The following is a 54,524-nucleotide window of genomic DNA, read 5'->3' as shown; positions in this document are numbered from 1 at the left end:
CCGACGGCGTCGTCCTCGACGTGAGCGCGCTGGGGGCGACGACACGGGACCTGCTCGCGCGGTGGGACGACGTCCGGCCGCGGCTCGACGCCCTCGCGGCGACCGCTGCGGAGGACGAGAGCCGGCACGCGCTCGACGGCCTCGAGGTGCTCGCACCCGTCGAGCCGCGCCAGGTGGTCCAGGCCGGGGCGAACTACCGCACGCACGTCATCGACCTCGCGGTGAAGCACGCCGAGATCCGTGCGGGGCAGACCGTCGAGGAGGTCCGCGCCGAGGTCGCCGCGATGATGGACCGGCGCGCGACCCACGGGCGGCCCTACATCTTCACCGGGCTGCCGTCCGCCGTGACCGGCCCGTACGACGACGTGGTCCTGCCGGGCTACAGCGACCAGCACGACTGGGAGCTCGAGCTCGCCGCGGTCATCGGCGCGCCGGCGTACCGGGTGTCCCGCGGGGACGCCCTCGCCCACGTGGCCGCCTACACGATCGTCAACGACCTCACGACCCGTGACCGGGTCTTCGTGCCGGAGATGAAGGAGATCGGCACGGACTGGTTCCGTGCGAAGAACGCCCCGGGCTTCCTGCCGACCGGCCCCTTCCTCGTGCCCGCCGACCTCGTCGGCGACCCGCAGGACCTGCGGATCCTGCTGTCCCTCAACGGCGACGTCATGCAGGACGAGTCGACGAAGGACATGCTCTTCGGAGTCGCGGCGGTCGTCAGCGAGGCCTCGCAGACGGCGCGGCTGCTCCCCGGCGACCTCGTGCTCACGGGGAGCCCGGCCGGCAACGGTCTGCACCACGGCCGGCTCCTGCGCGACGGCGACGTCATGGTCGGCACGGTGACCGGGCTCGGCGTCCAGCGGACCCGCACGGTCGCGGAGGCACAGGCGTGACCGCGGGCCTCGGCGCACCGCCGCGCGACCCTGCGCTGCTGGACCGCACCGACCCCGAGACGGAGATCGCCCGGGCCGCCGCCGCGTACTCCAACGCCGGCCGTTGGGGGGCGGACGACGTCATCGGCACGCTCAACCTGCTCGACGCCGCCAAGCGGGTCGAGGGCGCCCGGCTCGTCCGGCGCGGGGTCGCGTTCTCGCTGTCGCAGCGGTTCGACATGGACGGCCCGCAGAAGGGCTGGCGGCGCCGGACGAACCCGGTGCACACGATGCTCGACACCGGGTTGGACGCCGAGCGCGACTACCAGGGTTTCCCGCACGGGATCGGCGGCGCGGACGACGTCGTCGCGATGCCGCTGCAGTGCTCCACGCAGTGGGACGGCCTCGGGCACATCTTCGACCACGGCAGGGCGTACAACGGGCGCCGGGCCGGGGACGTCGTGACGAGCCAGGGCGACCGCGTCACCGGGATCGAGACCGTCGCCGGGCTCATCGCCGGCCGCGGCGTCCTCCTCGACGTCGGCCGCGCGCTCGGCGAGGACCGCCACGGCACCGGCGGGGAGCTCCCGGACGGGTTCGCGATCACGCCCGAGCACCTCGACGCGACGATCGCCGCCCAGGGCCCGACGTCCGCAGTCGGCCCCGGCGACCTCCTCGTCGTCCGGACCGGGCAGTACAGCCGCACCCGGCGCGAGGGCTGGGGTGACTACGCCGGCGGGCCCGCGCCCGGGCTGTCCTTCACCACCGCGGGCTGGCTGCGCGAGCGCGACATCGCCGCGATCGCCACCGACACCTGGGGTTTCGAGGTGCGGCCCAACGAGTTCGACGTCGCCTTCCAGCCGTTGCACCAGGTCGTCATCCCGCACCTCGGCCTGTTCGTCGGCGAGATGTGGGCGCCGGACGCCCTCGCGGCGGACTGCGCCGCGGACGGCGTCCACGAGTTCTGGCTCACCGCCGCCCCGATTCCCGTGACCGGCGCCGTCGGTGCCCCGGTCAACCCGATCGCCGTCAAGTGACGGCCCCTTCCTCCAGGAGGCAACGATGCCTGCAGTGAACAGCGTCCTCGTCGTCGGCGCGGGCGCCGCCGGGGCGGCCGCCGCGATCGTCCTGGCCGAGGCCGGCGTCGCCGTCGAGATCGCGGAGATCAAGCCCGACGTGACCGCGCTCGGCAGCGGGATCACCCTGCAGGGCAACGCGTTGCGGGTCATGCAGCGGCTCGGCGTCTGGGACGCGGCGCTGGGGCAGGGCTACTGCTTCGACACGCTCGGCATCCGGGCGCCCGACCCGGCGGGGACGCTCGTCATGGAGTTCCCGGACGCCCGGCTCGGCGGCCCGGACCTGCCCGCGACGATGGGCATGTACCGGCCCGACCTCGCCCGGCTCCTCCTCGACCGCGCCGTCGCCGTCGGGGTCACCGTGCGGTACTCGACGTCGGTCGACAAGCTCGCCTCCGACGACACCGGCGTCGACGTCGCGTTCACCGACGGGACGTCCGGCCGGTACGACCTCGTCGTCGGCGCCGACGGCATCCGGTCCCACGTGCGCGACCTGCTCGGCATCGACCCGGGCACCCGGGCGCTCGGCATGGGCATCTTCCGCGCGTTCACCCCGCGCCCGGCGAGCGTCACGCGGACCGACCTCTACTACGGCGGGCCGTCGTACATCGCGGGCTACTGCCCCACCGGGGAGGACTCGCTCTACTGCTACATCGTCGAGGCGGCGCAGGACCGCAGCGGGCAGAGCCCGGAGGAGATGCTCGCCGACTTCCGCGCGCTGTCGCAGGCCTACCACGGCCCGTGGGACGAGATCCGCGAGGTGCTCACCGACCCGGCGACGGTCTTCTACACGAAGTTCGAGACGCACGTCCTGCCCGCGCCGTGGAACCGGGGCCGCGTCGTCCTCGTCGGCGACGCCGCGCACACCTGCCCGCCCACGCTCGCCCAGGGCGCGGCGATGGCCTTCGAGGACGGCGTCGTCCTGGCCGACATGCTCGTGGCCGCCGACGTCGTGGACGACGCCTTCTGGCAGGCGTTCACCGACCGCCGCATGCCGCGGGCCGCCACCGTCGTCGAGCTGTCGAACACCCTGGCGCAGTGGCAGCTCGACCACGTGCAGGGCGACATGGGCGCGATCATCGGCCGGCTGGCCGCGACCGTCATCCCGCCCGCATGAGCGGCACGACCAGCGGCACGACCGGCGGCACGACCGGCGGCACCGTCGTCGTCGACGTCCACGCGCACGCGATCGTGCCCGAGGTCGAGATGGTCGTCGCGGGCGCGGCCGGCCTCGAGGCGCAGCGCGCGCTCGACCTGCGTCGCTACGGCCGGGAGTCGGCCGCCGTCAACGGGCCGATGATCGCCGCCCGGATGCGGCGGCTCACCGACCTCGGCGTCCGGCTCGAGGACATGGCCGCCGCGGGCGTGGACGTGCAGGTCGTCTCGCCGTCCCCGTCCCAGTACCACTACTGGGCGGACGCCGACCTGGCCCGGCACGTCTGGCGCGCGGCGAACCGCGGCATCGCGGCGATCGTCGATGCCGAGCCGCTGCGGTTCAACGGTTTCGGTCTCGTGCCGCTGCAGCACCCGGACCTGCTCGTCGAGGCGCTCGACGACGCGGTCGAGCTGTGCGGGCTCGCGGGCGTCGAGATCTCGTCGTACGCGCCGGGGCCGGACGGCGGGCGCACGGTCGAGCTGTCCGACCCGCGCCTCGAGCCGTTCTGGGCGCGGGCGGCCGAGCTCGGTGCGGTCGTCCTCCTCCACCCGTTCGGGTGCAGCCTCGACGAGCGGCTCGACCGGTTCTACCTGTCGAACACCGTCGCCCAGCCGGCCGAGAACGCCGTCGCGCTGTCGCACCTCATCTTTTCCGGCGTCCTCGACCGGCACCCGCGGCTGAGGCTCGTCGCGGCGCACGGCGGCGGCTACCTGCCGACGTACATCGGCCGCTCCGACCACGCGTGGGAGGTCCGGCCCGACGCGCACACGTGCGCCGAGCTGCCGAGCAGCTACCTGCGCCGGCTGTGGTTCGACTCCCTCGTCCACACCCCCGCCGCACTCCGTGCGCTCGTGGCCGCCGTCGGCGCCGACCGGGTCGTCCTCGGTTCGGACGCCCCGTTCGACATGGGCGTCGACGACCCCGTCGCCCGCCTCGACGCCGCCGGGCTCGACCCGGCCGACCGGGACCGGATCGCCGGCGGCACCGCCGCCGGCCTCGGTCTCCTGCCCCGCAAGCTCCAGTCCTGACCCCGCTGCGACGAAAGGCCCGCCATGACCGACCGGCCCATCACCCATCTGCGGCACGTCGACCTCGCCGTGCCGGACCTCGAGACCGAGCACGCGTTCTACACCGGCCTGTGGGGGCTCACCGAGACCGCCTCGGACAGCGGGGTGTCGTTCCTCGCCGCCGAGGGCTCCCCGGAGCAGTACGTGGTCCGGCTGCGCAAGGCCGCCGACAAGCGGATCGACCTCATCGCGTTCGGCGCGGCGTCCCGGGCGGACGTCGACGCGCTCGCGGGCCGGCTCGTGGCGGACGGCGTCCGGCTCGTCCACGAGCCGAAGGACCTCGACACCCCCGGCGGCGGCTACGGCGTGCGGTTCTTCGACGCCGAGGGCCGCACCGTCGAGGTGTCGGCGGACGTCGCGACCCGCACGCACCGCCGGATCGAGGAGCGCGAGTCGATCCCCGTGCGGCTCTCGCACGTCGTCGTCAACAGCGCCGACCCGCTGGCGACCGTGGCCTTCTACGAGAAGCACCTCGGGTTCCGGGTCTCGGACATGCTCATGCACCCGCACATGGGCACGATGATGTGGTTCCTGCGCTGCAACGACTGGCACCACAGCTTCGCCGTCGCCCGCGGCCCGCACGCCGCGTTGCACCACGCGTCCTTCGAGCTGCGCGGCCTCGACGAGTACATGCGCGGGTCCGGCCGGCTCATGCGAGCGGGCATCGAGAAGATCTGGGGCCCGGGCCGGCATCTCGCCGGCAACAACACGTTCTCGTACTTCCTCGACCCGCAGGGCAACACCGTCGAGTACACGACCGAGCTCGAGACGGTCGACGAGGACACCTGGCACCCGAGCACGTACGACTTCACCCAGCCCGAGGTCAGCGACCAGTGGGGCACGGCGAACCGGATGGACGAGTTCGTCGCGAAGAAGTCGTTCAACGACCCCGACAAGGGGCTGTTCGTCGCCCCGCCGCTGTGAGCCCGCGGTGAGGATGGCCACGTGGGAGCACGCGGGCTCCGTCGCCTCGGGCGTCGTCCTCGGCGAGGGCGCGGACGCCGTCGTGCACCCGTTCCCCGGCGGCGAGAGCGGGCTGGACGCCGTCCGGCTCGGCCTCGAAGGCCTGCTCGCCCTCGGGGCCGCCGCGGCGGCGTCGGCCGGGACGCCGCTTGGCGACGTCCGGCTGCTGCCTCCGCTGCAGCCGCCGACGGTGCGGGACTTCGTCGCCTTCGAGGAGCACGTCGAGGGGGTCGTCAAGAGCGTCAACGGCTCGGCGGGCGTCGTCCCCGAGTGGTACGAGGCGCCGACGTTCTACTTCACGAACCCGCACTGCGTCATCGGGTCCGGCGCCGACGTCGCGGTACCGCCGGGCTGCGTCGACCTCGACTTCGAGCTCGAGGTCGCCGCGGTGATCGGTGCCGAGGGGACGAACCTCGACCCGGCGACGGCGGCCGGCCACGTCGTCGGGTACACGGTCCTCAACGACTGGTCCGCCCGCGACCTCCAGCGTCGCGAGATGCGCGTGAGCCTGGGCCCCGCCAAGGGCAAGGACTTCGCGACGACGCTCGGGCCCTGGCTCGTCACCGCCGACGAGCTCGCCGGCGCGGTCGACGCCGAGGGGTTCCTGCGCCTGCTCATGACCGTCGAGGTCAACGGTGTCGAGATCGGCCGCGACCTGCTGTCGAACATGGGCTGGCCTTTCGGTGACCTCGTCGCCTACGCCTCCCGCGGCACGTGGGTGCGGCCCGGTGACGTGCTGGGCTCCGGCACGTGCGGCAACGGCGGCTGCCTCGGCGAGCTCTGGGGCCGCAACGGTCGGCAGGACCCGCCGCCGCTGCGTCCCGGCGACGTCGTGACGATGAGCGTCGAGGGCATCGGCAGCATCAGCAACCGGGTCGTCGAGGGCGTGCCGGCGCCGGCCGTCCCGCCGGCCCGCCCCCGGCCGCGGGACCGGGCGTGAGCGTCGACCGGTGCCTGGACGGCAAGGTCGTCGTCGTCACCGGCGGCGGCCGCGGCCAGGGCGCCGCGCAGGCCCGGCTGCTCGCCGCGCGCGGCGCCGAGGTCGTCGCCGTCGACGTCACCGACGAGCCCGAGGAACCGTTGCCGGGGTGCGGGTTCCGCCGCCTCGACGTCACGGACGCCGACGGCTGGCAGCTTCTCGCCGACGACCTGCGGACGGCGCACGGCCGGGTCGACGGGCTCGTCGCCAACGCGGGCATCACACGGCGGGCCCGGCTGCTCGAGGTGTCCCGGGCGGACGTGGACGACGTGCACGCGGTCAACGTCACCGGAACCCTGCTCGGCGTCCAGGTGATCGCGCCGCTCATGCCGGCCGGCGGCTCGATCGTCGTCGTCGGCTCGGTCGCGGCGCTCACGGGACACTTCCCGGTCGCCTACACCGCGAGCAAGTGGGCGCTGCGCGGCCTGGCGAAGGCCGCGTGCCTCGAGCTCGGGCCGCGGGGCGTCCGGGTCAACACCGTGCACCCGGGGTTCATCGAGACATCGATGACGGCATCCGCGGCGCCGGCCTTCCGGGCCGCGAACATCGCCGAGACCCCCCTCGGCAGAACAGGTTCCGCCGACGAGGTCGCCCGCGTCGTGGCGTTCCTGCTGTCCGACGAGGCGTCGTACGTCACCGGTGCCGAGATCCCGGTCGACGGCGGCCTCACCGCGCACGGCGGGGTGAAGTCCATCAGCGACGCGTTGTCGCGGTGAGCCCGGACTGCGGTATCGACGGCGCTGATGAGGGCCGTCAGAAGAAGTGATTTCTCAAGTGCACCAGGGACTGCCGAGACTTCTCGACGACACCCCGGTCGACGACGACCGGCCCGAGGCGGGAGAACCCCATGTCTGACAACGTGTCCGTCGTCACGCGCGACGACTCCGGAGCCACCGTCATCGGTGACGCGACCGTCAACCCGGCCACCGGCCGGACGGCCGGCCGCCTGGAGGCGGGCATCCTCCTGCTCGCGAGCTGCCTGTCGGTGCTCGGAGCGGTCCTCCTGGCGCCGGTGCTGCCGAGCATCGAGAAGGCGTTCGCCGGGACGGCCGGCGTCGACGTGCTCACCCCGCTCGTCCTCACCGCGCCCGCCCTCTTCATCGGTCTCACGGCGTCGTTCGCGGGCCGGGTCGTCGACCGGGTCGGCCGCAAGGGCCTGCTCGTCGGTGCCCTCGTCGTCTACGCCGTGGTCGGCACCGCACCCCTCTACCTCCCGTCGCTGCAGCTCGTGGTGGCCAGCCGTGTGCTCGTCGGTCTCACCGAGGCCGCGATCATGACGTGCTGCACGACCCTGCTCGCCGACTACTTCCACGGCCGCCGCCGGGAGCGGATGTTCGGGCTCCAGGTCGTGTACACGACCGTCGCCGCGACGGTCTTCTTCGGCCTCGGCGGCGCGCTCGGGGCGTCCGGCTGGCGCACGCCGTTCTGGCTCTACGCCGTCAGCCTGCCGCTCGCCGCGCTGGCGGCGCGCTACCTCTGGCAGCCGCAGCAGCAGCCCCGCGGCGCTCTGCCGAGCCTGCCGTGGAAGGCCTTCCTGCCCCCGGTGCTCGTCACGCTCGTCGGTGGCGTCGTGTTCTACGTGCTCATCGTCGAGCTGTCGTTCCGGCTCGACGACATCGGTGTGACGTCCGCCGCGACGATCGGTGCGGTGAGCGCACTGAGCTCGCTCGCGACCGCGGTCACCGCCTTCGTCTTCGGCCGGCTCGCGCGGTTCGGGCCCGCCGTCCTCGTCCCGGCCGCGTTCGTCCTCTGCGGCGCCGGGCACATCGGGATGGGCGTGGCCGGGTCGCTGCCGCTCGTCGCGGGGGCCGCCGTCGTCGCGGGTCTCGGCAACGGGCTCCTCCTGCCGTCGCTCCTCACGTGGGCGCTGAGCCGGCTGACGTTCGCGCAGCGAGGCCGCGGCACCGGCGTCTGGACGTCGGCGCTGTTCATCGGCCAGTTCGTCTGCCCGATCGTCGTCCTGGGCGTCACGGCGACGACCGGTGGGCTCGGCGGGGCGCTCGTCGTCCTCGGTGTCGTGGCCCTGGCCGCCGGCGCGGGCGTGCGGGTCATGCGTCCGGGCGCGCCCAACCCCTCCTGACCGGGTGGCTAGTCGACGCCGTCGATGCGCACGGTGACCGGTGTCCCGGACTCGAGGGTCCGGGACACCGTGCACGTGCGGTCGTGCGAGGTCCGGGCGGCGCGGGGCAGGACCTCGCGGGCAGCGTCTCCGTCGGGCCCGTCGGGGAAGGTCACCGAGAACGTCAGCGTGACGTCGGTGAGCCGGTTGCCCTGGTCGTCGCGGACGACCTCGGCGTCGACCCGGGCGCCGAACGTCTCGGCCGCGCTGCGCCGTCCGGTGACGACGTCGACGTCGACGGCCGAGCAGCCGGCGATGGCGGCGAGCAGCAGCTCGACCGGGGTGAAGCCGTCGGGGTCCTTGCTGCCGAACCGCAGCGTGTGACCGCGGGCGTTCCGCGCGAGGTAGACGCCCTCGTCGAGGCGCTCGAGGGAGACGGACCGGTGGGTGTCGCTCATGGCCAGATCGTCCCAGACCCGTCCAGCGGTCGTGCGAACGCCCGGTCGCGGGTCGCCCGTCCGGGTCGGACACTCTGTGCATGACGACGACGAAGGACGGCCGCCCGGTCGAGCTGGCCCGTGACGAAGAACGCCGCCGCTTCACCGCGACGGTCGAGGGCACGGTCGCGGCGCTCGCGGAGTACATGCAGACCCCCGAGCTCGTGGTCTTCACGCACACCGAGACCGACCCGGCGTTCGAGGGACAGGGCGTCGCCTCGGCCCTCGTGCGCTGGGCGCTGGACGACGTCCGGTCCCGCGGGTACGCCGTCCTGCCGGTGTGCCCGTTCGTCTCCGGGTGGATCAGCCGTCACATGGAGGAGTACGGGGACCTGCTGTACACGTCGAGGACGGAGACCATCCACGACTGAGGAGCCCGCGACGGGACGGGGCGGCGGAGCAGCGCCGTCCTGTGGTGGGTTCCTGGACGTTTCTGGGCTGGTGCTGGCGCGTCCTCTGGCGGGTCGCGCACCCAAGACGTTGGCGCTCTCGACCTCTGGAGCGTCTACTCCCTCAAACGCGCGTTGGGAGGTGCATCGCCCGCCTGAGGATGGGGCCTTGCGTGCGGAACCAGCCAGAGGACGCCGCCCGCTCTGCGGCGGACTGCCCGGGGTGCCACCGCTGTCGCTGGGCGCCCGACGATGCGAGGTCGGGTCGATGGTCGGGGCCTGTCGGTCGTGATCACGACGCGGAGGACCCGAGCACAGACCCGACCTCGATCTCGCTCTCCGTCGACCGAAGGGTCAGCGGGTGATCTGCATGACGACGGCCTTGGGCTCGGTGAAGAACTCGCGGCTGAAGGTGCCGCCCTCGCGGCCGACGCCGGAGTCGCCGACGCCGCCGAACGGCGCGCGCAGGTCGCGGATGAAGAAGCAGTTCACCCAGACCGTTCCGGCCTTCAGCCGCCCGGAGACCCGGTGCGCGCGCGAGAGGTTCTCGGTGAACACCATCGCGTTGAGCCCGTAGGGGGTGTCGTTGGCCAGGCCGACGACCTCGTCCTCGGTGTCGAAGACGGTGGCGACGACGACCGGGCCGAAGATCTCCTCCTTGACGACGCGGGCGTCCGGGGCGGTGTCGGCGATGATCGTCGGGCTCACGCCCCAGCCCTCGCCGTCCTCGCCGCCGAGCAGCCCGCCGGTGACGACCGTGCCGCCGCCGAGGGACTCGGGGCTGAAGAAGCTCTTCACCTTGGTGAAGTGCTCCTGGCTGGCGAGCGCGGCGGAGAACTGTGTCGCCGGGTCCTTGGGGTCGCCGACGACGAGCGCCTCGGCGGCAGCCTTGTACCGGGTCATGAACTCGTCGTAGATGCCGCGCTGCACGTAGAGGCGCGAGCCCGCCAGGCAGACCTGGCCGGCGTTGCGGAAGATCGCCTCGACGGCCCAGTGGACGGCGTTGTCGACGTCCGCGTCGTCGAAGACGATGTTCGCGCCCTTGCCGCCGAGCTCGAGGCTCACCGGGACGAGGTTGCGTGCGGCGGCGGCGCTGATGACCCGCCCCGTGCCGGACTCGCCGGTGAAGGTGATCCGGTCGACGTCGGGGTGGCTCGTGAGCGCCGACCCCACCGAGTCGGGGCCGTACCCGTGGACGACGTTGAGCACTCCGGGCGGCAGGCCCGCCTCGACGGCCAGCCGGGCGAGGACGGTGGCCGACACCGGGGTGTCCTCGGCCGGCTTGAGGACGACGGTGTTCCCCCACGCGAGCGCCGGCGCGACCTTCCAGGTGCTCATCATGAGCGGGAAGTTCCACGGCGAGATCGCCACGACGACACCCGCTGCGTCGTACCGGGTGTAGGCGTGGTGGCCGGAGTCCATCGGGTAGACGTCCCCGGTCGCGAGGCGCGCGTGGTCGGCGAAGAACCGGAAGTTCCACACGCTGCGCGCGACGTCGTGGTGGGCCTGCGTGACCGGCTTGCCCATGTCGTGGGTGTCGGCGAGGGCGAGCTCGTCGGCGTGCTCCTCCATGAGGTCCGCGAGCCGGTGCAGGACCGCCTGCCGTTTCTCGAACCCCATCCGCGGCCACGGCCCGGAGTCGAACGCCTCACGGGCCGCCGCCACGGCGAGGTCGGCCTCCTTCTGCCCGCCGAGGGCCACGGTCGCCCACGGCCGCCGGGTGAAGGGGTCGACGGACGCCATCGTGGCGCCGTCGATGGACGGCACCTCCTGCCCGGCGATGACGTGGCCGTAGAACGGCAGGCCGTCGGTGGTGCCGCTGCCGGTCGTGCTGCTGGACGTGCTCATCTCAGCTGTCCTCCCGCGGCCCACCGCTGATGTGGACCGAACCCAGACTCGTGAAGTGGCAGGCGATCGAGGCGCCCGGGGGCGCGAAGACGGCGTCCGTCATGCCGCCGGTGAGGACGACCCAGCCCGCCTCGAGCGCGTGCCCGCGGCGGCCGAGGTCGTTCACCGCCAGGGCGAGCGCCTCGGCGGGGTTGCCCTGGACGGCGGCACCCGTCGCGGAGTCGACGACCGCGCCGTCGACCTCGACGAGGACGGCCTCGGTCGTGAGATCCAGGGCCGACGGTTCGACACCGACCGGGCCGGTCACGTAGGCGCCGCTGGAGGCGTTGTCCGCCACGACGTCCGGCAGCCGGAAGCGGAAGTCCCGGTACCGCGAGTCGATGACCTCTGCGCCGCCGTGGACGCGGTCGACGGCGGCGAGCGCCTGCACCGCGGTGACGCCGGGGCCCTGGAGCCGGTCCCGCATGACGAAGACGATCTCCGGCTCGACCCGCGGGTGGATGAGGGTGCCCTGGGGCACCGGCTCCCCCGCGGGCAGCACCATCGCGTCGGTGAGCCAGGCGACGAGCGGGACGTCGATGCCCATCCGCTTCTGCTTGGCCCGGCTCGTCAGGCCGAGCTTGACCCCGACGACCCGCTCGCCGCGGGCCAGCCGGCGCCTCAGGGTCTCGTCCTGGATCGCGTAGGCGGTGTCCAGGTCGAGGTCCGTCCAGTCGTCGGTGAACGGCTCACGGTCGCGGCGCTCGTCCTCGCAGGCGAGCAGCTCCGTGGCCACCGAGTCCAGGTCCCAGTCCCGCGTCATCAGCGCACCCCGACCGCGGCGAGGTCGCCCATCGACAGCTCGGACTGCAGCTGCAGGGCGATGTCGATGATCATGTCCTCCTGGCCGCCGACGTAGCCGTACTCCCCGACCCGTTGCAGGATCGCGTGCGCCGGGACGCCGTAGCGGTCGGCAGCGCGCTCGGCGTGCAGCAGGAAGGACGAGTAGACACCCGCGTAGCCCTGCGTGATCGAGGCCCGGTCCATCCACGGCAGCCGCGGGATGAACGGCCGGACGACGTCCTCGGCCGCCGAGAGCACCTCGCCGAGGTCGATCCCGGTCCGGATGCCCATCCGCTCGAAGGTCGCGGCGAGCACCTCGGTCGGGGAGTTGCCGGCGCCGGCGCCGAGCGCGCACAGCGCACCGTCGATCTGCCGGGCGCCGGCCTGGAAGGCGAGCACCGAGTTGGCCACCCCCATCGAGAGGTTCTGGTGGCCGTGGAAGCCGACCTGCGCCTCGTGGCCGATCTCGGCGATGACCGCTCTGATCCGCTCCTGGGCCGTCTCCAGCACCAGGGCGCCGGCGGAGTCGACGACGTAGACGCACTGGGCGCCGGCGTCCACCATGATCCGGGCCTGCTCGGCCAGCGTCTGCGGGCTCGCCCGGTGCGACAGCATGAGGAACCCGACGGTCTCCATGCCGAGCGCGCGGGCCGCGCCGAAGTGCTGGATCGAGGTGTCGGCCTCGGTGCAATGAGTGGCGATCCGGGCCACGGAGGCACCGGCCGCGTGGGCCTGCCTCAGGTGGTGCACGGTGCCGAGCCCGGGCAGCATGAGGACCGCGATCCTCGCCTGCGTGGTCTCCTCGACCGCGGCCCGGATGAGCTGCATCTCGTCGACCCGGCTGAAGCCGTAGTTGAAGCTGGACCCGCCCAGCCCGTCGCCGTGGCTGACCTCGATGACCTGGACCCCGGCCGCGTCGAGGGCGTGCACGACGCCACGGACCTGGGCCTCGGTGAACTGGTGGGACATCGCGTGCGAGCCGTCGCGCAGGGTCGAGTCGGTGATCCGCAGATCGCGCTCGTCGCCGGCGGCAGGGGTGTTCGCGAGGACGTCGGACTCGGTGACCGGTTCGGTGACGACCGGGACGTCCTCGGGACGCATGCTCAGATCGGCCATGGCGGGTCAGACTCCTGCGGTCTCGTCGACGGGGGCGGACGCCGGGGCGGGCGCACCGGTCAGCTCGCCCAGGTCGGACGAGGACTTCCAGCTGGACCGGATCCCCAGGCGGTGGGCGGCCATGATGTCGCCGACCCGGGCCGCGGCGGCGGTGATGATGTCGAGGTTGCCCGCGTAGTCCGGCAGGTAGTCGCCGCGGCCCTTGACCTCGATCGGGACGAAGACCCGGGCCATCCCCTGCCAGAGGTCGCGCGCGTGGTCGAACTGGACCTCGGCGCGCAGGTGGTAGCCGGGGACGTACTCGCGGACCCGCTCGACCATGGCGTGGACGGACTCCAGGATCTTGTCCTGGAGGTCGCCCGGCTCGCCGGCCTCCGGCGGGATCGCGCAGAACACCGAGTTCCGCATCATCAACGGCGGCTCGACCGGGTTGAGGATGATGATCGCCTTGCCCCGGTCGGCCCCGCCGACGACCTCGAGCGCCTGCGAGGTGGTCTCGGTGAACTCGTCGATGTTCGCGCGGGTGCCCGGGCCGGCCGACTTCGAGGAGATCGAGGCGACGATCTCGGCGTAGGGCACGGGGACGACGTCCGCGACCGCGCGCACCATCGGCGTGGTGGCCTGGCCGCCGCAGGTGATCATGTTGACGTTCACGGCGTCCAGGTTGAAGTCGAGGTTCACCGGCGGGCAGACGTACGGGCCGACCGCGGCCGGGGTGAGGTCGACGGCGAGGATGCCCGCCTCGGCGTAGCGCGGCGCGTTGGCGGCGTGCGCCTTGGCCGAGGTGCACTCGAACACGATGTCCGGCCGCTCGTCCTGCGCCAGCAGCCAGTCGACGCCCTCGTGGCTCGCCTCGAGACCGACGCTGCGCGCCCGCCGCAGGCCGTCCGACGCCGGGTCGACGCCGATCATGTACCGGGGCTGGAGGATCTCGCTGCGGCGCAGCAGCTTGAACATGAGGTCGGTGCCGATGTTGCCGGGGCCGACGATGGCGGCGGTGAGGCGCTCCGTCATCGGGTCTCCTCCTTCGCGAAGCGGGCGGTGACGCTGCCGATGCCGGCGAACGCCGCGGTGAACGTGTCCCCGGGAGCGACGGCGACCGACGCCGTGATCGACCCGGGCAGGATGACGTGGCCGGCCTCGAGGACGACGCCGCGGGCGCCGACAGTGTTGGCGAGCCAGACGAGGGAGCTCAGCGGCGAGCCGAGGACGGCGCCGCCGGCGCCGGTGCCGACGATCTCGGCGTTGCGGTGCAGGACGCACCCGGACAGCCGCAGGTCGACGTCCCCGACGCCGACCGGGGTGCTGCCGAGCACGACCCCGCCGGACGACGCGTTGTCGGCGATCGTGTCGAGCAGCCCGATCTTCCAGTCCCGGATCCGGCTGTCGATGATCTCCAGCGCGGGCAGCACGAAGTCGACCGCGGCGACCGCCTCGGCGACCGTGACTCCGGGGCCGGCGAGCGGTCTCTTGAGCACGAACGCGACCTCGGGCTCGATCCGCGGCTGCAGGTACGTCCCGGCCGGGACGGGCAGGTGCTCGAGGAAGAACATGTCGTCGAGGAGCTGGCCGTAGTCGGGCTGGTCGACCCCGAGCTGGCGCTGCATGGCCGCCGAGGTCAGGCCGACCTTGTGCCCCTTGAGCGTGCGCCCGGCGGCGAGCCGGCGCTCGATCTGCAGCTGCTGGATCGCGTAGCTGTCGTCGAGGGTGAGGCCGGGGTAGAGACCGACGAGCGGGTCGACGGGCTTCTTCGTCTCGTAGGCGGTGAGCAGCAGCTCGGCCGCCTCGACGCGCAGGCGCGCTGCGTCGTCCATGGGGTCTCCTTCGTCGGTGCGCCGGTCGGTGCGTGCGGGGTCAGATCGCGAGCGTGCGTGCGAGGCGGCGGGCCGCGATGCTCACGAGCTGCGCGTGCCGCCCGAGGTCCGCCGCGAGCTCGGCCGTCGGGCGCAGCAGCGAGACGGCCGCGACCGCACGGCCGGTGGAGTCGAGCACGGGCGCGGCGACCGAGCCGACGCCCTGCATGGCGTCGTCGAAGCTCGTCGCGACACCGCGGCGGCGCACCTCGTCGAGAGTGCGGTCGAACTCGCTGGGAGAGACGACCGCCGCGTTCCCGGCCGGGTTGAGGCCCGCCGTCCGGCAGGCCCGGGCGACGGCCGGGTCGAAGGCGGCGATGGCCTTGCCGGTCGCGGTGCGATGGGCGGGGAACCGGCGCGGCGCCGCCGCGAGCATCTTCATCCCGCTGAGCGTCTCGAGCCGGCCGACGAAGAAGACGTCCTCGCCCCGGGCGATGCCGAGCTGGGTCGAGCAGCCGCTCGCCTGGCGCAGCTCCTCGAGCAGCGGCATCGCCGCGCGGCGCAGCCGCATCCGGTCCGCGGTGAGCTGGCCGAGCTCGAACAGGTGGAGCCCGAGCCGGTACTGGCCGGACTCCGGGTTGCGCTCGGCGAGGCCGCGGGCGCACAGCGAGGTGAGGAGCCGGTGCGCGGTGCTCTTCGCGACGCCGAGGCGGCGCGCGATGTCGCTGACGCCCAGCTCGTCGGTCTCGGCGAAGCAGTCGAGGACGTCGAGCGCCGCGACGACCGACTTCACGCCGCCGCTGAGGTCCTCGTCGGCGGAGCGCCGGGACGACGGCTTCGGCCGCGCGGCGCGGGGGGAGCCGGGCTCGACGAGCCGCAGCGGCGGGCGCCCGTGGGGCGCCGCCGGACCAGATGTGAGGGCCTGCACCGTCGTCATTGCCTCGCTCCTTCTCGCCGCCCCGACCCCGGGACGTTGGTCCCCGGGTCTTTTGGTCCCTGGTGCGCCCGGTGCGACAGGGTGCGGTGGACCTCTTGCGTGACAACGGGTTTGCCGCGGCCCTCACCTGCCCGGTCCCGTACGTCGTGCCAGTAGACAGTCGCCCGCAGACCCAAGAGGATGCAAACCATGCGTACCGCTGAGTGGGACGGTGGCCCGTCTGTCCTCGCGAGGGCCGCCGCCGTCCTCGATGCCTTCGGGGCCGACACGACCGAGCTGGGCATCTCCGAGCTGGCCCGCCGGACGGGTCTGGCGAAGTCCACGGCGCACCGGCTGGCCGGTGAGCTCGTCCGGATCGGCTGGCTCGAGCAGGCGGGCACGAAGGTCCGGCTCGGCATGCACCTGTTCGAGCTCGGGCAGCTCGTCCCGCGCCAGCGCGCGCTGCGCGAGGCCGCCCTGCCCTTCATGGAGGACCTGCGGGAGGCGACGAACAGCAACGTGCACCTCGCCGTCCTCGAGGGCATCGAGGTCGTCTACGTCGAGATCCTGCGGGTTCGCGACTCCCAGCCGCTGCCGTCCCGGGTCGGTGGCCGGCTGCCCGCGCACGCGACCGGCGTGGGGAAGGCGATCCTCGCGTTCAGCCCGGCCGACGTCGTCAAGGCCCGGATCGACGCCGGGCTGACCCGTCGCACGGCCTACACGGTGATCATGCCCGGCCCGCTCATGCGCGAGCTCGCGACGATCCGCGAGTCCGGCATCTCGTACGACCGGCAGGAGTCGGCCATGGGCGTCGTGTGCGCGGCGGCGCCCGTCTTCGGCGCCGACGGCCGGGTGCTCGGCGGGTTGTCCGTGACCGGGCGCGCGGAGCGGCTCGACACCGAGCGGATGGCGCCGGCCGTGCGCACGGCGGCGCTCACCCTGTCCCGCCAGCTCGGGGCGCCGCTGCGCCGGGCTTCCACGCGGTCCTGACGCCCCGCCGGGCAACCGTCAAGAAATCACCGTTCCGGGCCGCGGAACGGCCCCGCTCCCGGCCACGTGTCCTGGCTCACCGTGGCGACGCCGCACCGAAGCGGTCGCACGGAGGGAGCGCACGATGACGCCGTTCATGGTCCGGGTCGCCGAGCTCGTAGGAGCCGACGTGGACGACGAGCCCTCCGAGCCGCTGCGGTACAGGACGCGCCCGTCCACCGGGATGCCGGTCAACGTCGGTGCCGACCGTCACGTCGCCGTCCGGTCGCTGTGCGAGCAGCTGCTGTGCGAGGCGAACGCGGTGCTGAACGACAGCGACGACCACATGGGCCTCTTCGACGAGGTCGCCGACGGCGAGCTCGCCTTCAGCGTCACGTACCGCAACCGCGCCGTCCGGGTCTCGACCCGCTTCGAGGACGGCGTGGCCCACGGCCGGCTCGTCGGGGACGGCGTCGAGCCGGGTCCCGCGCGCGAGCTGGCCGGTCCCGAGGAGGTCGCCGACCTTCTTCTCCTGCTCCTCACCCGGGCGGGGCTCCCGCACCACCCCGTCTCGCTCTGAGCAGCACGCACCAGTCCGGCCGCCCTGCCCCACGAACCGAGGAGGCTTCGTGCAGTACGAGCTGCGCACCCAGGTCATCGAACCCCGGCGCAAGACCTTCACCAACCTGACCGAGCGCTACGGCGACCGGCCCGCGACCCGCTACGAGGAGGGGTCGGTCGACATCCAGGCGACGGCGAACTTCCACTACAGGCCGCTCTGGGACCCCTCCCACGAGATCTACGACCCGGAGTACTCGGCGCTGCGGCTGACCGACCCGTACTCCTTCGTCGACCCCCGCCAGTTCTACTACGCGCCGTACGTCACGGCCCGGGCGCACCTGCACGAGGCGTTCGCCCAGACGCTGGCCTACCTGGAGAACCGCGACCTCGTGGAGCGGCTGCCGCAGGGCTGGAAGGACCTCGTCGCGCAGGCCGTGATCCCGTTGCGGCACTACGAGTCCGGCGGCCAGCTCATCGGTGCCTACGGCTGCCGGTTCGGCTACGGGACGACGATCACGCAGTGCCTGTCGTACGCGTCCTTCGACCGCGTCGGCAACGCCCAGCTCCTGAGCCGGCTCGGCATCTCGCTCGACGGTGGCTCGGACGGCGTCCTCGTGAGCGCCAAGCAGGCCTGGATGGAGGACGCCGACCTGCAGCCGCTGCGCAAGTTCGTCGAGCTGCTCCTCGTCGAGGACGACTGGGCCGCGCAGCACGTCGGCCTCGACCTCGCCGACCAGCTCCTCTACGGGCTGCTCTACACCCACCTCGACGAGACCGCGCTCCTCGGCGGTGCCGGGGCGTACTCGCTCGTCGCGCAGCACCTGTCCGGCTGGTTCACGGACAACCGCCGCTGGGTGGACGCGCTCTACGCGGCCTGGGGCCGTGACCCCGAGCACGGGGCGGCGAACAAGGCCGAGCTGTCCGCGCTCGTCGCCCGGCTGCTGCCGGGGGCGCTCGAGGGTGCGCTGGGTGTCGCCCGGATCGCCGACCGCTGCCTCGACGCCGGCGCCGTCGCCTTCGTCGAGACCCGAGCCAGGGCGCTCGCCGCGGCGTTCGCCCCCGAGGAGAGCTGAGATGACGCAGAGCACCGGCCCGACCCCCACCCGCGTGCGTCAGGTGGGTGTCGACATCCAGGAGACCGAGGAGAACCGCGCCGTCGTCGAGGCCGTCGAGGCCGACAACGAGGACTGCACGGTCCGGCACATGCCGGGCCTCGTCCGCATCACGTCGCCGACGCGCATCGTCGTCAACCGCGAGAGCGTCGAGCAGCGGCTGGGCCGGGAGTGGGAGACCCACGAGTTCCAGCTCGCGATCGTGTCGTACTTCGGCCACATCGCCGAGTGGGACGACGACCAGATCCTCATCCAGTGGGACCACTGAAGGAGACCCGGACATGGCCGCACCCCGCAAGCTCTCGATGAAGCAGCGCTACGCAGCGCTGACCCGCGACCTCGACTGGGACCTGTCCTACGTGGACGAGGACAAGGCGTACCCGTACACGTCCTTCGAGGGGATCAAGATCCACGACTGGTCGAAGTGGGAGGACCCCTTCCGCCTGACCATCGACGCGTACATGAAGTACCAGGCGGAGAAGGACAAGCGGCTGTACGCCGTCCTCGACTCCTTCGCCCAGGGCCAGGGCCACCTGCAGCTCACGGACCCCAGCTACCTCAACGCGATGAAGCTGTTCCTCCAGGGCGTCACGCCGCTGGAGTACCAGGCGCACCGCAACTTCGCCTACCTCGCGCGGTTCCTCAACGGGCCCGGGCCGCGGTTCGCGGCGCTGTGCCAGAGCCAGGACGAGCTGCGGCACGCGCAGACCGAGATCCACACGCTGTCGAACTACAACAAGTACTACCAGGGCATGCACTCCTGGCAGCACCAGCACGACCGCGTCTGGTACCTGTCCGTGCCGAAGTCGTACTTCGACGACGCCGTCACCGCCGGGCCGTTCGAGTTCCTCATCGCCATCGGGTTCTCCTTCGAGTACCTGCTGACGAACCTGCTCTTCGTGCCGTTCATGTCGGGCGCCAGCTTCAACGGCGACCTGCCGACGATGACGTTCGGCTTCTCCGCGCAGAGCGACGAGAGCCGGCACATGACGCTGGGGCTCGAGGCCATCAAGTTCATGCTCGAGCAGGACCCGGACAACGTGCCGATCGTCCAGGCCTGGATCGACAAGTGGTTCTGGCGGGGCTACCGGCTCCTCGCGCTCGTGAGCCAGATGCTCGACTACATGCTGCCGCGCAAGGTCATGAGCTGGAAGGAGGCGTTCGAGCTCTACTTCGAGGAGCAGATGCTGGGCGGTCTCTTCCCGGACCTGGCCTACTACGGCATCAAGCCCCCGCGGCACGTCGAGCACGCGATCGCGGAGAAGGAGATCCTCTCCCACCAGGTCTACTGGACCCTCTACCAGTTCTCGTTCGCCGCCGGCTTCACGACGACGGTTCCGAGCGAGGACGCCCAGAAGTGGCTCGCGGAGCAGTACCCGCAGACCTTCGAGAGGCTCTACAAGCCGCTGTGGGACAAGGCCTCCGCGGTCGTCGACGACGGCGGCCGGTACTTCTACCAGGGCCTGCCGCAGCTGTGCCAGGTGTGCCAGGTGCCGATGCTCTTCACCGAGCCCGGGGACCCGACGACGATCTGCCAGCGGCACACCGAGTTCGAGGGCGAGCGGTACGACTTCTGCTCCGACGGCTGCCAGTGGATCTTCGAGCGGGAGCCGGAGAAGTACGTGCAGGCCTGGTTGCCCGTGCACCAGATCTACCAGGGCAACTGCGGCGGCCCGACGGTCCCGGACGTCCTGGCCTGGTACAAGCTCCAGCCCGGTGACAACGGCGAGATCGCCGGGAACGTCGAGCAGACCGCCTGGGAGGCATGGCACGCCACGTCGAGCGCCGAGGAGCAGGCCCCTGCTCCGGTGGCCGGGAACTGAGAGGAGAGCAGACGATGGCCGTCCGTTCGATCGGCGAGTACAAGTTCCCGTCCCGGTCCCGCCAGGAGCTCTACGGCGATGACCAGCTCGTCCACCTGTGGTGGAAGGGCAACCTCTGGTTCTGCGCGGCGGCGTGCTTCCGGGCGCCGAAGGCGATGTCGTGGAACGACTTCGTGGCCGGCATGGTGAACCCGCTGTTCTCCTGCGACCCCGACTTCGACGCTGCGACGACGACCTTCACCTGGACCGTCGACGACAAGCCCGTCAGCCCCGCCGGCGACGAGAGCCTCGAGGCCCTCGGCGTCGGGCACAAGAGCCTCATCACGTGCGTCGCAGCGTGACCTGCGCACCGTGAACCGGTCCGCCGGGTGCCTCCCGCGGCGCCCGGCGGACCGCCGTCCCACCCCTGCGCGGCACCAGCCGTGACACCCTGACGAAAGGTCCGTCCGCCATGCCCCTGCACGGAGTCACCCGCCTCGGATACGTCCATGCCCGCGTCACCGACCTGTCGGCGGCGAAGGGCCACTACGGCAGCACGATGGGCCTGTACCCGGTCCACGAGACCCCGACCTCGGTCTACTACAAGGGCTGGGACGAGTGGGACCACCACTCGGTCGTCCTCGAGGAGGGCGGCGTCGGCGTCGTCAAGCTCGGCTTCAAGGTCAACGACCCGGGCGACCTCGACGGCATCGAGGCGGCGGCGCGCACATTCGGGGTCAGCGTCGAGCGGATGAGCGCCGGCGAGAACCTCGAGGTGAGCGACGGCCTGCGGATGGTCACGCCGTCCGAGCACGTCGTCGAGGTCTACCACTCGATGACCGCCTACGGCACCGAGGTCGGCACCCACAACCCGGAGGTGTTCCCGCGGCACCTCGTCGGCGTCGGCGCGCCACGGATCGACCACGCCCTCATCACCGCCGAGGACGTCAAGGGGATGGACCGCTTCTTCCACGACGTCCTCGGGTTGTACGCCAGCGAACGGGTCGTCACCTCGCTCGACGACGACGCCGACTACATCGGCACCTGGATGACGGCGGGCAACACGGTCCACGACATCGCGATCATCGGCGGGCCCAACGGCAAGCTCCACCACTTCGCGTTCGAGCTCGCCGACTGGGCGGCGATCAAGCACGCCGGCCAGCTGTTCGCGATGGACGACGTCCCGGTGGACGTCGGCCCGACGCAGCACGGCATCACCCGCGGCGAGACGATCTACTTCTTCGACCCGTCGGGCAACCGCAACGAGGTCTTCTCCGGCGGGTACGTCGCCTACCCCGACCGCCCGACCGTCAACTGGACGCCGGAGCAGCTCGGCAAGGGCATCTTCTACATCCAGCGCGAGCTCAACGAGCGGTTCACGAGCGTCCTCACCTGAGCCGTCGCGCGTCGTCAGCAGCACGCCGTCCGCCCGAACCCGAGGAGGAGCCCCGTGGTCGACAGCCACATGGTCACCGTCGAGCCGCTCGGCGTCGAGGTCGCCTGCCGCGAGGACCAGACGATCCTCGACGCCTGCCTGCGCGCCGGGGTCTGGGTGCCGCACTCGTGCACCCACGGCACCTGCGGCACGTGCAAGGCCGAGCTCGTCGACGGCGACGTCGACCACGGGGACTCCTCCTCCTTCGCACTCATGGACTTCGAGCGCGAGGAGAAGCTGCTCATGTGCTGCGCGAGGCCGCGCGGCCCGGTCGTCGTCGAGGCCGACATGGACGCCGACGAGGAGACCCCGTCGCACGCCGTCGACGACTACACCGGCACGGTGACGCTCGTCGAGGACATCGCCCTCGACACCCGCCGGGTCGTCGTCGAGCTCGACCGCGAGATCGCGTTCGACGCCGGCCAGTACATGGCGTGGCAGCTCCCGCCCGCGCTCGTCGGCGGCCGGGAGGGCGTCACCCGGACGTACTCGATGGCGAACCCGCCGTCGTCCGGGAGGACGCTGGAGTTCCACGTCCGTCGGACCCCGGGCGGGGCGTGCAGCGACGGCTGGGTGTTCGCCGGGCTCGCCGCGGGCGACGTCGTCCGGCTCACCGGCCCGTACGGGCGGTTCGTCGTGCGGATGTCGCGGCCGGACCGCGCGGTGCTCGTCGCGGGCGGCACGGGGCTGGCCCCGATCGCCTCGATGATCAAGCGGGTGCTCCTCGACGGACCGTCCGAGCACGGCGAGGGGCCGGCCCACCTGAGTCTCTACCAGGGTGCGCGGACCCGGGAGGCGCTCTACGACGTCGCGCTCTTCACCGACCTCGCCGCGCGCTTCCCCGACCGGTTCACCTACCGTCCGTGCCTGTCCGAGGAGGAGGCCGAGGGCTACGCGGCGGGGATGGTCACCGACGTCCTGGCCGCCGACCACGAGACGTTGCACGGCCACGTCGCGTACGTCTGCGGGCCGCCGGCGATGGTGGACGCCGCGATGCGCACGCTGATGTCCAAGCAGCTCTTCCCCCGGGACATGTACCGCGAGGAGTTCCTCGACGAGAGCAACCGGGCTGCCGGGACGGTGCGGTCGCCGCTCATCAAGCGCTGAGCCGGTCAGGCGCCGTCCGTCACGACGGTGCAACCGCAGAACCGGGCGGCTGACGTGGCGACGTCCCGCAGGTGGGCGAGGTCGTCCGCGGCGGACGGCGTCGCGGCGGTCCACCGCGGGCGGTCCGCGGCGAAGAGCCCTTCGAGGAAGCGTGCGACGTCGCGGCCGAGCGGGCTCTCGTCGAGGTCGTGGACCCAGGTGGCCTCCCGGTAGAGGTAGCCGACGGGGCCGTCCGGGCCGTCGAACCTCAGGTGCGGTACCGGTCGCGGGCTGACGAGCTGGGAGCGGTGGACGGCGACCTGCAGCGGCGTGAGCAGCGTCGCCGGGTCGACCTCCTGCACCTCGTGGGGAACGAGGCCGAGGGCGAGGAGCGTGCAGTACGCGCGGCAGGCGTCGGCGTCGCCCGGCGGAGGACCGACGCGTTCGGCGAGGGTCGCGGCGACCCGGTCGGTCACGCCGTCGCGCTCCGCCGGGTCGAGCGTGTCGAGCGCTGCCCGGGCCTGCGCCGTCGCGTCGTCCACCGGCATCGCCCGCCGGACGACGACCGGCCCGTAGGGCCAGCCGTGCCGCGCGCCCCGGTGCCTGTCCTGGAGGGCGACGAGCGCGACCGCGCGGACCTCGACGAGCATCCGCCGGGCCGCGTGGCTGCGCACGACCGGGGCGTCGTCGTCGAGCAGCGGCAGCAGGTGTGCGTCGTCGCCGAGGTACTCGGCCCACCGGTCGACGCCCCAGACCCGTTCAGCGGCGGAGGGCGCGGTGAGCAGGCCGGCGTAGAAGACGCTCAGGTCCATGTCGGTCCTCTCGTGTCCGTTCGCGGAGGTCGGTCCGCTCAGGCACCCGCGCGGTACAGCCGCCGGGTGATCGGGGTGTCGCGGCCGGCGGCTTTCCGGTACCGCTGCTCCCAGTCGGTGCCGACGCCGTGGGCGAGCACGTCACGCAGCGCGGAAGAACCGCTCGTGAGCGTGGCCGCGGCGAGCCGGACCAGCACGGCGTCGTCCTGCGCCGCCGCGGCGGCCCACTGCGCCGCCCCGGCCCGGTCCGCCGACGCGACGAGGGCGAGCGCGGCCAGGCTGAGGTCGGTGTACTCCTCCTCGGCGAGGCCGACGAGGTTGCGGTCCGGGCGGTCGGGAAGGGCGGTGCGGACGCCGTGCAGGTCGGCCGCGTCGCCGTCACCGGCGAGGAGCACCCGGTCGCCGTGCCAGGAGCCGGCGTGCGGGAGCCCGTCCAGGGCGGTCCCGCGGGCCGTCAGCAGGAGCACCGCCTGCGCCGGCGGCCCGGTGACGACACCCGCGAACCGGTCGGACCGCATCAGGAGGACGGGATCGAGGAACTCCCGGCGGTCGGGGTTGACGACGAGACAGGTCGTGCCCATGTGCGCTCCCGGTCAGAGTCCGGCGATCCGGTCGGCGGCGAGCCGGGCGACCGGGACCGCCGGGACGGCGACGTCGCCCTCTGCGCGGGCGCAGGGCCACACCCCGCCGCAGACGGTGCAGAAGCCATGATCGCAGGAGTGCCGGTAGACGGTCCGGTAGCTGGTCCGGGCGACAGGCTGGACGACGGTGTACATGGCTGCCTCCTCGGTACCCGGCGGGAGGGTTCCCGTCCGTGCATCGATCGTCGGCCGGGCGGAGGGGTCGCCGCGTCGGGGATCCCCCGCTCGCCCGGGGGACCTGTTGGGGGATCCGGCGCGGCGCGCAGACTGGGCGTGTGACCTTCGACCTCGACGCATACGTGGAGCGCTCGCGCAACGGGCCGTGCTTCGTCTGCGCGTTCCTCGACGGCACACCGGGGTACGAGCACAGGATGGTCTTCGAGGACGACGACACCGTCGCGTTCCTCTCGCGGTTCCCGACCCTGCGCGGCTACTGCGTCGTCGCCCCGAGGCGGCACGTCGAGGGCGTCGTCGAGGACCTCGACCTGCCCGAGTACCTGCACCTGCAGGAGGTCGTGCACCGGGTCGGCCGGGCCGTGTCGCACGCGGTCCCGACCGAGCGGCTCTACGTGCTCAGCCTCGGCAGCCAGGACGGCAACGCGCACGTGCACTGGCACGTCGCGCCGCTGCCGCCGGGTGTCCCCTACGAGCGTCAGCAGTTCCACGCGCTCATGGCCGAGAACGGTCTGCTCGACGTGACCGACGCCGAGCAGGCGGTGCTCGCCGCCGAGATCCGCCGGGAGGTCTGAACCGTCAGAGTCCGGGAGCCTCAGCAGAGGTTGCCGGGGCCCGGAGCCCGTTGACGCGCATCTCCTGATCGAGCCAGTGCTCGTCCGTCTGGACGTGTGCGGGCCGGACGTACTTGGCGACGTGCGCGGTGAAGGCCGCTGCGTCGAACCCGGCTGCCGTCCGGACGACGTAGCCCTCACTGACCCGGCCGGACGTCGCCGCGCGCCAGGTCGAGGTCAGCGCGTCCGGGCCGGGCCAGGGCCCGCGGTGCAGCACCGGGACGACGACGAGGTCGAGCAGGTGCGCCCACTCGACGGTCTCGTCCCAGGAGAGGCACCGGTCGCCGTCCCAGATGTTGAAGACCTGGAAGTGGTCCGCGAGGCCGGTGTACTCGACCGAGTGCACGGCGTAGACGTTCTCGCCGCACACGCGCATGGTCGGCGGCAGCAGGTGCCCGATCCGGCCCGCCACCGAGCGTACGTAGGTCCGGGACGGGTGCGGTCCGGAGTCGAGCGAGCGCGCGTGCGACCAGCCGCCCGGGCCGATCGTCGTGCACTCGCCGTCGAGCTTCTCCGTGACGACGACCTCGGCGGACTCCACAGCGGCCAGGGTCCGGATGCCGACGTCGTCGGCGTCCCGGCCGGGGCTCCAGGGCAGGTGCGGCGTCCGCGGGTACTTGACCCGGCCACCTGCCGGGCCGGTCACGACCGACCGCCTGACCACGGCCCGGGGTCCTGCGGGCCGCCGCCGGCCGAACGGACGGCGGCGTCGACCGGCAGCCAGCGGGTCTGGTCGCCGTACCGCCACCAGCGGCCGTCCGGCTCGACGACGGTCAGGCTCCCGTACTCGTCCGGCGTCGGGAAGCGCAGTCCCTCGAGCATCAGCCGCACCGCGCCGGCGGGCACCTCGTCCGCCGGCGGCCGGGTCGCCTGCCGGGCAAGGGACAGCTCGAGCCGCGGCCGTAGCAGGACGGCGTGAACGTCGGCGTTGTAGCGGGTCGCCAGCCGGAGCAGCCGGTCCCGGGAAAGGCGCGTCGCATGCGTCGCGTCGACGCAGACCGGCGTCCCGGCGCCGAGCAGTCCCGGGATCGCGGCCCGGACGGCGGCCGCGGCGTCGGCGCGGTCCTTGCGGCGGGCGCCGCGTGCGCTGAGCACGGTGCCGCCGGTCTGTCGCGCCCAGACCTGCCGGGCCCACGTGCTCTTGCCCGCCCCGGGCAGACCGATCGTGTACGTGAGCGCCGGACGGGACGCGCGCTCGGCCGCGGCCACGTCCGATGCGGCGTGACCTGCCGTCATCACCTCGCCCGCCGTGACCCGGCGGAACACCTGACGCCGGACTCCCGGGTCGAGAGCGGCGACGTCGACCGCCGCTGACAGCACGCCCCACGCATCACCGCTGCCCGCTCCGGCCTCCTCGACCGCCAGGACGGCGTAGTCGACCTGGTCGCGCAGCCGTGCGGCGTCGTCCGCGACCCGGCCGCGGGCGTCGGCGTCCCACACCGCGGTGAGCACCGCGGGATCGACGAGGTGGCTGCTGCGCAGCCAGGCGCCGGGCGGGACGTCGTCCGGCCCCCACACCCACATGTGCTGCCGGACCGCGGCGTGGACCGCCGGCCAGACCCCTAGCGGCAGGTCGGTCAGTGCCGGGTCGGTCGCGAAGAGCGTGTTCACCACCTGTGCCCCGACGTCCTCGTGGCCCCGGCTGGCGAACCGGCCGGGCGTCACCTCCACCGTCGTCGCCGGCTTGCCGACGTCGTGCAGGAGCGTCGCGAGCCGGGCGATGCGCGAGCCCCAGGGCCCGACGCCGAGCGGGTCCTGCGCGAGCCGGCCCTCGAGCACGGTGAGCGCCAGCGCGGTGTGCGCGGCGACGTCGCCCTCGCCGTGGAAGGCCGCTGTCTGTTGGCAGCCGGCCAGGTCGGAGAGCACGCGCTCCCGTGCGCCGGCGAGGTCCCCGGCGCTGGGGACCCTTCCGGCCAGGGTGTCGGCGAACGTGCTCATGGTCGACCACGATGGATCATCGACGGGACGCCGGTCGACCCAATTGGCCGCGGTGCAGCCGGACGCAGGCCGTCAGTGCCCGAGAACGCTCGGGTGGGTCACGTCGGTCTCGGTGGGTCGACGTGCGAGGGCCCGGACCACCGGGTGGGTGGTCCGGGCCCTCGTCCCGTTGCGGGACAGCAGGTTCAGCGCCCCGAGGGGGAGGTCACGACCGTCACGTGTAGACGGATGTGAACGACTCCTTGAGCTCGCGAGCGTGGTAGAAGATGCCCTTCGCGAGCTGGTCCGCCGTCCAGATGATCGTCGGGCGGTCCCGGTACGACGTGTAGCCGCCGGCGAAGGTCTCGTTGCGGTTGCCGGCCGGGTCGAAGAAGTAGATCGTCTCGCCGCGGGTGATGCCGTGGCGGGTGGGGCCGACGTCGATCGGGACGTCGTCCATCGAGAACAGGTCCGCCGCGTGGAGGATGTCGTTCCAGTCGCGCATCTGGAAGGCGAAGTGGTGCAGCTTGCCGTTCTCGCCGCGCAGGAGCGCGATGTCGTGCACCTTCTGGCTCGCCGACAGCCAGTACGCGATCGTCTGGTGCTCGTCGGAGAGGTCGGTCTGCGCCCGCTCTGTCGTGTAGAAGTCCGTGACCTCCATGAAGAAGCGGGCCGCGGTGTCGATGTCCTCGCCCATGAGCAGCGCGTGGTCGAGCATCGGGGCGCCGACGCCGACGAGGTGCCGCGGGAACGCATCGGGGTTGTGCGTCCCGACCTCGAGGCCGACCTCGGTCATCGAGTGGTAGAACTCGAACGTGTGGTCGATGCACGGCAGGTGCACCCGGACGCCGTCGCTCACCTCACGGTTGTCGCCCGCGCTCATCCGGGTCACGGTGCAGTCGCCGAACTGCTGCGCGCGCTTCTCGATGCCGTCGAGGGCGTCCGCGCCCCAGACCTTGAAGCCGAACTTCACGGCCCCGACGCCGCCCTCCTCGAGGACGACCGAGTGGTGGTCCCACTCGTCCCAGCCCTTGAAGTAGAGCTTCCCGTCCTCCTCGAGGGTCGGGTACAGGCCGAGCGTGTTCGCGTAGTGGTCCTTGGCGCGGGCCAGGTCGGTGACCCTGGCGTGGACGTAGCCCATTCTCAGGACGTCGGACATCCGAGCTCCTTCGGTCGGTGCGTGCGTACGTGCGGTGGCGTTGCGGCTGGACCCTTCACTTCCGCGCGAGCGCGGCGAGGAAGGGGGCGACGCAGCGGAGCTTGAACTCCGGCCGCGGCGCGATGACCGTGTCCTCCTGGGGCACGGCGCGACAGATGAGGCAGATCCCGGACGTGCGTTCCTCGGGGGTGAGGACGGTCTCGGCCACGGTCTCGGCGTACGTCACCGACCCCTGCGTGACCTCGACCTTGCAGACGCCGCAGCCGCCCCGAAGACAGCCCGTCCGCGCCGCGTAACCGGCGCGGTGCAGCCCGCCGAGGATCGTCTCCCCGGGCTTGAGCAGCACCTCGACGTCGCTGTCCGCGACGGTGAGCCGTGGCATCGTCACCTCCACCCCTTCGTGTCCGGACGACGTCAGCATCACCTGCCGGCGGCGTCCTCGTGAGGGCCAGAGTGCGTTCCCGTGCGGCCGGACCCCCGTCACATTCCTTCCTGCGGAACGTGGATGGCGACCAAGGGTCGAAGGTCCCGGGAGGCCGCGCCCGAGCGGGTGACGTCAGGGGGCGCGGGTGCCCCGGTCCCGCTCCTGAGCGACGACGGCGTCGAGGTCGGCGAGCCGTTCGAGGCCCTTGAGGGGCTGCGCCATCCGGTGGTTGCCGGCGAGCCGGTCGCGGGTGCGGTCGAGGAAGGCCCAGTACCCGGCGGTGTACGGGCAGGCGTCCGGCCCGAGACGCTTCTTGGGGTTGTACCGGCAGCCGCGGCAGAAGTCGCTCATCCGGTCGACGTACGCCCCGCCGGACGCGTACGGCTTCGTCGCCATGACGCCGCCGTCGGCGTGCTGGGACATCCCCACGACGTTGGGCACCATGACCCAGTCGTAGCCGTCGACGAAGCAGCGGTGGAACCAGTCGGTGAGCGCCGCGGGGTCGACGCCCCGCTGGAGCGCCCAGTTGCCGAGCACCATGAGCCGCGGGATGTGGTGCACCCAGCCGTGGTCCCGGACGCCGGCCAGCGCCGTCGACAGGCAGCGCGCCTCGACGGCGTCGGCGTCGAGCTCCGCGAACCACTGCGGCAGCGGCTCGCCGGCCGCCAACGCGTTGCGGTCGCGGTAGTCGGGCGGCTGGTGCCAGTAGAGGTGCCAGACGTAGTCCCGCCAGCCGATCACCTGGCGGACGAAGCCCTCCACGGACTGCAGCGACGCCTCGCCCGCGCGGTACGCCTGCTCGGCCCGTGCGACGACCTCGAGCGGGTCGAGCAGCCCGAGGTTCATCGGGGCCGACAGCAACGAGTGCGCCATCCAGGGGTCGTCGGCGAGCATCGCGTCCTCGTGCGGCCCGAACGCGTCGAGCCGGTGGGTCACGAAGTGGTCGAGCGCGGCGAGCGCCTCGGCCCGCGTCGCGGCGAACCGGCGCGGGCCGTCCCGGCCGACGAACGTCACGTCGCCGTCCCGCTCCCAGCGGTCGAGGTCCTCGCGGACCTGCGCGGCGACGTCGTCCTCGACGGGCCACCACGGGCCCGGGACGGCGAGCCCGCCGCCGCGGGGCGGGGGCTCGCGGTTGTCGGCGTCGAAGTTCCACCGGCCGCCCGCGGGCTCGTCGCCGTCCATGAGGACGCCGAGGCGACGACGAGCGTCGCGGTAGAAGTCCTCCAGGAGCAGCCGGCGGGCGCCGCGGCCGTCGGCCCAGCGGGCGAAGTCCGGCATCGGCGTCGCGAACCCGCGCGCCGGCAGCACCTCGACGTCGCCGCGGCCGCGGGCGAACCGCAGGGCGGCGTGCGAGGTGGGGTGCGCGACCGACTTCGGTGCGCGGACGCCGTCCAGCGCCTCGGCGTACGTCCCGACCTGTGCGTAGATGCACCGGTCGCCGAGCTCGGCCGCCCGGTGCCGCATCGCCGAGAGCACGAGGTGCGCCTTCGCCCGGTGGAAGCGCCTGCGGGCGAACACCCGGCGCGACTCCACGAGGAGCACGGGTGCGTCGTCGCCGAGGTCGTCGGTGAAGTGCGGGCCGAGCTGGTCACCGAACAGCCACCGGACGCTCACGGCGCCCAGTCAACCCCAGGACGCACGACGCCGCCCGCCGGAGGACCCGGGGGCGCCGTCGGGCGTGCGGCTGCGCCGGCGACCGGCCTCAGCGGAACAGCGCGCTGTACCCGTTGAGCGCGGGCTGCCCGCCCAGGTGTGCGAAGAGGACCGTCGAGTCGGCACCGATCTCCTTGCGCGCCACCAGGTCGACGAGCCCGGCCATGCTCTTCCCCTCGTACACGGGGTCGGTGATCATGCCCTCGGTGCGGGCGGCCAGGCGCATCGCGTCGAGGGTCTGGTCGTCCGGGATGCCGTAGATGCCGGCGTGGTAGCGCTCGTCGAGCTCGACGTCGTCGAGGGTCAGCTCGCGCTGCACGTCGAGGAGCTTCGCGGTGCCCTGCGCGATGCGCAGCACCTGGTCGCGGGTCTCGACCGGCTTGGCCGAGCCGTCGACGCCGAGGACGCGGCGCTTCCGGCCGCCGGCCTCCTCGAGCGCGGCGAACCCGGCGACCATCCCGGCCTGGGTGCTGCCGGTCACCGAGCACACGACGACGGTGTCGAAGAAGACCCCGAGCTGCTGCTCCTGCTCGGCCACCTCGTACGCCCAGCCGGCGAAGCCGAGACCGCCGAGGGGGTGGTCGCTCGCGCCGGCGGGGATGGCGTACGGCTTGCCACCGGCGGCGGCGATGTCGGCGAGCGCCTGCTCCCACGACTCCTTGAACCCGATGCCGAACTCGGCCTGGACGAGCCGGACGTCAGCCCCCATGAGGCGGGACAGCAGGATGTTGCCGACCCGGTCGTAGACGGCGTCGGGCCAGTCGACCCACGACTCCTGGACGAGCACGCACTTCATCCCGAGCCGGGCGGCGGTGGCCGCGACGGCGCGGGTGTGGTTCGACTGCACGCCGCCGATCGAGACGAGCGTGTCGCAGCCCTGTGCGAGTGCCTCGGCCGCCAGGTACTCCAGCTTGCGCACCTTGTTGCCGCCGAAGGCCAGCCCCGAGTTGCAGTCCTCGCGCTTGGCCCAGACCTGGGCGCCGCCGAGGTGCGCGGTGAGGCGCTCGAGGGGGTGCACCGGCGACGGGCCGAAGAGCAGCGGGGTGCGGGGGTGGTCGGACAGGGCCATGGGGACTCCTCGCAGGCGACGGCTTGTCAGGACATACTGCCGTGCGTCGGGGCGCCGCGTCAGCGCCCCCCGGCGCCGACGACGTGCCGCAGCACCCTGGGTGACCGGTGCAGCCGGACGGTCTGCCCCCAGACCGGGACGAGTCGGTCGGCCTCGAGCCCGTCGCCGAAGACGACGAGGGACTCGCTCTCGACGACGACCTCGAGCGCGTCGTCCGGGCCGAGCAGGCCCTCGGTGAGCGTGGTCCGGGTCGTCGGCGACGGCCAGGCCTCCCGGACGAACCAGGCGAGCTGCGGGGCGTCGGGGCCGGGCAGGGCGAGCGGGCTGCTGCGCTCCGCCGCGAGCGAGCGGCACCAGCCGGTCGCGCCGGTCCCGGTCCCGACGACGACGCCGGACGACGACTGCCGCTCCGCGACGGGGCCGCCGGCCCGGACGACGTACCGGGCGCTCTGGTGCGTCGGGTGCCCGAGGTAGAGCTCGTTGAGGGCGTCGAGGTGCTGGCCGTCGTCCGCCGTCGCCCGCACCATCGTCAGGGGCCTGCACCGCGCCCGGCCGTCCGCGGCGGCCGTGAGCAACGGCCCGACCGCGTCGGCCGGGTGCGGGACGAGGACGCCCGGGTGCTGCCCCGGCTCCGGGTCGACCCCGACGACGGGCTGGCCGTCGAGGTACTTCGCGGCGTTGGCGACGAGACCGTCCTGCCCGACGGCGACGACGACGTCCTGCGGCTCGAAGGCGAACCGGTCGAGGTCGGCCCGCTCGGCGGACGCCGTCCGCCAGCCCTGCGGGACGGCCGCGGCGACCCGGCGGCGGGCCAGCACGAGGGCGTCGTGCCGGGCCTGCACCTCGCCGAGCCCGCGGCCTCGGCCGCGCAGGAAGAACTCGACCTGGCCGCGGGTGCCGTGCCGGTCGACGAGCTCGTCGAGCTCGGAGCGCCGGTGGACGACGACGACGCGAGGGGCGAGGGGCACGACCGTCACCGGCCCCGGTCGGCGGCGGTGTCGGACGACGGGCCGGCGGGGACCGCGGCGAGCCGGGCGAGGGCGCCCGTGAGCACGTCGGGGCTGAGGGTCAGCGACCCGATCTCCGGCAGCGAGCCGGCGAGCTCGCGCAGCGCGACGGCCAGGAGCACGCCCTGCCCGGCGCCGGCGTAGGCGGCCATCCGGGCCTGCTCGGCGTCCGCCTCGGCCGCGCCGACCGCGCGCAGCCCGTCGGCACGGGCCTGCGAGGCGAGCCGGTCGGCGTCCGCGCGGGCCTGGGCCTCGATCCGTGCCGCGGCCGCGGCCTCGGTGGCCCGGCGCTGCGCGTTCGTGCCCTCCTGCGCGACGAGCTGCTCCTCCTGGGTCGCCAGCGTGATCCGCGACTGAAGCTCGTTCTCGCTGATCGTGCGCTCCCGCTCGACCGCCTGGGCCCGGCGCTCGTACGTCGCGCGGTCGGCCTCCTGCTGCACCAGCTCGCGGGCCGGGGTCTGCAGCGCCCGCTCGACGTCCGGCTCGGGCCGGACGCCGACGACCCGGACGCCGACCGTCGCGATCCCGGTGTCGCGCAGCCGCTCGTCGGCGGCGAGGCCGGCACCGACCCGCTCCCGGACCGCGGCAACGCCGCCGGTCATCGCCTCGGCGAGCGGCATCGAGGCGAGCAGGTCGAGGGCGTGCTGCTGCGCGAGCTGGGTGAGCAGGGTCGAGACCTGGTCGAGCGGGTCGCTGCGCCAGGTGCCCAGGTCGGTCTCGATACCGAAGTCGAGCCGGGTCGCGACGAGCTCCGGGTCGGCGAAGCGGTAGCTCACGCTCGCGAGCACGGTGACGTCCTGGAAGTCGGCGGTCCGGGCGTGGAAGAGCAGCGGGAGCTCGCGGTCGTCGACCGGGACCTCGCTCACGGTCGAGGTCAGCGGCCGGAACCAGAACGCGAGGCCCTGGCCGCTGTGGACGACCCTGCCGCGGCGGCGGTGGACCACGTGGCTCGTCGCCGGGACGCTGAGGTGGCGCAGGAACGGGATGCGGGTGATGTCTGCCATCGATCTCTCCTTATCGTCACATCGACGATAATCACGTCTCCTGTTATCGTCAAGGTGACGACAAGAGGGATGCCCCAAGCCAAGGAGGACGGCGTGGACTACGACCCGGGCGACTACCCGCCGTTCGCGGTGACGGTCGACCTCGTCGTTCTGACGATCCGGGACGACGCGCTCCAGGTGCTCGTCGTCCGCCGCGGCGAGCAGCCGTACGAGGGCCGTCTCGCGCTGCCGGGCGGCTTCGTCCGGCCGCGGGAGGGGCTGGGCGACGCCGCTCGGCGCGAGCTCGTCGAGGAGACCGGGATCGGTCACGTGCCGGGGCATCTCGAGCAGCTGGGCAGCTACGGCGAACCGGACCGGGACCCGCGGATGCGCGTCGTCAGCGTCGCCTACCTGGGCCTCGCCGCGGACCTGCCGCTGCCCGTCGCCGGTGGGGACGCCCGGCACGCGCACTGGTCACCTGTCGACGGGCTGACGGCACCCGGCGGGCCGCTCGCCTTCGACCACGCGACGATCCTGCGGGACGGCGTCGAGCGGGCCCGGGCGAAGCTCGAGTACACGACGCTCGCGACGTCGTTCTGCGCCGGCGAGTTCACGATCGCCGACCTGCGCCGGGTCTACGACGTCGTGTGGGGCACCGGTCTCGACCCGCGCAACTTCCACCGCAAGTGCACGGGCGCACCGGGTTTCGTCGAGCCGACCGGCCGGACGACGTCCGCGGCCGGGGGCCGACCGGCCCAGCTGTTCCGCGCCGGTCCGGCGACGTCGCTCACCCCGCCGATCCTGCGACCGGAGCGCTGACGCGCCTCACCCCAGGGCGTTGACCGCCCGGGCGATGACGAGCGCCCCGACGGCGAGCGACACGGTCGACTGGATCGTCATCGCCAGCTTCGACCAGCGCGAGAAGGGCAGCGTGTCGGTCGGGCTGAACGCCGTCGCGTTCGTGAACGCGACGTACAGGTAGTCCGCGATGTACGGCTCCCAGTCGGGGTCGGCGACGTCGGAGTTCGTCATCTCGGGGAAGAGGAAGTCCGGGTGCCGCCGCTCGGCGCGGGCCCGGGCACGCGGGCCACCGCGGTCGAGCTCCCAGTACCAGAGCCCGAAGACGAGGATGTTCGTCAGCCAGATCGTGCCGCCGTCGAGCAGCACCTCCTGCGCCGAGAGCTTCGGCGAGCCGCTGACGATCGCCGCGATGAGGGCGACCGCGGAGATGGCGTTGGCGAGGCTCGCGACGCCGAGCAGGGCGAGTGTGACGAAGCGCAGCCGGGGTGAGGCGTGCCTGATGTCGCGCGGGTTGGCGACCACGACGACGACCCCGAGCAGCACCTGCAGCGCGGGGAGGAGAAAGTGCCCGTAGCTCTGCAGCGACCCCGGCATCGCGACCTGCGCGGACAGCAGCGGCGGCAGCCTCAGCTGGAGCGCGATCATCACGCCGACGGCGATGATCGCCTGCCAGCGCGGTTCGCCCGCCGTCTCTCGGAGCCAGGCCGGTACGGTGCCACGACCGCCGGCCCGCATCCGCGCGTGCATGGCGGCGTGGACGGCGGCCTCGACGGCCGGGTCCATCGACGGTTCGGGTGCGGGGGCGTCAGGCGTGGTCACGCGACCATCGTGCCGCGTCCGGCTCAGGACGCGGGGCCTGAGCCGTTACGGGGCAGGGCGACCGCGCTGACGACGGCACCGGCCGCGAGCAGCGCGGCGCACAGCAGCAGCCCGGTCCGGAACGCCGGCAGCAGCAGCGCCGGGTCGCGGTAGGCGTCCCCGGTGAGCCCGACGACGAGCGGCAGCGCCGCGACGGTGAGCAGCCCGCCGGCCCGCGCGACGGCGTTGTTGATCCCGCTCGCGACACCGGCGTACCGGTCCGGGGCGGCCGCGAGGACCGTCGTCGTCAACGGCGCCACCGTGACCGCCATCCCGAGCCCGAAGACGGCGATCGGCGGGACGACGTCCCGCAGGTACTGCGCGTCGGCGCCGAGCCGGCTCGTCAGCGCCGCCCCGGCCGCCGCGACGAGCGGCCCGACGACCATCGGCAGCCGCGGCCCGGTGCGGGCGACGAGCCCGCCCATCCGGGGCGAGAGCACGAGCATGATGAGCGTGACCGGCAGCAGCGCCGCGCCGGCGGCGAGCGGCGAGAACCCGGCGACGACCTGCAGGGTGAGCACGAGCAGGAAGAACATGCCGCCGAGGCCCGCGTAGACGAGGAACGTCGTCGCGTTCGTCGCGCTGAAGGCCCGCCCGGAGAACAGCGACATCGGCACCATCGGGTGGTCGACCCGGCGTTCGACGACGACGAAGGCCGCCCCGGCCGCCAGGCCGGCGAGCCCCGCGACGAGGACTGCGCCGCCCGCGCCGCGCTCCGGCCAGGTGACCAGGGCCCAGCTGACGAGGCCGAGGGCCGCCGCCGCCAGGGCCGCACCGGCGACGTCGAGGCCGTGCCACGGGCCGTCGTCCGCGTCCTCGCCCGGGTCGCGGCCAGGACCGTCGTGCGCACCGACGGCACCGCGGCTCTCCGGCACGTGCCGCAGCGTCACGACCACCACGGCGAGCGCCACCGGGACGTTGACGAGGAACGCCCATCGCCACGAGAACGCCGAGATGAGCCAGCCGCCGACGAACGGCCCCGCGGCGCCGAAGATGCCCATGAGTCCGGACCAGGCACCGATCGCCCGGCCGCGGTCGGACGGCGCGAACGCCGCCGAGATGATCGCGAGGCTGCCCGGGGTGAGGAGCGCGCCGCCGACGCCCTGGAGCATCCGGGCGGCGACGAGCGTCCACACCGACGGCGCCAGCCCGCAGAGCAGGCTGGCCGCCGCGAACCACACCGTGCCGACGACGAACACCCGGCGCCGGCCGAGCCGGTCGCCGAGCGAGCCGCCGAGCAGGATGAGCGCGGACAGCGTGAGCAGGTACCCGTTCGCGGTCCACTGCAGCCCGGCGACGTCGGCGTCGAGGTCGGCGCCGATGCTCGGGAGCGCGACGTTGACGACCGTGCTGTCGAGCATCGCCATGCCCGAGCCGAGGATCGTCGCGAGGAGCACCCAGCGGCCGGCCGCCGACCCGTAGCGCAGGTCCGTGCCCGCGCCGGTGCCGGTCAGTAGCCCGGGAAGACGCGGCGCAGGGTGTCCAGGTCGACCGACCCGGTCGTCTCCACCCCTGCGGGGGTGTGCTCGGGGCGCAGCCGGCCGGTGAGCAGCCGCAGCCAGGCCTCAGCGGGCAGGGTCAGCGTCGCGTCGGCGTCGTCCGGGGCGTCGACGAGGGCGACGCCGTCCGTGATCGCGAGCCCGAACGTGCGGTCCGGGCCGGTCGTCGTGACCCGCACGGTCGCCGTCCGGCCCTCGAGCGCGGCGGGCTTGCCGATCCAGCCGAGGAGCATCCCGATGTGGTCGAGCAGCGGCTCCACCGCCTCGGCGCGCACGGTCGCGGCCGGGTCGAAGGTGGCGCGGACGTCCCACGAGTGGAGGGCGAACTCGCTGAGCCGGAAGTTGCCGGCCGTGCGGACGTCGATCGGCGCCGGCAGGAAGCCCAGGTCGATCCGCAGGTCGGTGCGGGTCGCGTCGTCCAGGTCCTCGTAGCGCTTGACGAGCGCGGCGTTCGCGGCGTCGAAGCCGACCTGACGGGCGGCCGGGGACATGGCGTCCCAGCGCGCCCAGACGCCCTGGTTGAAGTCCGCGACGGTGGGCCGGCCCTCGAGCGCCGACTCGAGCGCCTCGAGCCCGATGACGGCACCGCTGCCGAGGTGGCTCACGACCTGGGAGACGTCCCACTCGGTCGCGACGGACTGCCGCGTGAGGTCCTCCGGGGACAGCGCGGCGACGAACGGGGCGAGGTCGTCGTGGCCGGTGCGGAGGGCTTGGATCGTGGCGTCGGCGGGCGAGGGCACTCGTGGCTCCTGTGGGTGGACGGCGGTGGGGACGTTCCCGAGAGCCGAACGTACCCGCGCCGGGCCGCGTTCACGACCGTACGGTCGTCCCGTGAGCGGACCCGACCCCGACGCGCCCGCCCGCGGGCTGCTCCTCGACATCGGCGGCGTCGTGCTCGCGGCCGGTCCGGTGCTCGTCAACGGACTGGCGGAGCGGGAGGAGCGGCTGGCCCGGCTCCTCGCACCGCTCGGCGGTGTCGCCGGGCCCGGGGACGACCTGTGGCACCGGATGCTCGTCCGCGAGGTGAGCGAGCGGGACTACTGGGCGGTGCGCGGTGCCGAGATCGTCGACGCCCTCGGGATCGACGACGACGGCCGGCCGACCCGGGCCCTCATGCAGGCGCTCTACACCGGGCCGTCGGCCGGCTGGCTGCGGGCGCAGACGATCGACCTCATGCGCGAGGTCCGGGCCGCCGGGCTCGGGCTCGCCGCGCTGACGAACGACATGGCCGACTTCCACGGCCGGGAATGGGTCGCCGAGCAGGAGTGGGTGGCGCTGTTCGACAGCGTCGTCGACGGCTCCTTGACCGGTGTGCTCAAGCCGGACCCGCGTGCCTACGGCTTCGCGGTCGAGGCGATGGGCCTGCGGCCCGAGGAGATCGTGTACCTCGACGACATGCCGTGGAACGTCGAGGGCGGTCTCGTCGCCGGGCTGCGCGCCGTCCGCATGCCGCACGGCGACCCGACGGCTGTGCTGGCCGACGTCCGGGCGCTGCTCGGGCTGCCCGGCCCGGCGGTCCGGGCGGACGGCGGAACGCCGGACCCGCTCGACGTCCCGGCGTGAGAGCGTCGGCGCACCGACAGACGATCCCGAGCACCCAGACGAACCCCAGCACCGACCAGCGGAGGTAGCCGTGCCCCTCGTCCGCATCGACCTCATGGAAGGCCGCCCGCCGGAGGTGATCCGCGAGCTCCACGAGCGGGTCGCCGCCCTGGTCGCCGAGATCACCGGCTCCCCGATCGACCGGGTCCGGACCTACATCACCCAGTTCCCGCCGCACGCCTGGGGGATCGGTGGCGTCCCCGCGGACGTCGCCCGGGCGGCGGACGTCGAGGCCCGCAAGCAGGCCGCGCTGGCCCGGGAGGCCGCGGACGGCGCGGGAGCAGGGCCCGCATGACGGACGCGGGCCTGGACGCTGATCTCGCCGTCGTCGTCGGTGCGACCGGCTCCATCGGCTCGGCGGTCGTCGAGCGGCTCGTCGGCCGCGGGCTGCGCGTGCTCGCCGTCGCGCGGAGCAAGGAGTCCCTCGACGAGCTCGCCGCCCGGCTGCCCGGCGTGCTGCCGTGCGTCGCGGACATCGGCGACGCCTCGGCCGTCGGGGCGATCGGTGCCGGCGTCGAGGCGGCGCTCGCGCAGCGACCGGGCGGCGTCCGGATGGCGGTCTTCGCTGCCGGGCTGCCGGTACGCGGCTCGGCCGAGACGATCGACCCGTCGATGCTCGCCGTCGGGGCCGACGTGAAGATGGGCGGCCTGCTGCGGCTCGTGCACGCCGTCCGGGACCACCTCGTCCGGGGCTCCCGGATCGTCACGTTCGCCGGGTCGCTCGGGCTCGAGCCGCGGGCGACCGAGGCCGGCCCGGGGGCGATCAACGCCGGCGTCTTCAACCTCATGCGCCAGCTGTCGCTCATCTACGGCCCGCGCGGGGTCACGACGCACACGATCAGCCCCGGCCCGGCGGACACCCCGCGGCTGCGGCGGATCGTCGAGGCCGTCGCCGCCGAGCGGGGCGAGCCGTTCGACGCGGTCTGGGCGTCGTACGCGGCCGAGAACAGCCTCGGCCGGCTGCCGACGGCGGCGGAGGTCGCCTGGGGCGTCACGGTGCTCCTCGACCCCGAGGCCGACCTCATGCACGGCTCGGTCATGTACCTCGACGCCGGCGGCCACCGCGGCATCCACTGATACCCCTCCCGGTCCCCCGTCCCGCAGTTACTAGCGCGTATGACCCGTTTAGTGGGTCATACGCGCTAGTAACTGCGGGGTGGGAGTCAGTGGCGGGGGGAGCGGTGGCCCAGGCGGGCGCTGATCACTGCGGCGGCCTCGACGACGAGGCCGGCGGCCTGCTGGAGGGCGGTGCCGCGCAGGCGGACGGCGTCCCCGACGACGCTCACGGCGGCCATGACGACGCCGTCGGCGCCGCGGATCGGGGCGCCGACCGACGAGACGCCGAGCTGGCCCTCCTCGATGTTGCTCGCCCACCCGCGGCGGGCGGTCCGGTCGAGCTCGGCGAGCAGCGCCGTCCGGTTCGTGATGGTCCGCGGCGTCCTGGCGACGAGCGCGCGGCCCTCGAGGCGGGACACGAGGTCGGCCCGGGGGAGCGCGGCGAGCAGCGCCTTGCCCGAGCTCGTCACATGCGCGGGGAGCCGGTGCCCGACGCGGCGGAACACGGGGAGCATGCGGTGGCTCTCGAGCCGTTCGACGTAGACGACCTCGAGCCCGTCGAGGACGGCCACGTGGACCATCTCGCCGGTGCGGTGCCGCAGCGTCGTCAGCACCGGAAGGGCCGCCTGGTGCAGGTCGACGTGCTCGCTGACCGCGCTGCCCAGCTCGTAGAGGGCGAGCCCCAGCCGGTAGCGGCCGGTCGCCGGGTCCTGCTCGAGGAGCCGCTCGGCGGCGAGCGTCGCGAGCACCCGGTGGGCGGTGCTCGTGCTCAGGCCGAGCCGACGGGCCACCTCGGTGACCCCGAGCTCGGTGTCCGCCTCGCTGAAGGCGCGCAGCACCCGGGCCGCCGTGCGGACCGAGCCGAGCAGCTGGTCGCGCGCCGGTGCCGCCCCGGTGGCCTGCTCCGTCGGCTCCACTGAGCAGATCCTAGCCTTACCGTCCCGCTATGCGGGACAAGGTCATTGCCCATCGGGACCTTGGCCCCTTCACTGGGCCCTACCGCAGTCACATGGGGGGTCCACCGCCCCTCGCGCCGCCGGCGGCGCTCGGCAACGCAACGTCGCGGAATGCCAAGGAGGGGCCTGTGTCCTACATCGTGTGGTTCTCCGACCCCTACCCGGGCGACGTCCGCCACCTCGGGGGCAAGAACGCGAGCCTCGTGACCATGACAGCGGCCGGGATGCCCGTCCCGCCCGGGTTCGCGGTGACCGCCGACGCCTACCGTCGCGTCTTCGCCGAGTCCGGTCTGGAGCGGCGGATGGCCGAGCTGCTCGACGGCCTCGACGTCACCGACCAGGCCGCCGTCAAGGTGGCCGGTGCCGCCGCCCGGGAGGCCGTGACCGGCGTCCCGCTGCCGCAGTGGCTCACCGACGAGATCGTCGCGGCGTACGACGAGCTCGCCGTGCGGTGCTCCGACCCGCTCGTGGGCGTCGCCGTCCGCTCCAGCGCGACGAGCGAGGACCAGCCCGACGCGTCGTTCGCCGGCGAGCACGACACCTACCTGTGGGTCCGCGGCCACGACTCGGTCATCGACCACGTGCGGCGCTGCTGGGCGAGCCTGTTCACCGACCGGGCGATCACCTACCGCCGCGAGATGGGCTACGCCGACGGCACCGCCGCGATGAGCGTCGGCATCCAGAAGATGGTCACGCCGCGGACGGCGGGGGTCGCGTTCACGCTCAACCCGACGAACGGGGACCGGTCCCAGGTCGCGATCGACGCGAGCTGGGGGCTCGGCGAGGCCGTCGTCTCCGGCTCGGTCACCCCGGACAACTTCCTCGTCGACAAGGTCATGGGCCAGGTCACGAGCCGCACCATCTCGCCGAAGCACGTCGAGCACCGGCTCGGGGACGACGGCCGCGTCGTCGAGTGCGACGTCGAGCCCGAGCGGCGCGACGCCGCGTGCCTCAGCGACGAGGAGATCCGCGCCGTGGCGGCGCTGGCCCGGCGCGCGGAGAAGCACTACGGCTGCCCGCAGGACGTCGAGTGGGCGCTGGACGCGCAGCTCCCGGACGGCGAGAACGTCCTGCTCCTGCAGGCCCGGCCGGAGACGGTGTGGAGCCGCAAGCCCCGCACGTCGCCGCTCAACGGCGTCGCCAAGGACACCTTCCGCAGCATCGTCGCGACGCTCCTCGACGGCCACCACACGCAGGGCGTCGACGCGCACCACGGCCACCCGCACTCGGTGGAGACCACGCGCGACACCGATCACCCGCAGTCGGTCGGCTGACCGGCGGGCACGAACGCACTGCCCCGCAACAGATCCGCACCACCCGGCGGCCACCCGGCCCGTCGTGCAGCAGTCAGGCGTCGAGGAGGACGACCATGGCAGACCGCTTCCCGAGCCCGTTCGAGATGACCCCACCAGTGGGTGCCGAAGGGTGGGAGGACCTCTACTCGTACTCGGTCGTCTTCAGCAAGGAGCGGCAGGCGTACGAGGACGGTGCGTTCTGGTTCATGGACGGCGTCCACACGCCCGAGGTCATCGAGCCGTGGGACGCGACGATCGTCGAGTACGCGCTCATCGCCCTGTCGCAGTACAACACCCGGCACTACGTCATCCCGCCGGCCCGCGGCGTCGACATCCGGATCCTCAACGGGTACATGTACCTGGCGCCGGTCCCGGTGCTCGACGGTGCGGAGATCGAGTCCCGGATCCCGGAGTTCATGGAGCGCGCCGGCTTCTACTTCGGCAACTGGAAGTCCCTCGAGGACGCCTGGCTGCCCAAGGTGAAGGCCGTCATCGCCGAGCTCGAGGAGATCTCCTTCGAGCCGCTGCCCGAGCGTGAGGACATGGCCGTCCTCACCGAGGGGCGCGGGACCGGTTCCGGCATGCATCTCATGCAGTCGTACAACCGCCTGCTCGACCTGACGCTGAAGACCTGGAACCACCACTTCGAGTTCCTCAACCTCGGCTACGCGGCCTACCTGGACTTCTTCGGGTTCTGCAAGGGCCTGTGGCCGAGCATCCCCGACCAGGCCATCGCGAAGATGGTGGCCGGCGTCCACGTCGACCTCTTCCAGCCGGACGACGAGCTCAAGAAGCTCGCGACGCTCGCCGTCGAGCTCGGCGTCGACGCCCGGCTCGACACCGGCACCGCGGCGGAGGCCCTCGCGGCGCTGGAGTCCGACGAGGCCGGCCGGCAGTGGCTCGCGGCCTTCGAGGAGGCCAAGAACCCCTGGTTCAACTTCTCCGCGGGCAGCGGCTTCTACCACTCCGACCGGGTGTGGCTGGAGAACCTCGACATCCCGGTCGGCTTCATCCGCAACTACGTCGCCAAGGTGCGTCGCGGCGAGTCCCTGGCCCGGCCGACCCAGGCCGTCGCCGCCGAGCGGGACCGGATCGTCGCCGAGTACCGCGAGCTCATCGACTCCGACGAGGACGCCGCGACCTTCGACGGCAAGCTCGGGCTCGCCCGCGTGGTCTTCCCCTACGTGGAGAACCACAACTTCTACATCGAGCACTGGGCGCACTCGGTCATCTGGCGCAAGATGAAGCAGCTCGGCGAGGTGCTCGTCAAGGAAGGCTTCTTCACGCACGCGGACGACATCTTCCTGCTGCAGCGCAACGAGGTCCCGACGGCGCTGTTCGACGCGTACCACGCGTGGGCCGTCGGCATCCCGAGCCGCGGTGCGGCCTACTGGCCCGCCGAGATCGAGCGCCGCAAGGGCATCATGAACGCGCTGCGGCAGTGGTCCCCGCCGCCCGCGCTCGGCGTGCCGCCGGAGGTCATCACCGAGCCGTTCACGGTCATGCTGTGGGGCGTCACGTCCGACAGCGTCAAGCAGTGGCTCGGCGGCTCGGACGAGAGCGGCGACCTCAAGGGGTTCGCGGCCAGCCCCGGCATCGCGGAGGGCCCGGCCCGGGTCATCTCGAGCGCCGACGGGATCAGCGAGCTGCTCGAGGGGGAGATCCTCGTCGCGCCGCTCACGGCACCGTCGTGGGCCCCGGTCTTCGGCAAGATCGCGGCGACGGTCACCGACGTCGGCGGGATCATGAGCCACGCCGCCATCGTCTGCCGGGAGTACGGCCTGCCGGCCGTCACGGGCACCGCCTTCGCCACGAAGAACATCAAGACGGGTCAGATGCTCCGCGTCGACGGCAACGCCGGCACGGTCACGATCCTCGACTGACACCCGCGTACCGGCGGCCCGGCGATCCCGGGCCGCCGGTACGCGCGGCCCTGCCCTCACGCCCCGACGGGAGACGACCATGCTGACCGCAGAGCAGAACGAAGAGCTGACGAACTTCGAGCCGGGGACCCCGATGGGGGAGCTCCTGCGGCGCTACTGGTACCCGGTGTGCTTCACCCGCGAGCTCGAGGAGTTCCCGGTCAAGCACACCCGCCTGCTCGGCGAGGACTTCGCCGTCTACAAGACCGCCTCGGGCCGCTACGGGATCATGCAGGAGGCCTGCCCGCACCGCCGGGCGTCGATGTCCTACGGCGTCGTCGAGCCGGACGGCCTGCGCTGCCCGTACCACGGCTGGCTCTTCGGCCTCGACGGCGAGTGCCTCGAGATGCCCGCCGAGCGCGACGACACGAACTTCAAGGACCGGGTCCGGGCCCGGGTCGGGGTCTGCCAGGAGATGGGCGGACTCGTGTGGGCGTACATCGGTCCGCTGCCCGCCCCCGAGCTGCCGCGGTTCGACGTCTTCGTCATGGACGGCGTCCGCGACATCGGCTGGATGGACCTGCCCTGCAACCTCATCCAGATCATGGAGAACGCGGTCGACCCGCACCACGTCGAGTGGCTGCACGGCCGGTACTTCGACTTCATCGGCCGGTCGCAGGGCTTCGAGGCCCCGGCGTCGTTCCAGAAGGAGCACCAGAAGGTCGGGTTCGACGCCTTCGAGTGGGGCATCATCAAGCGCCGCGTGCTCGCCGGCGCGACCGAGGAGGACGACGACTGGAAGGTCGGCCACCCCCTCGTGTTCCCGTACAACATGCGGGTCGGCGGCGCGAACATCGAGCAGATGCAGATCCGGGTGCCGATCGACCGCCACACGACGCGGTTCATGCTCTACACGACGCACGCGCCGAAGGGCGTGGCCTTCCCGGACCAGCCGCAGATCCCCGACTACCAGGTGCCGATCTTCGACGAGAACGGCCGGCACCGCGTCGACTACGTCGAGGGCCAGGACGTCATGGCCTGGGTCACCCAGGGCAAGGTGACCGACCGGACGCAGGAGCACCTCGGCCGCTCCGACATCGGGGTCTCGATGCTGCGCAAGATGTACAAGTCCGAGATGGCCAAGGTCGCCCGCGGCGAGGACCCGCTCGGCGTCATCCGCGAGAAGCACGAGCGGATCGACCTGCCGTGCGAGAAGAACAAGTTCCACGCCGGTCCGTCGTTCGCCCTGGACTTCATCGAGATGGCGTCCATGCGGTTCAGCCCGCAGAAGGACGCCCTGAAGAAGCTCCACATCGAGGCGTGGGAGTCCACGGAGAAGCAGTTCTGATGACGGCTCTGTCCGACCGGCCGGTGCCGCCGTCCGCCCCGACCACCGGGGTGGCCGGCGACACCGGCCGCGGCCGGTACCCGCAGGACGTCGCCGCGCACCGCCGCGATGCCCCGAGGTTCTGCCCCGGGTGCGCCGCGGCGCTGTCGATCGCGGACGGCGGCCACGGCATCGTCACCGAGTACTGGACCGGCCCGGACCGGGTCTTCGTGTGCTTCTGCGGCGCCTGCGGGTGGTCCGGGGACGTCGTCCTCGCCGCGCGCGTCATCGGGCACGAGCCGGAGCACTGACGGCCCCGGCGGGGCCGACCCTGGGTCCGGTCAGGCGGTGACGCCCGGGGAGGCGCCGCCACCGGCCGGGCCGCCGCCCAGACCGCCCGCGTCGGCGCAGTCCGACAGGCCGATCTGCCGCGCCTTCGCGTTGCCGTCCCGGTTGGCCGCCTCACCGGCCGTGAGCCGCTGCCCCGCCGCCTCCAGGTCGCCGGCGACGTACGCCTTCGCGCCCTTCTCGTACTCCGCCGCGAACGTGTCCCAGTCCTTCGTGATCCCCGCGACGTTCTCGGAGATCTCGTCGGGGACGTCCTTGCGCAGGTACGTGTCGAGCTCACGGTTGATCCGGGCGGCCTCGGTGAGGAACCGCTCCGGGTCGCTGTCCGCGTAAGCGAACGCCTTCTTCAGCGCGGGGTCCGTCGTCGCACGGCAGAACGCGTTCGCCCGCGTGACGTAGGCCTTGGCCGCTGCGCTCTTCAGCGCCTGCGGCGGCAGCGAGGGCTCGGTCGGTGCCGGTTCCGGCGCCGGGGTCGCGCCGCCGTCGGGGTCCGACGGCAGGCTCGGCGCCCGGCCGGTGATGCTCGGCACCGGGCCGGGGTCCGCGACCTGTGTGCTGGAGCCGTCCCACGGGCGCCACAGCACGAGCGCGGCGGCGATCACGGCGACGACGAGCGCAGCGGTGACACCGAGGATGATCCCGACGGTCCGCGCGGTCGACGGGCCGGGCGCGCCGGCCGGGGCGCCCCAGGGCGGCAGCTGGCCCGGGGGAGCCTGCGGCGGCGCGGACTGCCACGCCGACGGGGGCGCGGGGTACGCCCACTCCGGGGCCGGTGGCGGAGGGACCGGGCCGGTCTCCGGCTCGGGGGAGGCCGGCGGGGTGCCCCACGCGGGCGGCTGCACGGGCCACGTCTGCGGCGGCGCCGGCGGGGCCGAGCGGTCCGGGCCGTTCTCGTCGTCCGTCATCGTGCTCGTGGTCTCCCTGGTGCGGTGCGCGGCGGGCCGTCGCAGCGGTGTGCCGCTGGGCGGGACGCAAACATTGTCGCGTGCCGCCGGAGCCGGATGATGACCGGTATGCCTGACGTGCGGCCCGGACCCCTCGTGCCGGGCGAGGTCGCCCGGCGGCTCGTCGCGGCCCGGCTGCGCGGCGCCGTCCTCGACGTCCCGCTCACCGACGCCGGCCCGTTCTCGCTCGACGACGCCTACACCGTCCAGCGCGAGGTGACGGCGCTGCGGCTGGCCCGCGGCGAGCGCGTCGTCGGCTGGAAGCTCGGCTACACCTCGCTCGCGATGCGGGCCCAGATGGGCATCGACCAGCCCAACCTCGGCCCGCTCACCGACACGATGCTCCTCACGCAGCCGGGGTCCTCCGGCCACGGGGTGGTGCCGCCGTCAGCGCTGCAGCCGCGGGTCGAGCCCGAGATCGCGCTGCGGCTCGCGCGACCGGTGCCGGCCGGCAGCGGCGTCGACGAGGTGCTCGCCGCGTGCGACGGCGCCTTCGCGGCGCTCGAGGTCGTCGACTCGGTGTGGGCCGGGTACAGGTTCCGGATCGAGGACAACACCGCCGACGGCTCGTCGGCCGCCTGGGTCGTGCTCGGCCCCGCGCTGCCGCTCGACGACCTGCCCGCGATCGCCGTCCGGCTGCTCGTCGACGGCGAGGAGGTCGCCACGTCGACCGGTGCCGCGGCGAGCGGCCACCCCGCGGCCGGGGTCGGCTGGCTCGCCGGGCAGGTCGGCCCCCGGACCGGGCTGGCGCTCGCCGCCGGGGACGTCGTCATCACCGGTGGTCTCACCGCCGCGCACGTGCTCGCGCCCGGGTCCGTCGTCGCCGCGGAGTTCTCGGCGCCGCGCGGCGGCCCGGACGTCCGCGTGGAGGTCACCCGCGCGGGGTGACCTCCACGTCGTCCGACCGGCCTCACAGCATCGCGGGCAGGTTCAGGCAGAAGCCTTCCAGCGCTGGTTCGCGCCGCCGTGGCAGTCCCAGAGGATCGTCCGGGTGCCGGCGGTGCGCACGTCGCCGCTGACGTCGAGGCAGCGCCCCGACGTGGTGCCCCTGATCGTCCCGTCGGGCCGCAGCGTCCAGCGCTGGCTCGGCCGCCCGGTGCACGGCACGGTGACGACCCGGGTCCCGTTGCGGGCCTCGCCCCGCGCGGCGAGGCAGCGGTCGCCCGACCGCAGCTCGCCGGCAGCCGACGGCGTCCACGTCTGCCGGCCGGTGCCCGAGCAGTCCTCGATCGTCGCGGACCGTCCGACGGCGTGCGCCGTCAGGCAGCGGCCGCTCGCCACGCTGCGCAGCGGCCCCGCCGTGGCGGGCGCGGGCAGCGCCGGAGGCGCGGACGACGTCGCCGCGGGCGGTGCGGAGGGCGTCGGAGCGGGCGGCGCAGGGGGCGCGGACGGCGTCGGTGCGGGCGGCGCAGGCTGCGTCGGCGGAGCCGTCGGCACCGGTGCTGGGGCCCCGGCCGACGTCCAGACCCGGACGTGGTCGACGTCGAAGGACGTCGGGAAGCGGTTGTTCTCGATCCCGTGGCGCCCGGCCCAGCCACCCCCGACGGCGAGGTTGAGCAGGATCGGCGACGGGTTCGCCACCTTGCCCGCGTCGTCCGTCCAGGCGGAGCGGCGGCAGAGGATCTTCGTGCCGTAGACGAACCAGCAGGCCGACGTGGAGGTCCACTCCAGCCCGACCTCGACCCAGCGGCCGCGCAGGCTCGACGGCGCCACGAAGTTCCCGTTGCTGTCGTACGAGCCGTCGCGGAAGGTCGTCGTGCCGCCCGCGTTCCCGTGCGCGGCGAAGTGGAGCATGGTGTCGCGGTCCTCGACCCGGTTGAGCGGGCCCTCGAGGATGTCGATCTCCGGCGGCCACTGCGCCGCCCCGTTGCGCAGCCCGGGCGCCAGCCAGAAGGCCGGCCAGGTGCCCTGGACGTCGGGCAGCCGGACCCGCGCGGTGAGGTACAGCCGTTCGCCGGACGACGGCACGAACTCCGTCTTGCTGCGCAGCATCGCCGCCTCGTAGGCCGCGTAGGAGTCCTTGCCCGTGCGGGTGGCCCGCAGCGAGACGACCCCGTCGCGGACGACGTGCATCGGCTCGCCGGTGGTGCTCACGTCGCGGTAGCGCTGCTGCTCGTCGTTGAGGAAGTCGAGCGTCCCCGAGCCGCCCGGGGTGCACGCGGCGTCGGTGAACCCCGGCTGCAGGGCGACGCCGCCGCCGTACTGGTAGCGCGTGCACCAGCGGCCGCGGTCGAGCGCCGTCCCGTCGAACTCGTCACCGAACTTCAGGACCATGCCCGCGGGGTGGAAGTCCTCCGAGAGAGCGGCTGCGGCCACCACCTCGGTGGCGGGCCCGGCGGCAGGACCGGCAGCCGTGGCCGTGCCGGACCAGGCCACCACGGCGGCGGTGCCGGTGGTGGCGAGCAGGACGGTGACGAGGGCTGCGGTCGGCCGCTGCCGTCGTCCGGGCGGGGTGCGTCGTGTCGTCACGCCATGCCTCCTGGTGCGGGCGCACACCCCGTGGCGCGCGCCCGTTCGGCAGACATGAGCGGGTGGCGGGCGCGGAGGGTTGCACCGCGCGGACGAGGAGCGGGTCAGGGCCGGTACTCCCAGAAACGCACGCGGTCGACCTCGAGGACGGCGCCGGACGTCGACGGGCCCGGGCAGCCCGCCGCCGGCGGCTGCGCGGCGCATGCCGGCTCGGAGACGAACGCCTGCAGCGCGAGCACCAGCGGTCTGCGCGGCGCGGTGCCCGGCCGGTCGTCGACGACGACGCCGTCGAGCAGCCAGCGCACGCCCCGCGGCGAGATCTCGACGGCGAGGCGGTGGTACTCGCGCCCGTCGACGGCGACCCGGGTCGTGGTGCCGTGGACGAGGTCCTGCACGGTCAACGTGCGCCGGCTCGGGTCGAGAGTCGCCGCGTGGCTCACGCCGTCGGGGCCGTCGCCGAGCAGGTCGAGCTGGGCGATCGCGCCACCGCCCGCGCTCATCCGCCAGCGGACCTCCCAACGGCCGGTCCGGTGCTCCGTGACCGCCTTGACCCCGCCGGCACGGACCCGCGGCAGCACCGGCTCGACGGCGATCCGGAGGGTGCCCCCGGAGACCGTCACGGCGTCCGGCGTCCAGTCGGTGACCGGTGCCGAGGAGCCGACGTACGGCGTCCACCGGTGCCGGTCGAGAGGCCCGGCGGTGAACGTCTCGTCGAGCTCCGGGGTGCGCCGGGACCAGTCGTCGGCCGACGTCCCCGCCGAGGTCACAGCCGGTCGGGGGAGCGGGGCCCCGGGTCGGCCGGACGGCGTCCCCGGGGTGCTCGGGGCGGACGTCGGCGGGCCGGAGGGGACCGGGCCGTCGGGGCTCTGCGCCGGGGTCCGGGTGGCCGGTGCCGGCGCGGCCGGTTGCGACGACCCGGCCGGTGGGACGTCCGGCGGTGTGCCGGTGCCGCCCCGTCCCGGCAGCAGACCGCCGACGCCGCCGACGACCACGGCGACCGCCACGGCAGCGCCGACCGTGCGTCGCCGGCGGCGGATCCGCGCGGCGCGGGCGTGCATCCCCTCGACGAGGCCGGGCACGGGGGGCAGGTCGGCGACGGCGTCCTCGAGAGCCCTCCGGACTGCGGTCTCGACCTGGTCAGGTCGGGTCACTGTCTCCTCCTCGAGGACGCGGCGGGTGCCGGCGGGTGGTGCGGCGCGGGGTCGTCGCCCGGGTCGACCGGGCCGGACCCGGGGCCCAGCGCGACGCGCAGCTTGTCGAGCCCGCGGGCCGTCTGGCTCTTCACGGTGCCGACGGAGCAGCCGAGGACGGCCGCCGTCTGCACCTCGGTGAGGTCCTCGAAGTAGCGCAGGACGACCGCGGCGCGCTGGCGCGGGGGGAGCTCGCGCAGGGCGGCGACGATGTCCGCGGTGCCGTCGACCTGGTCGGTCTCGTTCGGTGTCGCGACGTCGGGAAGCCGTTCCGAGGGCACCTCCCCGTGCCAGCGCCGGCTCCACCAGCGGCTGCGCGCGTGGACCAGGGCGGTGTGCATGTAGGCGTCCATGTCGGCGACGTCCCGCAGCCGTCGCCAGGAGACGAGCGCGGAGGCCAGCGCGTTCTGGACGAGGTCCTCGGCGAGCAGCCGGTCGCCACCGGTGAGGAGGTACGCCGTCCGCAGGAGGCGCTGGCCCCGGGCGCGCACGTAGGCGTCGAGCGCCTCGGCGACGTCGCTGTCCAGACGGACCACCTCCCGTCCCCAGTGAGCGGGTGGGACGCGGAAAGGGTTGCACCGGTCCGGGGCTGCGAGGCGGACATGCGGCGACGGAGGCCACCGTGAGGTGACCTCCGTCGTCGAGGGTGGTGCGTCGGGTCAGAGCCCGAGCTTGCCGCGCAGGCCGCCGCCACCGGCGTTCATGATGCTGCCGACGTCGATGCCGAGGTTGGCGAGCAGGTCGCCGTGCTGCTCGGTGTCGACCTGGTCGGGCAGCTCGTTCTGCGCCCGGCTCGCGGTGCTGCCCTGGCCCTGCTGCTCGAGATACTTGAGGATCTGGTCCTTGGGGATCTGCATCGTCGGGTCCCTTCCTCGTCGCGAGACCCGACCGTGCCCCTCGCCCGGGCGCCCAAACCCTCTGCCGCCGGCTGCCGGGTAGGGCAGGGTCGGGGGATGACCGAGGTGCTGCTCCACGTCGTCCGGCACGCCGAACCGGGGTACGCGAGCGACTCCGAAGAACCGTCCGCCGGGCTCTCGGCGCGGGGCCGGGCGCAGGCGGACGCGCTCGGGGCGCGGCTGCGGGACCGGCGCGTGGACGCCGTCCTGCACGGTCCGCTGGCCCGTGCCCGGGAGACGGCGGAGCGGCTCGCGGCGGCGGCCGGCTGCGCCGAGCTCGCGGTGACGGCCCACCTCGACGACCGGACGCCGCTGCCCCGGGACGTCACGGAGGCGCCCGAGCCCTATCGCCGGTTCGTCACCTCGGCGGCCGCCGCGGGCGGCGACGAGGTCGACCCGGACGGCGAGGCCCTCGACGCCGCCGTGGCCGCGTTCTCGGCAGGCGCCGCCGCGCGGACGGTGTCGCTGCTGCTCGGCGAGGGGCCGGCTGCCGGCCGGCCGCCGGGCGCACCGCTGCGGCTCGTGCTCGTGACGCACGCCTTCGTCGTCGGCTGGTTCGTCCGGCACGCGCTCGACGCTCCGCGCTGGCGGTGGATGGGGCTCAACCCGTCGCACGCCTCGCTGACGGTGCTGCACCTGCGCGACGGGGTGCCCGCGAACCTCCTCGGCTTCGACGACCTCGGTCACCTCACCCCCGACCTGCGCAGCGGGGTGGTCGTGGACCGGTCCTGAGGCGCTCGCCCGGGCTGCCGTGGACCTCGGCCCGGGTCGAGCCGCTGCGCCGGTGTCGGTCCGGTGCGGCAGGGTGGCGGGATGACTGCGGAACCGGACGACGTCGCGCGGCTCTGGGACGCCGAGGCGGCCGCCTTCGACGACGAGCCCGACCACGGGCTGCGCGCCCCGGCCACCCGGGCAGCGTGGGCGGGGCTGCTCGGCTCGCTGCTGCCGCCGGTCCCGGCCCGGGTCGCCGACCTCGGCTGCGGCACGGGGACGCTCTCGGTGCTCCTGGCGCAGGCGGGCCACACGGTGGACGGCGTCGACCTCTCGCCGCGGATGGTCGAGGCAGCGGTCCGCAAGGCCGCGGGGGCCGGTGTCGACGGGGCCGTGTCGTTCCGCGTCGGGGACGCCGCGGTGCCTGCACTGGACGCCGGCGGCTACGACGTCGTCCTCTGCCGGCACGTGCTCTGGGCGCTGCCGGACCCGGACGCCGCCCTGTCCCGCTGGGTCCGGTTGCTCGCGCCCGGCGGCAGACTCGTTCTCGTGGAAGGGTTCTGGCACACCGGTGCCGGGCTGCATGCGTCGGACGTCGAGGCGCTCGTGCTGCGGCATCGTGCCGAGGCGGCCGTCACGCCGCTCGACGACCCGGCGCTGTGGGGCGGCCCGACCGGCGACGAGAGGTTCGCCGTCCTCAGCCGGTCCTGAGAGCGGCCTCGGCCGCGGCCTTGTCGACACCGAGACCCGCGAGCACTCCGGTGCCGTCCTCGACCTCGAGCAGCGCGAGCAGGATGTGCTCGGTGCCGACGTGGGTGGCGTCCAACCGCAGGGCTTCGCGGAAGGTGAGCTCGAGGGCCTTCTTGGTCTGTGCGTCGAACGGGATGAGCGCCGGGACCGAACCGGCAGGCTCCGGCAGCGTCGCCGCAGCGGTCTGCCGGACGGTGTCGAGAGCCACGCCCTGCCCCTCGATCGTCCTGGCTGCGAGCGAGGTCGGGTCCGCCGCCAGGCCGAGCACCAGGTGGCCCACGGTGATCTGGTCGTGGCTGCGCCGGCGGGCCTCCTCCTGTGCCGTGACGACGACGGTTCGGGCCCGCTCCGTGAAACGGCTGAACCCCTGGCTGGCGTCGAGGTCGGCCGCGTCGGCCTTGGCGACGAACCGCTTCTGGGCCGCCTGCTTGGTGACGCCCATGCTGCGGCCGATCTCCGTCCAGGACGCACCGGAGCGGCGTGCCTGGTCCACGAAGTGCCCGATGAGGTGGTCGGCGACGTCGCCGAGGTGGTCGGCGGTCAGCACGGCGTCGCTCAGCTGGTCGAGAGCGTCGGGGTGGGCCTGCTTGATGGTCTGGATCAGCTCGTCGAGCCGCACCGGGCTCGTCATGGGCCTAGGTGTCGTCATGCGTCAACTGTAGGTTGACGGTGTATGGGCGTCAACCAATGGTTGACGATCGGGGTCGTGCAAGGCGAGTCTGCGGGGAGGGCGCCGAGGGCGCGGCCAGACCCACCCACGAAAGCCGTGGCCCGCTCGAAGACCAGTTCGGCAGCGTCGGAGCCGAGCGAGTTCAGTCGTTCCAGAACGAGCTGGTAGCCGAGTGCGTACCCCGATCCAGAGCGGCAGGTCGTCGGCCGAAGGAGTCCGCGCCACAGTCTCGTCGTTACCCGACGACACCCCGCCGTTGGACCGGGATGTCGTCCAGCAACGACGAAGCTGTGGCGCAGTGGCAGAGCTGGTGGCCCGCGTCGTCCGGGTTGATCTGCGGAGCGCCCTCGGGCTTGTACAGGGTGAGCCAGATGCCGAGCTCGGCGTCCAGCCGAGCGGACACCTCGGCCGGGAAGGCTCCCGTGTACCGGACGGTCACGATGTTCGGCCAGTTGCGGAGGTCGACCCGCACGTCGGGGCGACGGGTGTCGCGCACGATGGCCGCCACCCGGTCGGCCGCCTGCGGCGCGGTGAGCCCGGCCCCGAGTGCGACGGGCTCCGCCGCCGCGGCGTCGGTCGGGCCGGGCGGCACACCGACGCTGCCGACCGCGGTCGACAGGTCGCCTGCGAGCATCCCGAGGGTCAGGGCGAGGCACAGCCAGCCCTGGGGACCCCGCAGACCGCGCGAGGCTGTGCGGAAGGGCTGCACGTGTCCTGCTCCCGTCGTCCCTCCGATGGTGCCGGGGTCCCAGGAGCAGGCGCGACCGCCATCCGCGTGAACGAGGCTGCGGCAGCGGTCAGCGGGTGATCTGCATGACGACGGCCTTGGGCTCGGTGAAGAACTCGCGGCTGAAGGTGCCGCCCTCGCGGCCGACGCCGGACTCGCCGACGCCGCCGAACGGTGCGCGCAGGTCGCGGATGAAGAAGCAGTTCACCCACACCGTGCCGGCGTTCAGCCGCCCGGAGACCCGGTGCGCCGTCGAGAGGTTCTCCGTGAAGACCATGGCGTTGAGGCCGTAGCGGGTGTCGTTCGCCAGTGCGACGACCTCGTCCTCGGTGTCGAACGGGGTGGCCACGACGACCGGGCCGAAGATCTCCTCGCGGACGACGCGGGCGTCCCCGGGGGCGTCGGCGACGATGGTCGGCAGCACGCCCCAGCCCTCGCCGTCCGTCAGCCCGCCGGTGACGACGCGGCCGCCGCCGAGCGAGGCCTCGTCGAGGTAGCTGCTCACCTTGCGGTAGTGCTCCTCGCTGGCAAGGGCGGGGGAGAACTGCGTCGCCGGGTCCTTCGGGTCGCCGACGACGAGCGCCTCGGCCGCGGCCCTGTACCGGGTCATGAACTCGTCGTAGATGCCGCGCTGCAGGTACAGCCGCGAGCCGGCGAGGCAGACCTGGCCCGCGTTGCGGAAGATCGACTCGACCGCCCAGTGGACGGCGTTGTCCAGGTCGGCGTCGTCGAAGACGATGTTCGCGCCCTTGCCGCCGAGCTCGAGGCTCACCGGGACGAGGTTGCGGGACGCGGCGGCGGCGATGATCTTCCCGGTGCCGGACTCGCCGGTGAAGGTGATCCGGTCGACGTCCGGGTTCGCCGTGAGGGCCGAGCCGACCGAGTCGGGGCCGTACCCGTGGACGACGTTGAGCACTCCGGGCGGGAACCCGGCCTCGACGGCGAGCCGGGCGAGGATCGTCACCGACACGGGGGTGTCCTCGGCCGGCTTGAGGACGACCGTGTTGCCCCAGGCCAGGGCCGGAGCGACCTTCCACGTGCTGAGCATGAGCGGGAAGTTCCACGGCGAGATCGCGACGACGACACCTGCCGGGTCGTACTGCGTGAACGCGTGGTGCCCGGAGTCCATCGGGTAGGCCTCGGACGACGTCATGCGGGCGTGGTCGGCGAAGAACCGGAAGTTCCACACGCTGCGCGCGACGTCGTGCCGGGCCTGGCTGATCGGCTTGCCCATGTCGTGCGTGTCGGCGGCTGCGAGCTCGTCGGCGTGCTCCTCCATGAGGTCCGCGAGCCGGTGCAGGACCGCCTGCCGCTTCTCGAACCCCATCCGCGGCCACGGCCCGGAGTCGAACGCCTCACGCGCCGCCGCGACCGCCCGGGCGGCGTCCTCGGCGCCCCCGAGCGCGACCGTCGCCCACGGCTCGCGGGTGTACGGGTCGACGGACGCCATCGTCGCGCCGTCGACCGACGCGACCTCCTGGCCGCCGATGACGTGACCGAAGAACTCCACGCGACGTCCCTCTCTGACGGGAGTTACTAGCGCGTATGACCCAGTAAACGGGTCATACGCGCTAGTAACTCGGGGTGGGGGT

Annotated in this window: 59 protein-coding genes (1 of these 59 running past the window's edge); 29 read left to right on the top strand and 30 right to left on the bottom strand. The window is 73.4% G+C overall.

Going from position 1 to position 54,524, the window contains the following annotated elements; all coding sequences use genetic code 11:
• From EDJALFJO_RS26190 to EDJALFJO_RS26155, 8 genes are all read left to right on the top strand, one after another.
• Positions 1–893, top strand: the 3' portion of a protein-coding gene (locus tag EDJALFJO_RS26190) for a fumarylacetoacetate hydrolase family protein (RefSeq protein ID WP_088289263.1). Its footprint begins 94 nt before the window's first position; 893 of the gene's 987 nt are visible here — the last part of the coding sequence; the start codon falls outside the window, past its left edge; the stop codon is at positions 891–893.
• 38 nt (positions 894–931) lie between these two features.
• Positions 932–1,909, top strand: a complete 978-nt coding sequence (locus EDJALFJO_RS26185) for a cyclase family protein (protein ID WP_088289277.1) — start codon at positions 932–934, stop codon at positions 1,907–1,909.
• Between the two features lie 25 nt (positions 1,910–1,934).
• Complete coding sequence (locus tag EDJALFJO_RS26180) at positions 1,935–3,065, top strand: FAD-dependent monooxygenase (RefSeq protein ID WP_088289262.1); 1,131 nt, start codon at positions 1,935–1,937, stop codon at positions 3,063–3,065.
• Complete coding sequence (locus tag EDJALFJO_RS26175) at positions 3,062–4,132, top strand: amidohydrolase family protein (RefSeq protein WP_088289261.1); 1,071 nt, start codon at positions 3,062–3,064, stop codon at positions 4,130–4,132. The genes EDJALFJO_RS26180 and EDJALFJO_RS26175 overlap by 4 nt, the downstream gene beginning before the upstream one ends.
• Positions 4,133–4,156: 24 nt before the next feature.
• The gene (locus EDJALFJO_RS26170) at positions 4,157–5,095 is read left to right on the top strand and encodes a VOC family protein (RefSeq protein WP_088289260.1); all 939 of its coding nucleotides are present in this window, start codon (positions 4,157–4,159) and stop codon (positions 5,093–5,095) included.
• Between the two features lie 7 nt (positions 5,096–5,102).
• Entirely contained in the window at positions 5,103–6,074 is a 972-nt protein-coding gene (locus EDJALFJO_RS26165) for a fumarylacetoacetate hydrolase family protein (RefSeq protein WP_088289259.1), read from the top strand.
• Entirely contained in the window at positions 6,071–6,829 is a 759-nt protein-coding gene (locus EDJALFJO_RS26160; protein ID WP_198950655.1) for an SDR family oxidoreductase, read from the top strand. The genes EDJALFJO_RS26165 and EDJALFJO_RS26160 overlap by 4 nt, the downstream gene beginning before the upstream one ends.
• A 131-nt stretch (positions 6,830–6,960) precedes the next feature.
• Complete coding sequence (locus tag EDJALFJO_RS26155) at positions 6,961–8,193, top strand: MFS transporter (RefSeq protein ID WP_088289258.1); 1,233 nt, start codon at positions 6,961–6,963, stop codon at positions 8,191–8,193.
• Positions 8,194–8,201: 8 nt separating this feature from the next.
• Here the strand turns inward: EDJALFJO_RS26155 and EDJALFJO_RS26150 are convergent, their stop codons facing one another.
• Positions 8,202–8,630, bottom strand: coding sequence for an OsmC family protein (locus EDJALFJO_RS26150; RefSeq protein ID WP_088289257.1), 429 nt, complete (start codon positions 8,628–8,630; stop codon positions 8,202–8,204).
• Between the two features lie 80 nt (positions 8,631–8,710).
• Here EDJALFJO_RS26150 and EDJALFJO_RS26145 point away from each other — a divergent pair, with 80 nt between their 5' ends.
• Positions 8,711–9,040 (top strand): GNAT family N-acetyltransferase, encoded by a 330-nt coding sequence (locus tag EDJALFJO_RS26145; protein WP_088289256.1) that lies wholly within the window; start codon positions 8,711–8,713, stop codon positions 9,038–9,040.
• 372 nt (positions 9,041–9,412) lie between these two features.
• On the opposite strand, the gene EDJALFJO_RS26140 is transcribed toward EDJALFJO_RS26145, so the two are convergent.
• Genes EDJALFJO_RS26140 through EDJALFJO_RS26115 form a run of 6 tightly spaced genes read right to left on the bottom strand, consistent with a single transcriptional unit; the run spans position 9,413 to position 15,574 of the window.
• Positions 9,413–10,906, bottom strand: a complete 1,494-nt coding sequence (locus EDJALFJO_RS26140) for an aldehyde dehydrogenase (protein ID WP_088289255.1) — start codon at positions 10,904–10,906, stop codon at positions 9,413–9,415.
• Between the two features lies 1 nt (position 10,907).
• Complete coding sequence (locus EDJALFJO_RS26135; RefSeq protein WP_088289254.1) at positions 10,908–11,708, bottom strand: 2-keto-4-pentenoate hydratase; 801 nt, start codon at positions 11,706–11,708, stop codon at positions 10,908–10,910.
• Positions 11,708–12,844 (bottom strand): 4-hydroxy-2-oxovalerate aldolase, encoded by a 1,137-nt coding sequence (dmpG, locus tag EDJALFJO_RS26130; RefSeq protein ID WP_088289253.1) that lies wholly within the window; start codon positions 12,842–12,844, stop codon positions 11,708–11,710. The genes EDJALFJO_RS26135 and dmpG overlap by 1 nt, the downstream gene beginning before the upstream one ends.
• Before the next feature lie 6 nt (positions 12,845–12,850).
• Complete coding sequence (locus EDJALFJO_RS26125; protein ID WP_088289252.1) at positions 12,851–13,858, bottom strand: acetaldehyde dehydrogenase (acetylating); 1,008 nt, start codon at positions 13,856–13,858, stop codon at positions 12,851–12,853.
• Positions 13,855–14,658 (bottom strand): 2-keto-4-pentenoate hydratase, encoded by an 804-nt coding sequence (locus EDJALFJO_RS26120; RefSeq protein WP_088289251.1) that lies wholly within the window; start codon positions 14,656–14,658, stop codon positions 13,855–13,857. The genes EDJALFJO_RS26125 and EDJALFJO_RS26120 overlap by 4 nt, the downstream gene beginning before the upstream one ends.
• 40 nt (positions 14,659–14,698) lie before the next feature.
• Positions 14,699–15,574, bottom strand: a complete 876-nt coding sequence (locus tag EDJALFJO_RS26115; RefSeq protein WP_088289250.1) for an IclR family transcriptional regulator — start codon at positions 15,572–15,574, stop codon at positions 14,699–14,701.
• A 189-nt stretch (positions 15,575–15,763) separates the two neighbouring features.
• Here EDJALFJO_RS26115 and EDJALFJO_RS26110 point away from each other — a divergent pair, with 189 nt between their 5' ends.
• The 8 genes from EDJALFJO_RS26110 (at position 15,764) to EDJALFJO_RS26075 (ending at position 22,539) form a co-directional block, all read left to right on the top strand.
• Positions 15,764–16,543, top strand: coding sequence for an IclR family transcriptional regulator (locus EDJALFJO_RS26110; RefSeq protein ID WP_088289249.1), 780 nt, complete (start codon positions 15,764–15,766; stop codon positions 16,541–16,543).
• Between the two features lie 124 nt (positions 16,544–16,667).
• The gene (locus EDJALFJO_RS26105; RefSeq protein ID WP_143448793.1) at positions 16,668–17,102 is read left to right on the top strand and encodes a hypothetical protein; all 435 of its coding nucleotides are present in this window, start codon (positions 16,668–16,670) and stop codon (positions 17,100–17,102) included.
• A 49-nt stretch (positions 17,103–17,151) separates the two neighbouring features.
• Entirely contained in the window at positions 17,152–18,156 is a 1,005-nt protein-coding gene (locus EDJALFJO_RS26100; RefSeq protein ID WP_088289247.1) for a phenol 2-monooxygenase, read from the top strand.
• Position 18,157: 1 nt separating this feature from the next.
• The gene (locus EDJALFJO_RS26095) at positions 18,158–18,463 is read left to right on the top strand and encodes an MmoB/DmpM family protein (RefSeq protein ID WP_088289246.1); all 306 of its coding nucleotides are present in this window, start codon (positions 18,158–18,160) and stop codon (positions 18,461–18,463) included.
• Positions 18,464–18,476: 13 nt separating this feature from the next.
• Complete coding sequence (locus tag EDJALFJO_RS26090; RefSeq protein WP_088289245.1) at positions 18,477–20,018, top strand: YHS domain-containing protein; 1,542 nt, start codon at positions 18,477–18,479, stop codon at positions 20,016–20,018.
• 14 nt (positions 20,019–20,032) lie between these two features.
• Positions 20,033–20,359 (top strand): phenol hydroxylase subunit P4, encoded by a 327-nt coding sequence (locus EDJALFJO_RS26085; RefSeq protein ID WP_088289244.1) that lies wholly within the window; start codon positions 20,033–20,035, stop codon positions 20,357–20,359.
• Between the two features lie 110 nt (positions 20,360–20,469).
• On the top strand, positions 20,470–21,393 hold the full coding sequence (locus EDJALFJO_RS26080; RefSeq protein ID WP_088289243.1) for a catechol 2,3-dioxygenase: 924 nt from the start codon (positions 20,470–20,472) through the stop codon (positions 21,391–21,393).
• Positions 21,394–21,447: 54 nt separating this feature from the next.
• A complete protein-coding gene (locus EDJALFJO_RS26075; protein WP_088289242.1) occupies positions 21,448–22,539 on the top strand; it encodes an NADH:ubiquinone reductase (Na(+)-transporting) subunit F in 1,092 nt (363 codons plus the stop codon).
• Between the two features lie 5 nt (positions 22,540–22,544).
• Here the strand turns inward: EDJALFJO_RS26075 and EDJALFJO_RS26070 are convergent, their stop codons facing one another.
• Genes EDJALFJO_RS26070 through EDJALFJO_RS26060 form a run of 3 tightly spaced genes read right to left on the bottom strand, consistent with a single transcriptional unit; the run spans position 22,545 to position 24,106 of the window.
• Positions 22,545–23,330 (bottom strand): hypothetical protein, encoded by a 786-nt coding sequence (locus tag EDJALFJO_RS26070; RefSeq protein WP_088289241.1) that lies wholly within the window; start codon positions 23,328–23,330, stop codon positions 22,545–22,547.
• A 38-nt stretch (positions 23,331–23,368) separates the two neighbouring features.
• Positions 23,369–23,911: a hypothetical protein gene (locus EDJALFJO_RS26065; protein ID WP_088289240.1), complete on the bottom strand. Its 543-nt coding sequence runs from the start codon at positions 23,909–23,911 to the stop codon at positions 23,369–23,371.
• A gap of 12 nt (positions 23,912–23,923) precedes the next feature.
• Positions 23,924–24,106, bottom strand: coding sequence for a hypothetical protein (locus EDJALFJO_RS26060; protein ID WP_088289239.1), 183 nt, complete (start codon positions 24,104–24,106; stop codon positions 23,924–23,926).
• Between the two features lie 140 nt (positions 24,107–24,246).
• Between EDJALFJO_RS26060 and EDJALFJO_RS26055 the strand changes: the two genes are divergently transcribed.
• Positions 24,247–24,720, top strand: coding sequence for an HIT family protein (locus EDJALFJO_RS26055; RefSeq protein WP_198950654.1), 474 nt, complete (start codon positions 24,247–24,249; stop codon positions 24,718–24,720).
• Between the two features lie 4 nt (positions 24,721–24,724).
• Here EDJALFJO_RS26055 and EDJALFJO_RS26050 read toward each other — a convergent pair whose 3' ends face one another.
• The 8 genes from EDJALFJO_RS26050 to EDJALFJO_RS26015 form a co-directional block, all read right to left on the bottom strand.
• Positions 24,725–25,405, bottom strand: a complete 681-nt coding sequence (locus EDJALFJO_RS26050; protein WP_088289274.1) for an RNA ligase family protein — start codon at positions 25,403–25,405, stop codon at positions 24,725–24,727.
• Positions 25,402–26,697, bottom strand: a complete 1,296-nt coding sequence (locus tag EDJALFJO_RS26045) for an AAA family ATPase (RefSeq protein WP_088289238.1) — start codon at positions 26,695–26,697, stop codon at positions 25,402–25,404. Before EDJALFJO_RS26045 ends, EDJALFJO_RS26050 begins: the two co-directional genes overlap by 4 nt.
• 214 nt (positions 26,698–26,911) lie before the next feature.
• On the bottom strand, positions 26,912–27,835 hold the full coding sequence (locus EDJALFJO_RS26040; RefSeq protein WP_198950653.1) for a catechol 2,3-dioxygenase: 924 nt from the start codon (positions 27,833–27,835) through the stop codon (positions 26,912–26,914).
• Positions 27,836–27,890: 55 nt separating this feature from the next.
• Positions 27,891–28,217: a 2Fe-2S iron-sulfur cluster-binding protein gene (locus tag EDJALFJO_RS26035; RefSeq protein ID WP_088289273.1), complete on the bottom strand. Its 327-nt coding sequence runs from the start codon at positions 28,215–28,217 to the stop codon at positions 27,891–27,893.
• A 174-nt stretch (positions 28,218–28,391) separates the two neighbouring features.
• The gene (locus EDJALFJO_RS26030; RefSeq protein WP_088289236.1) at positions 28,392–29,873 is read right to left on the bottom strand and encodes a cryptochrome/photolyase family protein; all 1,482 of its coding nucleotides are present in this window, start codon (positions 29,871–29,873) and stop codon (positions 28,392–28,394) included.
• An 88-nt stretch (positions 29,874–29,961) separates the two neighbouring features.
• Complete coding sequence (locus EDJALFJO_RS26025) at positions 29,962–30,981, bottom strand: 1-aminocyclopropane-1-carboxylate deaminase (protein WP_088289235.1); 1,020 nt, start codon at positions 30,979–30,981, stop codon at positions 29,962–29,964.
• 59 nt (positions 30,982–31,040) lie between these two features.
• Positions 31,041–31,949: a hypothetical protein gene (locus tag EDJALFJO_RS26020; protein WP_088289272.1), complete on the bottom strand. Its 909-nt coding sequence runs from the start codon at positions 31,947–31,949 to the stop codon at positions 31,041–31,043.
• A gap of 5 nt (positions 31,950–31,954) precedes the next feature.
• On the bottom strand, positions 31,955–32,992 hold the full coding sequence (locus EDJALFJO_RS26015; RefSeq protein ID WP_088289234.1) for an SPFH domain-containing protein: 1,038 nt from the start codon (positions 32,990–32,992) through the stop codon (positions 31,955–31,957).
• 93 nt (positions 32,993–33,085) lie between these two features.
• On the opposite strand from EDJALFJO_RS26015, the gene EDJALFJO_RS26010 reads away from it, so the two are divergent.
• On the top strand, positions 33,086–33,790 hold the full coding sequence (locus tag EDJALFJO_RS26010; RefSeq protein WP_233150039.1) for an NUDIX domain-containing protein: 705 nt from the start codon (positions 33,086–33,088) through the stop codon (positions 33,788–33,790).
• A 6-nt stretch (positions 33,791–33,796) separates the two neighbouring features.
• Here the strand turns inward: EDJALFJO_RS26010 and EDJALFJO_RS26005 are convergent, their stop codons facing one another.
• From EDJALFJO_RS26005 to EDJALFJO_RS25995, 3 genes are read right to left on the bottom strand one after another with little or no spacing between them, the layout of a single operon-like run.
• Positions 33,797–34,591 (bottom strand): DUF1345 domain-containing protein, encoded by a 795-nt coding sequence (locus EDJALFJO_RS26005; protein WP_198950651.1) that lies wholly within the window; start codon positions 34,589–34,591, stop codon positions 33,797–33,799.
• A gap of 23 nt (positions 34,592–34,614) precedes the next feature.
• Positions 34,615–36,027 carry an MFS transporter gene (locus EDJALFJO_RS26000; RefSeq protein ID WP_198950650.1) on the bottom strand — a complete coding sequence of 471 codons (1,413 nt, stop codon included), beginning with the start codon at positions 36,025–36,027 and terminating at the stop codon, positions 34,615–34,617.
• 53 nt (positions 36,028–36,080) lie between these two features.
• Positions 36,081–36,869 (bottom strand): maleylpyruvate isomerase family mycothiol-dependent enzyme, encoded by a 789-nt coding sequence (locus EDJALFJO_RS25995; RefSeq protein ID WP_198950649.1) that lies wholly within the window; start codon positions 36,867–36,869, stop codon positions 36,081–36,083.
• 91 nt (positions 36,870–36,960) lie between these two features.
• Between EDJALFJO_RS25995 and EDJALFJO_RS25990 the strand changes: the two genes are divergently transcribed.
• The 3 genes from EDJALFJO_RS25990 (at position 36,961) to EDJALFJO_RS25980 (ending at position 38,808) form a co-directional block, all read left to right on the top strand.
• Entirely contained in the window at positions 36,961–37,692 is a 732-nt protein-coding gene (locus tag EDJALFJO_RS25990) for an HAD-IA family hydrolase (RefSeq protein WP_143448792.1), read from the top strand.
• A gap of 70 nt (positions 37,693–37,762) precedes the next feature.
• On the top strand, positions 37,763–38,026 hold the full coding sequence (locus EDJALFJO_RS25985; protein WP_088289230.1) for a tautomerase family protein: 264 nt from the start codon (positions 37,763–37,765) through the stop codon (positions 38,024–38,026).
• Positions 38,023–38,808: an SDR family NAD(P)-dependent oxidoreductase gene (locus tag EDJALFJO_RS25980; protein WP_088289229.1), complete on the top strand. Its 786-nt coding sequence runs from the start codon at positions 38,023–38,025 to the stop codon at positions 38,806–38,808. The genes EDJALFJO_RS25985 and EDJALFJO_RS25980 overlap by 4 nt, the downstream gene beginning before the upstream one ends.
• 86 nt (positions 38,809–38,894) lie before the next feature.
• Here the strand turns inward: EDJALFJO_RS25980 and EDJALFJO_RS25975 are convergent, their stop codons facing one another.
• Positions 38,895–39,704: an IclR family transcriptional regulator gene (locus EDJALFJO_RS25975; RefSeq protein ID WP_198950648.1), complete on the bottom strand. Its 810-nt coding sequence runs from the start codon at positions 39,702–39,704 to the stop codon at positions 38,895–38,897.
• Between the two features lie 167 nt (positions 39,705–39,871).
• Between EDJALFJO_RS25975 and EDJALFJO_RS25970 the strand changes: the two genes are divergently transcribed.
• The 4 genes from EDJALFJO_RS25970 to EDJALFJO_RS25955 all read left to right on the top strand — a co-directional run bounded on the left by EDJALFJO_RS25970 (position 39,872) and on the right by EDJALFJO_RS25955 (position 44,538).
• A complete protein-coding gene (locus tag EDJALFJO_RS25970) occupies positions 39,872–41,017 on the top strand; it encodes a PEP/pyruvate-binding domain-containing protein (protein ID WP_198950647.1) in 1,146 nt (381 codons plus the stop codon).
• A 95-nt stretch (positions 41,018–41,112) separates the two neighbouring features.
• Positions 41,113–42,921, top strand: a complete 1,809-nt coding sequence (locus tag EDJALFJO_RS25965) for a PEP-utilizing enzyme (RefSeq protein WP_088289228.1) — start codon at positions 41,113–41,115, stop codon at positions 42,919–42,921.
• 79 nt (positions 42,922–43,000) lie between these two features.
• Positions 43,001–44,248, top strand: a complete 1,248-nt coding sequence (locus EDJALFJO_RS25960) for a Rieske 2Fe-2S domain-containing protein (protein ID WP_088289227.1) — start codon at positions 43,001–43,003, stop codon at positions 44,246–44,248.
• The gene (locus EDJALFJO_RS25955; protein WP_198950646.1) at positions 44,248–44,538 is read left to right on the top strand and encodes a hypothetical protein; all 291 of its coding nucleotides are present in this window, start codon (positions 44,248–44,250) and stop codon (positions 44,536–44,538) included. The genes EDJALFJO_RS25960 and EDJALFJO_RS25955 overlap by 1 nt, the downstream gene beginning before the upstream one ends.
• Before the next feature lie 30 nt (positions 44,539–44,568).
• Here EDJALFJO_RS25955 and EDJALFJO_RS34550 read toward each other — a convergent pair whose 3' ends face one another.
• A complete protein-coding gene (locus tag EDJALFJO_RS34550) occupies positions 44,569–45,480 on the bottom strand; it encodes a hypothetical protein (protein WP_088289226.1) in 912 nt (303 codons plus the stop codon).
• Between the two features lie 108 nt (positions 45,481–45,588).
• On the opposite strand from EDJALFJO_RS34550, the gene EDJALFJO_RS25945 reads away from it, so the two are divergent.
• Positions 45,589–46,407, top strand: coding sequence for a 2-keto-4-pentenoate hydratase (locus EDJALFJO_RS25945; RefSeq protein ID WP_088289225.1), 819 nt, complete (start codon positions 45,589–45,591; stop codon positions 46,405–46,407).
• A gap of 42 nt (positions 46,408–46,449) precedes the next feature.
• Here EDJALFJO_RS25945 and EDJALFJO_RS25940 read toward each other — a convergent pair whose 3' ends face one another.
• The 4 genes from EDJALFJO_RS25940 to EDJALFJO_RS25925 form a co-directional block, all read right to left on the bottom strand.
• Entirely contained in the window at positions 46,450–47,988 is a 1,539-nt protein-coding gene (locus EDJALFJO_RS25940) for a ricin-type beta-trefoil lectin domain protein (protein ID WP_088289224.1), read from the bottom strand.
• A gap of 104 nt (positions 47,989–48,092) precedes the next feature.
• Complete coding sequence (locus EDJALFJO_RS25935) at positions 48,093–49,139, bottom strand: glycoside hydrolase family 16 protein (protein ID WP_088289223.1); 1,047 nt, start codon at positions 49,137–49,139, stop codon at positions 48,093–48,095.
• Positions 49,136–49,714: a SigE family RNA polymerase sigma factor gene (locus tag EDJALFJO_RS25930; RefSeq protein WP_088289222.1), complete on the bottom strand. Its 579-nt coding sequence runs from the start codon at positions 49,712–49,714 to the stop codon at positions 49,136–49,138. Before EDJALFJO_RS25930 ends, EDJALFJO_RS25935 begins: the two co-directional genes overlap by 4 nt.
• 123 nt (positions 49,715–49,837) lie before the next feature.
• Positions 49,838–50,035 carry a hypothetical protein gene (locus tag EDJALFJO_RS25925; protein WP_088289221.1) on the bottom strand — a complete coding sequence of 66 codons (198 nt, stop codon included), beginning with the start codon at positions 50,033–50,035 and terminating at the stop codon, positions 49,838–49,840.
• Between the two features lie 96 nt (positions 50,036–50,131).
• Here EDJALFJO_RS25925 and EDJALFJO_RS25920 point away from each other — a divergent pair, with 96 nt between their 5' ends.
• A complete protein-coding gene (locus EDJALFJO_RS25920; RefSeq protein ID WP_088289220.1) occupies positions 50,132–50,806 on the top strand; it encodes a histidine phosphatase family protein in 675 nt (224 codons plus the stop codon).
• A gap of 81 nt (positions 50,807–50,887) precedes the next feature.
• Positions 50,888–51,496 (top strand): class I SAM-dependent methyltransferase, encoded by a 609-nt coding sequence (locus EDJALFJO_RS25915; RefSeq protein ID WP_088289219.1) that lies wholly within the window; start codon positions 50,888–50,890, stop codon positions 51,494–51,496.
• Here EDJALFJO_RS25915 and EDJALFJO_RS25910 read toward each other — a convergent pair.
• The 3 genes from EDJALFJO_RS25910 to EDJALFJO_RS25900 all read right to left on the bottom strand — a co-directional run bounded on the left by EDJALFJO_RS25910 (position 51,483) and on the right by EDJALFJO_RS25900 (position 54,382).
• Positions 51,483–52,184 (bottom strand): Clp protease N-terminal domain-containing protein, encoded by a 702-nt coding sequence (locus tag EDJALFJO_RS25910; RefSeq protein WP_088289218.1) that lies wholly within the window; start codon positions 52,182–52,184, stop codon positions 51,483–51,485. The genes EDJALFJO_RS25915 and EDJALFJO_RS25910 overlap by 14 nt on opposite strands.
• Positions 52,185–52,440: 256 nt before the next feature.
• Complete coding sequence (locus EDJALFJO_RS25905; RefSeq protein WP_088289217.1) at positions 52,441–52,914, bottom strand: hypothetical protein; 474 nt, start codon at positions 52,912–52,914, stop codon at positions 52,441–52,443.
• An 88-nt stretch (positions 52,915–53,002) separates the two neighbouring features.
• Entirely contained in the window at positions 53,003–54,382 is a 1,380-nt protein-coding gene (locus tag EDJALFJO_RS25900; RefSeq protein WP_369812581.1) for an aldehyde dehydrogenase, read from the bottom strand.
• Positions 54,383–54,524: the final 142 nt, after the last annotated feature.

Source organism: Kineosporia sp. A_224 (assembly GCF_002198655.1).
Taxonomy (GTDB): domain Bacteria; phylum Actinomycetota; class Actinomycetes; order Actinomycetales; family Kineosporiaceae; genus R-H-3.
The sequence above is the reverse complement of the archived record's forward strand: the minus strand, read 5'-3'. Positions and strand labels throughout refer to the sequence as shown.

What these genes read in the sequence shown, in the direction of transcription:
- EDJALFJO_RS26180 (WP_088289262.1), top strand. Translation starts at nt 1,935, where the DNA reads ATGCCTGCAGTGAACAGCGTCCTCGTCGTCGGCGCGGGCGCCGCCGGG.
- EDJALFJO_RS26175 (WP_088289261.1), top strand. Translation starts at nt 3,062, where the DNA reads ATGAGCGGCACGACCAGCGGCACGACCGGCGGCACGACCGGCGGCACC.
- EDJALFJO_RS26170 (WP_088289260.1), top strand. Translation starts at nt 4,157, where the DNA reads ATGACCGACCGGCCCATCACCCATCTGCGGCACGTCGACCTCGCCGTG.
- EDJALFJO_RS26155 (WP_088289258.1), top strand. Translation starts at nt 6,961, where the DNA reads ATGTCTGACAACGTGTCCGTCGTCACGCGCGACGACTCCGGAGCCACC.
- EDJALFJO_RS26150 (WP_088289257.1), bottom strand. Translation starts at nt 8,630, where the DNA reads ATGAGCGACACCCACCGGTCCGTCTCCCTCGAGCGCCTCGACGAGGGC.
- EDJALFJO_RS26145 (WP_088289256.1), top strand. Translation starts at nt 8,711, where the DNA reads ATGACGACGACGAAGGACGGCCGCCCGGTCGAGCTGGCCCGTGACGAA.
- EDJALFJO_RS26140 (WP_088289255.1), bottom strand. Translation starts at nt 10,906, where the DNA reads ATGAGCACGTCCAGCAGCACGACCGGCAGCGGCACCACCGACGGCCTG.
- EDJALFJO_RS26135 (WP_088289254.1), bottom strand. Translation starts at nt 11,708, where the DNA reads ATGACGCGGGACTGGGACCTGGACTCGGTGGCCACGGAGCTGCTCGCC.
- dmpG (WP_088289253.1), bottom strand. Translation starts at nt 12,844, where the DNA reads ATGGCCGATCTGAGCATGCGTCCCGAGGACGTCCCGGTCGTCACCGAA.
- EDJALFJO_RS26125 (WP_088289252.1), bottom strand. Translation starts at nt 13,858, where the DNA reads ATGACGGAGCGCCTCACCGCCGCCATCGTCGGCCCCGGCAACATCGGC.
- EDJALFJO_RS26120 (WP_088289251.1), bottom strand. Translation starts at nt 14,658, where the DNA reads ATGGACGACGCAGCGCGCCTGCGCGTCGAGGCGGCCGAGCTGCTGCTC.
- EDJALFJO_RS26115 (WP_088289250.1), bottom strand. Translation starts at nt 15,574, where the DNA reads ATGACGACGGTGCAGGCCCTCACATCTGGTCCGGCGGCGCCCCACGGG.
- EDJALFJO_RS26110 (WP_088289249.1), top strand. Translation starts at nt 15,764, where the DNA reads ATGCGTACCGCTGAGTGGGACGGTGGCCCGTCTGTCCTCGCGAGGGCC.
- EDJALFJO_RS26105 (WP_143448793.1), top strand. Translation starts at nt 16,668, where the DNA reads ATGACGCCGTTCATGGTCCGGGTCGCCGAGCTCGTAGGAGCCGACGTG.
- EDJALFJO_RS26095 (WP_088289246.1), top strand. Translation starts at nt 18,158, where the DNA reads ATGACGCAGAGCACCGGCCCGACCCCCACCCGCGTGCGTCAGGTGGGT.
- EDJALFJO_RS26090 (WP_088289245.1), top strand. Translation starts at nt 18,477, where the DNA reads ATGGCCGCACCCCGCAAGCTCTCGATGAAGCAGCGCTACGCAGCGCTG.
- EDJALFJO_RS26085 (WP_088289244.1), top strand. Translation starts at nt 20,033, where the DNA reads ATGGCCGTCCGTTCGATCGGCGAGTACAAGTTCCCGTCCCGGTCCCGC.
- EDJALFJO_RS26080 (WP_088289243.1), top strand. Translation starts at nt 20,470, where the DNA reads ATGCCCCTGCACGGAGTCACCCGCCTCGGATACGTCCATGCCCGCGTC.
- EDJALFJO_RS26070 (WP_088289241.1), bottom strand. Translation starts at nt 23,330, where the DNA reads ATGGACCTGAGCGTCTTCTACGCCGGCCTGCTCACCGCGCCCTCCGCC.
- EDJALFJO_RS26065 (WP_088289240.1), bottom strand. Translation starts at nt 23,911, where the DNA reads ATGGGCACGACCTGTCTCGTCGTCAACCCCGACCGCCGGGAGTTCCTC.
- EDJALFJO_RS26060 (WP_088289239.1), bottom strand. Translation starts at nt 24,106, where the DNA reads ATGTACACCGTCGTCCAGCCTGTCGCCCGGACCAGCTACCGGACCGTC.
- EDJALFJO_RS26045 (WP_088289238.1), bottom strand. Translation starts at nt 26,697, where the DNA reads ATGAGCACGTTCGCCGACACCCTGGCCGGAAGGGTCCCCAGCGCCGGG.
- EDJALFJO_RS26040 (WP_198950653.1), bottom strand. Translation starts at nt 27,835, where the DNA reads ATGTCCGACGTCCTGAGAATGGGCTACGTCCACGCCAGGGTCACCGAC.
- EDJALFJO_RS26035 (WP_088289273.1), bottom strand. Translation starts at nt 28,217, where the DNA reads ATGCCACGGCTCACCGTCGCGGACAGCGACGTCGAGGTGCTGCTCAAG.
- EDJALFJO_RS26025 (WP_088289235.1), bottom strand. Translation starts at nt 30,981, where the DNA reads ATGGCCCTGTCCGACCACCCCCGCACCCCGCTGCTCTTCGGCCCGTCG.
- EDJALFJO_RS26015 (WP_088289234.1), bottom strand. Translation starts at nt 32,992, where the DNA reads ATGGCAGACATCACCCGCATCCCGTTCCTGCGCCACCTCAGCGTCCCG.
- EDJALFJO_RS25980 (WP_088289229.1), top strand. Translation starts at nt 38,023, where the DNA reads ATGACGGACGCGGGCCTGGACGCTGATCTCGCCGTCGTCGTCGGTGCG.
- EDJALFJO_RS25965 (WP_088289228.1), top strand. Translation starts at nt 41,113, where the DNA reads ATGGCAGACCGCTTCCCGAGCCCGTTCGAGATGACCCCACCAGTGGGT.
- EDJALFJO_RS25960 (WP_088289227.1), top strand. Translation starts at nt 43,001, where the DNA reads ATGCTGACCGCAGAGCAGAACGAAGAGCTGACGAACTTCGAGCCGGGG.
- EDJALFJO_RS25955 (WP_198950646.1), top strand. Translation starts at nt 44,248, where the DNA reads ATGACGGCTCTGTCCGACCGGCCGGTGCCGCCGTCCGCCCCGACCACC.
- EDJALFJO_RS34550 (WP_088289226.1), bottom strand. Translation starts at nt 45,480, where the DNA reads ATGACGGACGACGAGAACGGCCCGGACCGCTCGGCCCCGCCGGCGCCG.
- EDJALFJO_RS25945 (WP_088289225.1), top strand. Translation starts at nt 45,589, where the DNA reads ATGCCTGACGTGCGGCCCGGACCCCTCGTGCCGGGCGAGGTCGCCCGG.
- EDJALFJO_RS25925 (WP_088289221.1), bottom strand. Translation starts at nt 50,035, where the DNA reads ATGCAGATCCCCAAGGACCAGATCCTCAAGTATCTCGAGCAGCAGGGC.
- EDJALFJO_RS25920 (WP_088289220.1), top strand. Translation starts at nt 50,132, where the DNA reads ATGACCGAGGTGCTGCTCCACGTCGTCCGGCACGCCGAACCGGGGTAC.
- EDJALFJO_RS25915 (WP_088289219.1), top strand. Translation starts at nt 50,888, where the DNA reads ATGACTGCGGAACCGGACGACGTCGCGCGGCTCTGGGACGCCGAGGCG.
- EDJALFJO_RS25910 (WP_088289218.1), bottom strand. Translation starts at nt 52,184, where the DNA reads ATGACGACACCTAGGCCCATGACGAGCCCGGTGCGGCTCGACGAGCTG.
- EDJALFJO_RS25900 (WP_369812581.1), bottom strand. Translation starts at nt 54,382, where the DNA reads ATGGCGTCCGTCGACCCGTACACCCGCGAGCCGTGGGCGACGGTCGCG.